The sequence below is a fragment of the Phenylobacterium sp. genome (genome assembly GCF_036501465.1).
Taxonomy (GTDB): domain Bacteria; phylum Pseudomonadota; class Alphaproteobacteria; order Caulobacterales; family Caulobacteraceae; genus Phenylobacterium.
The window spans coordinates 1-40,851 of the sequence record NZ_DASYAF010000005.1 but is presented as its reverse complement, the minus strand read 5'-3'; the positions used below and the strand labels follow the sequence as shown (position 1 = coordinate 40,851).

The 40,851-nt window shown below is 69.1% G+C and carries 40 protein-coding genes; 32 read left to right on the top strand and 8 right to left on the bottom strand.

Going from position 1 to position 40,851, the window contains the following annotated elements:
* The first annotated feature begins 271 nt into the window (after nucleotides 1–271).
* A complete protein-coding gene (locus VGL85_RS00325) occupies nucleotides 272–2,560 on the top strand; it encodes a TonB-dependent receptor domain-containing protein (RefSeq protein ID WP_331584803.1) in 2,289 nt (762 codons plus the stop codon).
* A 21-nt stretch (nucleotides 2,561–2,581) separates the two neighbouring features.
* Here VGL85_RS00325 and VGL85_RS00320 read toward each other — a convergent pair whose 3' ends face one another.
* The gene (locus VGL85_RS00320) at nucleotides 2,582–3,814 is read right to left on the bottom strand and encodes an MFS transporter (protein ID WP_331584801.1); all 1,233 of its coding nucleotides are present in this window, start codon (nucleotides 3,812–3,814) and stop codon (nucleotides 2,582–2,584) included.
* Nucleotides 3,815–4,024: 210 nt separating this feature from the next.
* Here VGL85_RS00320 and VGL85_RS00315 point away from each other — a divergent pair, with 210 nt between their 5' ends.
* The 19 genes from VGL85_RS00315 (at nucleotide 4,025) to trmB (ending at nucleotide 22,357) form a co-directional block, all read left to right on the top strand.
* Nucleotides 4,025–5,257 carry a Gfo/Idh/MocA family oxidoreductase gene (locus VGL85_RS00315; protein ID WP_331584799.1) on the top strand — a complete coding sequence of 411 codons (1,233 nt, stop codon included), beginning with the start codon at nucleotides 4,025–4,027 and terminating at the stop codon, nucleotides 5,255–5,257.
* A gap of 3 nt (nucleotides 5,258–5,260) precedes the next feature.
* On the top strand, nucleotides 5,261–6,961 hold the full coding sequence (locus tag VGL85_RS00310; RefSeq protein ID WP_331584797.1) for a GMC family oxidoreductase: 1,701 nt from the start codon (nucleotides 5,261–5,263) through the stop codon (nucleotides 6,959–6,961).
* Entirely contained in the window at nucleotides 6,961–7,608 is a 648-nt protein-coding gene (locus VGL85_RS00305) for a gluconate 2-dehydrogenase subunit 3 family protein (RefSeq protein ID WP_331584795.1), read from the top strand. The genes VGL85_RS00310 and VGL85_RS00305 overlap by 1 nt, the downstream gene beginning before the upstream one ends.
* 9 nt (nucleotides 7,609–7,617) lie before the next feature.
* The gene (locus tag VGL85_RS00300) at nucleotides 7,618–8,301 is read left to right on the top strand and encodes a DUF1080 domain-containing protein (RefSeq protein WP_331584793.1); all 684 of its coding nucleotides are present in this window, start codon (nucleotides 7,618–7,620) and stop codon (nucleotides 8,299–8,301) included.
* Between the two features lie 136 nt (nucleotides 8,302–8,437).
* A complete protein-coding gene (gene murJ / locus VGL85_RS00295) occupies nucleotides 8,438–10,084 on the top strand; it encodes a murein biosynthesis integral membrane protein MurJ (protein WP_331584791.1) in 1,647 nt (548 codons plus the stop codon).
* A 140-nt stretch (nucleotides 10,085–10,224) separates the two neighbouring features.
* Nucleotides 10,225–11,259: a tryptophan--tRNA ligase gene (gene trpS / locus VGL85_RS00290; protein WP_331584789.1), complete on the top strand. Its 1,035-nt coding sequence runs from the start codon at nucleotides 10,225–10,227 to the stop codon at nucleotides 11,257–11,259.
* A 158-nt stretch (nucleotides 11,260–11,417) separates the two neighbouring features.
* Nucleotides 11,418–11,900 (top strand): universal stress protein, encoded by a 483-nt coding sequence (locus VGL85_RS00285; protein WP_331584787.1) that lies wholly within the window; start codon nucleotides 11,418–11,420, stop codon nucleotides 11,898–11,900.
* Nucleotides 11,901–12,058: 158 nt separating this feature from the next.
* Nucleotides 12,059–12,631 carry a NifU family protein gene (locus tag VGL85_RS00280; RefSeq protein WP_331584785.1) on the top strand — a complete coding sequence of 191 codons (573 nt, stop codon included), beginning with the start codon at nucleotides 12,059–12,061 and terminating at the stop codon, nucleotides 12,629–12,631.
* A 73-nt stretch (nucleotides 12,632–12,704) separates the two neighbouring features.
* Nucleotides 12,705–13,349, top strand: coding sequence for a tRNA (adenosine(37)-N6)-threonylcarbamoyltransferase complex dimerization subunit type 1 TsaB (gene tsaB / locus VGL85_RS00275; RefSeq protein ID WP_331584783.1), 645 nt, complete (start codon nucleotides 12,705–12,707; stop codon nucleotides 13,347–13,349).
* 10 nt (nucleotides 13,350–13,359) lie between these two features.
* Nucleotides 13,360–13,821 carry a GNAT family N-acetyltransferase gene (locus VGL85_RS00270; protein ID WP_331584781.1) on the top strand — a complete coding sequence of 154 codons (462 nt, stop codon included), beginning with the start codon at nucleotides 13,360–13,362 and terminating at the stop codon, nucleotides 13,819–13,821.
* Between the two features lie 73 nt (nucleotides 13,822–13,894).
* Nucleotides 13,895–14,266 (top strand): Fur family transcriptional regulator, encoded by a 372-nt coding sequence (locus tag VGL85_RS00265; RefSeq protein ID WP_331584805.1) that lies wholly within the window; start codon nucleotides 13,895–13,897, stop codon nucleotides 14,264–14,266.
* A gap of 160 nt (nucleotides 14,267–14,426) precedes the next feature.
* Nucleotides 14,427–15,785 carry a tRNA (N6-isopentenyl adenosine(37)-C2)-methylthiotransferase MiaB gene (miaB, locus tag VGL85_RS00260; protein WP_331584779.1) on the top strand — a complete coding sequence of 453 codons (1,359 nt, stop codon included), beginning with the start codon at nucleotides 14,427–14,429 and terminating at the stop codon, nucleotides 15,783–15,785.
* Entirely contained in the window at nucleotides 15,782–16,735 is a 954-nt protein-coding gene (locus VGL85_RS00255) for a PhoH family protein (RefSeq protein ID WP_331584777.1), read from the top strand. Before miaB ends, VGL85_RS00255 begins: the two co-directional genes overlap by 4 nt.
* A gap of 10 nt (nucleotides 16,736–16,745) precedes the next feature.
* Nucleotides 16,746–17,201 (top strand): rRNA maturation RNase YbeY, encoded by a 456-nt coding sequence (gene ybeY, locus VGL85_RS00250; protein WP_331584775.1) that lies wholly within the window; start codon nucleotides 16,746–16,748, stop codon nucleotides 17,199–17,201.
* A gap of 20 nt (nucleotides 17,202–17,221) precedes the next feature.
* Complete coding sequence (locus VGL85_RS00245; protein WP_331584773.1) at nucleotides 17,222–18,121, top strand: hemolysin family protein; 900 nt, start codon at nucleotides 17,222–17,224, stop codon at nucleotides 18,119–18,121.
* Nucleotides 18,122–18,129: 8 nt separating this feature from the next.
* Nucleotides 18,130–19,686 carry an apolipoprotein N-acyltransferase gene (gene lnt, locus VGL85_RS00240; RefSeq protein ID WP_331584771.1) on the top strand — a complete coding sequence of 519 codons (1,557 nt, stop codon included), beginning with the start codon at nucleotides 18,130–18,132 and terminating at the stop codon, nucleotides 19,684–19,686.
* Nucleotides 19,687–19,765: 79 nt separating this feature from the next.
* Nucleotides 19,766–20,188 (top strand): helix-turn-helix transcriptional regulator, encoded by a 423-nt coding sequence (locus tag VGL85_RS00235; RefSeq protein WP_331584769.1) that lies wholly within the window; start codon nucleotides 19,766–19,768, stop codon nucleotides 20,186–20,188.
* A 126-nt stretch (nucleotides 20,189–20,314) separates the two neighbouring features.
* Complete coding sequence (metK, locus tag VGL85_RS00230; protein ID WP_331584767.1) at nucleotides 20,315–21,535, top strand: methionine adenosyltransferase; 1,221 nt, start codon at nucleotides 20,315–20,317, stop codon at nucleotides 21,533–21,535.
* A 135-nt stretch (nucleotides 21,536–21,670) separates the two neighbouring features.
* A complete protein-coding gene (gene trmB, locus VGL85_RS00225) occupies nucleotides 21,671–22,357 on the top strand; it encodes a tRNA (guanosine(46)-N7)-methyltransferase TrmB (protein ID WP_331584765.1) in 687 nt (228 codons plus the stop codon).
* On the opposite strand, the gene ppa is transcribed toward trmB, so the two are convergent.
* Entirely contained in the window at nucleotides 22,354–22,881 is a 528-nt protein-coding gene (ppa, locus tag VGL85_RS00220; protein ID WP_331584763.1) for an inorganic diphosphatase, read from the bottom strand. The two genes, trmB and ppa, sit on opposite strands and share 4 nt — an antisense overlap.
* Nucleotides 22,882–23,747: 866 nt before the next feature.
* Here ppa and rimP point away from each other — a divergent pair.
* The 8 genes from rimP to VGL85_RS00180 all read left to right on the top strand — a co-directional run bounded on the left by rimP (nucleotide 23,748) and on the right by VGL85_RS00180 (nucleotide 32,422).
* A complete protein-coding gene (gene rimP / locus VGL85_RS00215; RefSeq protein ID WP_331584760.1) occupies nucleotides 23,748–24,296 on the top strand; it encodes a ribosome maturation factor RimP in 549 nt (182 codons plus the stop codon).
* Between the two features lie 27 nt (nucleotides 24,297–24,323).
* Nucleotides 24,324–26,048, top strand: a complete 1,725-nt coding sequence (nusA, locus tag VGL85_RS00210) for a transcription termination factor NusA (RefSeq protein ID WP_331584758.1) — start codon at nucleotides 24,324–24,326, stop codon at nucleotides 26,046–26,048.
* Between the two features lie 30 nt (nucleotides 26,049–26,078).
* Nucleotides 26,079–26,726 (top strand): RNA-binding protein, encoded by a 648-nt coding sequence (locus tag VGL85_RS00205; RefSeq protein ID WP_331584756.1) that lies wholly within the window; start codon nucleotides 26,079–26,081, stop codon nucleotides 26,724–26,726.
* A gap of 120 nt (nucleotides 26,727–26,846) precedes the next feature.
* Nucleotides 26,847–29,792: a translation initiation factor IF-2 gene (infB, locus tag VGL85_RS00200; protein WP_331584754.1), complete on the top strand. Its 2,946-nt coding sequence runs from the start codon at nucleotides 26,847–26,849 to the stop codon at nucleotides 29,790–29,792.
* 186 nt (nucleotides 29,793–29,978) lie between these two features.
* Nucleotides 29,979–30,452, top strand: coding sequence for a hypothetical protein (locus tag VGL85_RS00195; RefSeq protein WP_331584752.1), 474 nt, complete (start codon nucleotides 29,979–29,981; stop codon nucleotides 30,450–30,452).
* A gap of 73 nt (nucleotides 30,453–30,525) precedes the next feature.
* Nucleotides 30,526–31,026, top strand: coding sequence for a hypothetical protein (locus tag VGL85_RS00190; RefSeq protein WP_331584750.1), 501 nt, complete (start codon nucleotides 30,526–30,528; stop codon nucleotides 31,024–31,026).
* 35 nt (nucleotides 31,027–31,061) lie between these two features.
* Nucleotides 31,062–31,634: a YcxB family protein gene (locus tag VGL85_RS00185; protein WP_331584748.1), complete on the top strand. Its 573-nt coding sequence runs from the start codon at nucleotides 31,062–31,064 to the stop codon at nucleotides 31,632–31,634.
* Entirely contained in the window at nucleotides 31,631–32,422 is a 792-nt protein-coding gene (locus tag VGL85_RS00180) for a dienelactone hydrolase family protein (protein ID WP_331584746.1), read from the top strand. The genes VGL85_RS00185 and VGL85_RS00180 overlap by 4 nt, the downstream gene beginning before the upstream one ends.
* On the opposite strand, the gene VGL85_RS00175 is transcribed toward VGL85_RS00180, so the two are convergent.
* The 6 genes from VGL85_RS00175 to VGL85_RS00150 all read right to left on the bottom strand — a co-directional run bounded on the left by VGL85_RS00175 (nucleotide 32,419) and on the right by VGL85_RS00150 (nucleotide 36,517).
* Nucleotides 32,419–32,898: a hypothetical protein gene (locus tag VGL85_RS00175; RefSeq protein ID WP_331584744.1), complete on the bottom strand. Its 480-nt coding sequence runs from the start codon at nucleotides 32,896–32,898 to the stop codon at nucleotides 32,419–32,421. The genes VGL85_RS00180 and VGL85_RS00175 overlap by 4 nt on opposite strands.
* 87 nt (nucleotides 32,899–32,985) lie before the next feature.
* A complete protein-coding gene (locus tag VGL85_RS00170) occupies nucleotides 32,986–33,756 on the bottom strand; it encodes an anti-sigma factor (RefSeq protein WP_331584742.1) in 771 nt (256 codons plus the stop codon).
* On the bottom strand, nucleotides 33,753–34,415 hold the full coding sequence (locus VGL85_RS00165; RefSeq protein WP_331584739.1) for a sigma-70 family RNA polymerase sigma factor: 663 nt from the start codon (nucleotides 34,413–34,415) through the stop codon (nucleotides 33,753–33,755). Before VGL85_RS00165 ends, VGL85_RS00170 begins: the two co-directional genes overlap by 4 nt.
* Before the next feature lie 9 nt (nucleotides 34,416–34,424).
* The gene (locus VGL85_RS00160; RefSeq protein WP_331584737.1) at nucleotides 34,425–34,793 is read right to left on the bottom strand and encodes a cupredoxin family copper-binding protein; all 369 of its coding nucleotides are present in this window, start codon (nucleotides 34,791–34,793) and stop codon (nucleotides 34,425–34,427) included.
* 26 nt (nucleotides 34,794–34,819) lie between these two features.
* Nucleotides 34,820–35,707 (bottom strand): metallophosphoesterase family protein, encoded by an 888-nt coding sequence (locus VGL85_RS00155; RefSeq protein ID WP_331584735.1) that lies wholly within the window; start codon nucleotides 35,705–35,707, stop codon nucleotides 34,820–34,822.
* 219 nt (nucleotides 35,708–35,926) lie between these two features.
* Nucleotides 35,927–36,517: a cytochrome b gene (locus tag VGL85_RS00150; protein WP_331584733.1), complete on the bottom strand. Its 591-nt coding sequence runs from the start codon at nucleotides 36,515–36,517 to the stop codon at nucleotides 35,927–35,929.
* 168 nt (nucleotides 36,518–36,685) lie between these two features.
* Here VGL85_RS00150 and rbfA point away from each other — a divergent pair, with 168 nt between their 5' ends.
* From rbfA to pnp, 4 genes are all read left to right on the top strand, one after another.
* A complete protein-coding gene (rbfA, locus tag VGL85_RS00145; RefSeq protein ID WP_331584731.1) occupies nucleotides 36,686–37,114 on the top strand; it encodes a 30S ribosome-binding factor RbfA in 429 nt (142 codons plus the stop codon).
* Nucleotides 37,114–38,058 (top strand): tRNA pseudouridine(55) synthase TruB, encoded by a 945-nt coding sequence (gene truB / locus VGL85_RS00140; protein ID WP_331584729.1) that lies wholly within the window; start codon nucleotides 37,114–37,116, stop codon nucleotides 38,056–38,058. Before rbfA ends, truB begins: the two co-directional genes overlap by 1 nt.
* A gap of 3 nt (nucleotides 38,059–38,061) precedes the next feature.
* A complete protein-coding gene (gene rpsO / locus VGL85_RS00135; RefSeq protein WP_331584727.1) occupies nucleotides 38,062–38,331 on the top strand; it encodes a 30S ribosomal protein S15 in 270 nt (89 codons plus the stop codon).
* Nucleotides 38,332–38,536: 205 nt separating this feature from the next.
* Nucleotides 38,537–40,675, top strand: a complete 2,139-nt coding sequence (gene pnp / locus VGL85_RS00130) for a polyribonucleotide nucleotidyltransferase (RefSeq protein ID WP_331584725.1) — start codon at nucleotides 38,537–38,539, stop codon at nucleotides 40,673–40,675.
* Nucleotides 40,676–40,851 lie beyond the last annotated feature (176 nt).

The following is a 40,851-nucleotide window of genomic DNA, read 5'->3' as shown; positions in this document are numbered from 1 at the left end:
GGAGCTTTCGATCGCTGTATCGCCGCTCGGATGGCGTGCGTGGTCGTGGCGCTGCCGTGGAGTATCTGGCCCATAGAGCCTCCCGATGTGAGCACTCAGCTAAGCTGAGTCCCCCACACAGCGGGACCAGACACCTAGAGCCCGGCCGGGGCCAAACCGGATGCGCTCTTTCGCCCAACCTGCGCCACGAAGTCGGGTTCGATTAGACTTTGGTGACCGGGTTCCCTTAGACAGCCCGGCGCGGTCGGGGGAGCGAGGCTTGCGATATCGAGTGCGTGCATGGCTCGCGGCGACGGCCGCCGCGGTGGCGACCGGGGCCTATGCCCAGACTCAGGCTACGCCCCAGGGCGCCGGTCCGGGCCAGGCCTCGCCACCTGCGCTGGGCGCGGCGGGCCAGAAATCCGCGGCGCCGAAAGCCGGCAAAGCGTCCAAGGCCGCGACGCCAAAGGCCGCGCCCTCCAAGACCGTCGACGAGGTGGTGGTCACCGGCGCCTCCCAGAACGGCTTCCGCAGCTCCATCGACCGCAGGAGCTACGGCGTGGCCAACGACCTGGCCGCCACCACCGGCACGATCAGCGACGCGCTGAAGAACATCCCCTCGGTCGAGGTGGACGTGCAGGGCAACGTCTCCCTGCGCGGCGACACCAACGTCACGATCCTGGTGGACGGCAAGCCCTCGGCCCTGTTCCGCGGCCAGAGCGCGGCCCAGGCGCTGCAGTCGCTGCCCGCCGATTCCGTGGAGCGGGTGGAGGTTATCACCAATCCGTCGGCCGAGTTCTCGCCGGACGGCTCGGCCGGGATCATCAACCTGGTGATGAAGAAGACCCACCGGATCGGGACCTCGGGCAGCATGCGCTACAACGTGGGCACGGCGGGGCGGCGCAACGGCGGGGTCTCCGGCGCCTACAGCTCCGACGCCCTGACGCTGTCCGGGGACGCGGGCTTCCGCCACGACCCGCAGCACTCGGTGAGCGAGGACACCTACACCCTGATCGACCCTACCGGCGCGCCGACGCAGACGGTTCACGAGGTCAATGACAACCGCGGCCCCTACGACCAGTGGAATGCGCGCGTAGGCCTCGACTACGATTTGAACAAGACCGACCGGGTTTCCGGTGAAGTCCACGCCAACCAGACGGATCTCGATTTCCACAACCTGATCCACCTGCGCGGCTTTGACCCGACGGGGGCGCTCGACCAGGCCTTCGACCAGAGCGGCCTCCTCAAGCAGGTGCGCGACAACAGGGGAACCCAGGCGAGCTGGCGGCGCATCAAAGGCGTCGACGACGATGTCTCGCTGAGCGCCAGCCACGAGACGACCTACGAGCGCAACGAGACTGCGTTCGACGGGATCACCAGCCTGCCCGCAGCCCCAGACAACTTCCAGGACATCCGCGGCCATAACATCCTGGCGCTCAGCGACCTGCGCGCCGACCTGCGCCGTCCGATGCCGAACGACGGGAGGCTGAAGGTCGGCTACGACCTGCGGATCGACGACAACAGCTATGACAACGTGGCCGCACGCGGCGTGAGCCAAGCCGTCGCCGGGCCGGACCCGACGCTCTCGAACCTCTTCCTCTACAAGCAGACGATCAATGCGGCCTATGTGACTTACGAGCAGCCGTTCGGCGCCTTCACCGTGCTGGGCGGTCTGCGGCTGGAAGACGTGGAGCTGGACCTCAATCAGGTCACCAGCGCCCTCGTCCACGACTCCAACGCCTTCAACGCCTATCCGACCCTGCACCTGAACTACAGGTTCAGCAACAACCAGAGCCTGACGCTCAGCTACAGCCGGCGGATTTCGCGGCCCGCACCCAGCGACCTCAATCCCTTCCGCATCGAGTCGGACCCGTTCAACTTCCGGCAGGGAAATCCGAACCTGAAACCGGACCAGACCGACAGCTTCGAGGCCGGCTACCAGTACCGGGCCGGCGGGACCTTCTACCTGGCGACGGCCTACTATCGCTCTTCAACCCACGACGTGACCGACGTGGTGACGGAGTCCGGCAACATCTTCCTGGACACCAAGGAGAACCTGAATTCCGCCAAGCACGCGGGTTTGGAGCTGGTGGCCAACGGCCATTTGACCAAGGACCTGAGCTACAACGCCTCGACCAATGTCTACTATGCGGAGATCGAGGCCGGGACGATCAACCTGCCTGGCGTCATCGGCGCGACCGGAAGTCGGTCGGCCATCGAGGGTGGCGGCCGCTTCAGCCTGAACTGGCAGATCACGCCCAACGATTCGGCCCAGGCCAGCGGGACCCTGAACGCCCGGCGGTTGACCCCACAGGGCTACGTCGAGCCCAGCTTCATCTCGTTCCTCGGCTATCGGCACAAGTTCAACGACAAGTTCGCGGCGGTGGTGACCGTCCAGGACGTGTTCAACAGCTTCGATTCGGTGAACATCATCAACACGCCGCAGCTGCGTGACCGTGTGCAGAGCACCGGCCGCATCCGCGCGGCCTATGTCGGATTCGCGTGGAACTTCGGAACCCCGCCCAAACGGCCGCCGTCGCCCCCGCCGCCGGAGCAGGATCCGGAGACGATCCACGGCTGACGCCCGCCGATAAGGGCGGCCTCAGGCGGCCGCGCCCTCGGCGACCGCGCCATCCTCCACCGGCCCGCGCTGCGGCGGGCGGAAGAAGGCGGCGAGCAGCAGGACGGCGACCAGCGCCATGCCGGTCGGGACCATGAACAGGGTGCGGTAGTCGACCTTGCCGGCGGCGTCGGTCCAACGGGCGACCAGCGCCGGAAAGAGGAAGCTCGCGCCCACATTGCCGATGCCCAGGATCAGCAGGTTGAACAAGCCCTGGGCGCTGGAGCGGACATCCTTGGGGAAGGCCGCGTCCACAAAGATGTACACGGTGGCGAAGAAGAAGGCGTAGCAGATGCCGTGCAGCAGCTGGACCGTCACGATCACCGGCACGCTGTCGGCGAAGAAGGCGAAGATCGAGAAGCGCGCGGCGTGGCCCAGGATGCCCACGATCATGGTTGTCTTCCAACCCAGCCGGGCGAGCACGGTCCCCAGGACGAGCATGGCCACCACCTCGGCCATCTGGCCCAGGCTGAGCACGATCATCGACAGGTTGCCGGCGATGCCCACCCGGTTGGTCAGGAAGGCGTCGGCCATCACGAAATAGCCCTGCTGGATCACGCTATCGATGAAGGTGACGGCGAACAGCACGCCCACGAACGGCACCGCCAGGAGCTTGATCGCCTCGCGCCAGGCCAGCGGGTCGGCGGCCTGAGCGTCGCGCTTGGGCGGGGTGTGCGGCAGGCTCAGGCTGTAGGCGGCGAGCGCGAAGGAGACGATCGCGGACACCAGGAAGATCCAGCGCACCTGCGAGGCGTCGGCCTTGGCGCCCAAGAGGAAGACGAACGGCCAGCTCACCAGCACCCAGCCGATCGTGCCGCCCATGCGCACTAGCCCGAAGTCCTTGGCCGGGTCCTTCAGGTTGGCGAAGGCGATGGAGTTGGAGACCGACAGGGTCGGCACATAGAGCAGGCTGAAGACCAGATAGGCGCCGAAGAACGGCCAGAAGCTGGTCAGGAAGGCGCAGGCGGCGAGCGACAGGCCGCTCAAGAGATGGCTGACGGCCATGAACCGTTCGGCGGCGAAGTTGCGGTCGGCGAACTGGTTGGAAAAGAAGATCCCGGCCACCGCGGCGATGCCCCAGCAGCTGCCGACCAGCGACTGCTGCCAGGGCGCGAAACCCAGCATGCCCATGTAGGGGAACAGCTTCGGCGCCCAGGCGCCCCAGACCGCCAGCTGCAGCACCATCATCAGAAAAAGCCGCATCCGGACGGTCATCTTCGCCTCCCCCTCGCGCGGGTCTCAGCGCCCCGCTTGGCCTATCGATTACATAGTTGGCGCTGAAGCGCACCTGTCACGATCCGCTCGGCGAACGTCGGGTCGCCGACGCGGTTTGACCTCTCCCGCCGCCGGCGCCAAGTTCGCCGCAAGTCAGTGGTTCGCGGGGGATTGAAGAGCATGGCGCGGGCAGGTGAGGCGCCGCCTCCTTTGCGCATCGGTTTCGTGGGCTCCGGCTTCATCGCCAAGTTCCACGTCAAGAGCTTCCAATCGGTGCGCCACGCCCAGATCACCGGGGTCTTCAGCCCGACGGCCGAGCACCGCGACGCCCTGGCCGCCGAGGTCAACGGCCTGGAGCTCGGCCCCTGCCGGGCGCACGCCACCCTGGAGGCCCTTCTGGGCGCCGACGACGTGGACGCCATCTGGCTCCTGATCCCCAACGACCGGCGGCTGGAGGCCATGCAGGCGATCCACGACGCGGTGAAATCGGGCCGGTCGAAGGTTCGCGCCATCGCCTGCGAAAAGCCGCTGGGCCGCACGCTGGCCGAGGCGCGCGAGATGCTGCGGCTGGCCGAGGATGCGGGCCTCGCCCACGGCTACCTCGAGAACCAGGTGTTCGCCTCGGCGGTGGAGCGCGGCAAGGAGATCGTCTGGCGCCGCGCCGTGCCCGCCTCGGGCCGCCCCTATCTCGCCCGCGCGGCGGAGGAGCACTCCGGCCCGCACGAGCCGTGGTTCTGGCAGGGCCAGAAGCAAGGCGGCGGCGTGATGAGCGACATGATGTGCCACTCCGTCGAGGTGGGCCGCTTTCTGCTGACGGCCCCTGGCGCGGCGCGCGACACCCTGAAGCTGAAGGCCGCCCAGGGCTCGGTCGGCTATCTGAAATGGACCCAGGACCGCTACGCCAAGGCCCTGGCCCACGACTTCAAGGGCGTGGAGATGAAGGCCCATCCGGTGGAGGATTTCGCCCGCGCCACCATCGTCTTCGAGGCCGAGGACGGCCGCGAGGTGATCGTCGAGGCGTCCACCTCCTGGTCCTACGTCGGCGCGGGCCTGCGCATCGACCTGGCGTTGCTGGGGCCTGAGTACGCCATGGAGTTCTCGTCGCTGAATCCGTCCTTGAAGGTCTTCCTGTCGCGGGCGATCCACGGCTCGTCCGGCGAGGACCTGGTGGAGAAGCAGAACGCCGAACAGGGCCAGATGCCGATCGTCGAGGACGAGGCCGGCACCTATGGCTACATCGGCGAGAACCGGCACATGACAGACTGCTTCCGCCATGGGACGACGCCGATCGAGACCTTCGTCGACGGGGTCGAGGTCACGAAGATGGTGATGGCGCTCTACAAGTCGGCCGAGACCGGCCAGGTGGTGAACCTGCCCGACAACAGCCTTGAAACCTACGTCCCGGTTCCCGCCAGGGTAGGTTCGGCGCGGGGAGGCGCCTGAGTCATGGCCGCAGAACCCTATGACGTGATCATCGTCGGCTCCGGCGCGGGCGGAGGCATGAGCGCCTACCACCTGACCAGGTCCGGCCTGAAGGTGCTGATGCTGGAGGCCGGGCGCGACTACGACCCGCGCGTCGAGACCCCGATGTTCAACACCAACGCCGAGGCGCCTTTGCGTGGAGTGAGCACCCCGGACAAGCCCTTCGGCTTCTACGACGCCACCGTCGACGGCGGCTGGGAGGTGCCGAACGAGCCCTATACCGTGGCCCCGGGCTCGGAGCCCTTCATCTGGTGGCGGCCGCGAATGCTGGGCGGGCGCACCAACCACTGGGGCCGCATCGCGCTGCGGTTCGGGCCGCTCGACTTCAAGCCGAAGAGCCGCGACGGCCTGGGCTACGACTGGCCGATCGCCTACGAGGACCTGGCGCCCTGGTACGACAAGACCGAGAAGCTGATCGGGGTCTCCGGCGCCTATCCGCCGCAGAACCTCCTGAACACCCCCGACTCGCCGGCCGGCTGCCTGATGCCCTCGGCGCCGCCCCGGGCCTTCGAGATCTTCTACGGCCGGGCCTTCAAGGCCATGGGCATCCCGGTCATCCCGATGCACGGCGCGGTGGTCACCGGCCAGATGGAGGGGCGCAACACCTGCCTGTTCGCCACGCCCTGCGGTCGCGGGTGCGCCATCGGGGCGAACTTCCAGTCGACCACGGTGCTGCTGCCGCCGGCCATGGCGACCAACAACCTGACCATCACCACCAACGCCCTGGTCTACCAGGTGGACCTCGACAAGGACGGCAAGGCCAAGGGCGTGACCTATGTCGACCGCAAGACCGGCGCGCACCATTCGGCGACGGCGCGCGCGGTGGTGCTGGCGGCGGGCTCGGGCGAGACCGCGCGGATCCTGCTCAACTCCAAGTCCGCGAAGTTCCCCGACGGCCTGTGCAACACCCACGGCATGGTCGGCCGCTACCTTATGGACAGCGTCGGCACCGGGGTCACCGGCCAGTTCCCGGCGCTGGAGGGCATGCCGCCCACCAACGACGACGGCCAGGGCACCCAGCACACCTACATCCCCTGGTGGGGCTACGAGAAGCAGAAGGAACTGGGCTTCGCCCGCGGCTACCACATCGAGATCGGCGGCGGACGGCACATGCCGTCCATGGGCATGGGAAGCCTGCTGCGCGGCGATGACGCCAGCATCGGCGACGACCTGCGCGCCAAGCTGCGCACCAAGTTCGGCTCGACCATCGGCTTCGACGGCCGCGGCGAGATGATCCCCAACGACGACTGCTATTGCGAGATCGATCCGGTCGCCAGGGACAAGTGGGGCATCCCGGTCCTGCGCTTCCACTGGAAGTGGGGCGAGCACGAGACCAACCAGGCGGCGCACGCGGTGAAGACCTTCCTGGAGGTGATCGACCGGCTGGGCGGCAAGCCCGAGGGCCACGTCGAGACCGACGGCACGAAGGCCATTTCCAAGGGCGGCGAGATGATCCACGAGATCGGCACCGCGCGCATGGGCCACAACGACACCGACTCGGTGGTCAACCAGTACGGCCAGAGCTGGGCGGTCTCGAACCTCTTCGTCATGGACGGGGCGGTGATGGTCTCCAGCCCGGACAAGAACCCGACCCTTTCGATCATCGCGCTGGCCTGGCGTTCGGCCGACAACCTGGTGACGCTGGCCAAGCAGGGGGCGATCTGATGAGCACCGAAACTCCCCAACCTCCTGTTGAACACTATGAGCCCAAGATCGACCGGCGCACGGCGCTGGCCTGGGTGGGCGTCGTCGGCGCCGCGACAGCGGTGGGCGCCGGCGTGGTGGTCTATGGGCCGAGGATGGGCGGCGACGTCGTCACCCGCGGCTATGGCACCGACCCTAAGCTCACCAAGCCGGAGAAGGCGCCCTGGACGCGGATCATGACCCGCGACCAGCTCACCACCGCCGCGATCCTGGCCGACTATATCCTGCCGGCCAACGCGACGGCGCCCTCGGCCAGTTCGCTGGGCGTGCCGGACTTCATCGACGAGTGGGTGAGCGCGCCCTATCCGGACCAGCTGAAGGACCGGCCGCTGATCATGAACGGCCTCAACCAGCTCAGCGTGCGGGTCCTGAAGGTGACGCCGGAGGCCCGGGCCGCGGCGCTGGCCGCCCTGCCCGTGGCGACCGACAAGACCACTCACGCCTTCTGGCGCAAGTTCCGCCGGCTGACCATCGGCGCCTACTACACGACCGACGCCGGGATGAAGGACGTGGGCTACATCGGCAACGTGTCGCGCACGTCGGACCCCGGCCCCTCGGACGAGGTGAAGGCGCATCTCGAAGAGCAACTCAAGAAGCTCAACCTCTAAGGAACGATCATGAAGCCTGTCGTCTTGGGCCTTGGCCTCGCGCTCCTGGCGTCCGCTGCGTTCGCGCAGGCGCCCAATACCCTCACCGCCGCCGAGAAGGCCGGCGGCTGGAAGCTGTTGTTCGACGGCAAGGACCTCGCCGGCTGGAAGGGCTTCAAGACCGACAAGCCCGACGCCGGCTGGACGGTGAAGGATGGGGTGCTCGGCCCGACGAAGGGCGTCTCGAAGGACATCGTCACCAAGCAGAACTACGAGAATTTCGACCTGACCTTCGACTGGAAGATCAGCCCGCTCGGCAATTCCGGCGTGATGTACCACGTGATCCCGGTCGGCGATGAGACCTATGAGAGCGGGCCGGAATACCAGTTGCTCGACAACGCCCACGGCGAGCAGCCGCTCGAGCAGGCCGCGGCCGCCTACTATCTCTTCGCGCCCTCGAAGGACATGACCAAGCCGGTGGGCGAGTGGAACCACGGGCGCATCGTCGTCGACCACGGCAAGGTGCAGCACTGGCTGAACGGGGTGAAGGTCGTCGAGTACGACCTGAATTCCCAGGCGTTCAAGGATCGCGTGGCGGCCACCAAGTTCAAGCGCTGGCCGCAGTTCGGAACCGGCAAGAGCGGCGCCATCGCCCTCCAGATGCATGGCAATCCGGTCTGGTTCGAGAACATCAAGATCAAGGTGCTGAAGTGACCGCGTAGCGAATCATCCCGGAAGCCGCGTGAGCGGGGATCCGGGATCCACCGGCGGCAGCGCCAATTTGCGTCGCGCCACGGACGGCGCCCCGCGCTAGGTTGCCGGCCTTGAGTCGTCAGCCGAGCCGCCGTCCGTGACCGCCACCACCGCCCCGAAGCCGGTCGCCGCCAAGTCCAGCGGGCTCATCCGGTCCTCGGCGATCTATTCGTTCTTCACCCTGATCAGCCGGGTGCTCGGCTTCGCCCGTGACGTGGTGCTGGCCTATTACCTTGGCGCCAGCGCGACCTTCGCGGCCGACGCCTACAACATGGGCTTCTCGTTCCCCAACCTGTTCCGGCGGATCTTCGCCGAGGGCGCCTTCGCCTCGGCCTTCGTCCCGGCCTATTCCAAGGCGCTCGCCACCGAGGGCGAGGAGGTCGCCGACGTCCTGGCCGCCGACGCCATGGCGGTGCTGGCGGCCGGGGCGATCGCCGTGACGGTGGCCGCCGAGCTGGCCATGCCGTGGCTGATGTATGTGATCGCGCCCGGTTTCCACGGCCCCAAGCACGACCTGGCCGTCCACCTGACCCAGATCATGATGCCCTACCTGCCGTTCATGGCGATCTACGCGCACCTGTCGGGGGTGCTGAACGGCCGCAACCGCTTCATCTTCTCGGCCGCCGCGCCGATCCTGCTGAACCTCTGGACCCTGGTGGCCGTCTGGCCCGCGCACAACACCCTGCAGGCGGCCTACTACGCCTCCTGGGGCGTGATCGTCGCGGGGATCTCCCAAGCGGCGCTGCTGTGGTGGGGCGTGCGCCGCTCGGGCGCCAATGTGGACATCCGCCGGCCGCGCCTGACGCCGGCGATCAAGGCGCTGATCGGCCTGGCGGTGCCCGGCGCCATCGCCGCCAGCGGCTCGCAGGTGAACATTTTCATCTCCAGCATGCTGGTCAGCCAAGTGAACGGCGCGCGGACCTGGCTGACGGTCTGCGACCGGCTCTACATGCTGCCGCAGAGCCTGGTGGGCGTGGCCATCGGCGTGGCCCTGTTGCCCAGCCTGTCGCGCCACGTCCACGCCGGCGACAAGGTCGGCAGCCACAGGGCCATCGACGAGGCCGTGGTCTTCTCCCTGGCGCTCAGCCTGCCGGCGGCGGCGGCCCTGTTCTCCATGCCCTTCTTCCTGATCGACGGGCTCTATACGCGCGGCGCCTTCACCCATTTCGACGCGCTCGCCACCGCCAAGGCGCTGCAGCAATACGCCTGGGGCGTGCCGGCTTTCGTGCTGTCGCAGCTCTTCAACCGGGTGTTCTTCGCCAGCCAGGACACGCGCACGCCGATGCGGTTCACCCTGATCGCGGCCGGCGTGAACATCGCCGCAGGCGTGACGCTGTTCCACTTTGTCGGTGTCGCCGGGATCGCCGCGGCGACCAGCCTGGCGGCCTGGGTCAACGTGGTGATGATGGTGTCGACCCTGCACAAGCGGGGGCTCTACGAGCCCAGCGCCAAGACCATCTCGCGCCTGATCCGCGTGCTGGTGGCCAGCGCGGCGATGGGCGGCCTGCTGGCGCTCGCCTCGCACGACCGCGGTCTTCTGGAGGCGCCGCTGCATCACCTGCGGCTGGGGCCGCTCGGGCCGAAGGAGCTGGTGATCGTCGGCCTCTCGGCCCTGGCCGCGGTGAGCTTCCCGTTCCTGCTGTTCGCCTCCGGCGGCCTGACGCTGAGCGAGATCAAGGGCGCGCTGCGGCGCAAGCCCGGCGAGAGCGACAAGACCGTCCCGGGCGCCCAGGATCTCGGCTGAGGCTTGCCGAACCGCGCGCCGGGCCGTATCTCGCGGCCATGACTTTTCGGGCCCACCTGACCTGGCGATGGCGTTGATCGGCTGACCCGCTGAACCCGGGCCTTGCGCCCACGCCTCCATTCCCTGAGAAGCCTCATCCCATGACCGACCAAGCTCCGGCCCCCTACACGGGCCCGCAACGCGTGCTTTCCGGCGTCCAGCCGACCGGCGACCTGCACCTGGGCAACTACCTGGGCGCCCTGGTGAAGTTCGCCCGCATGCAGCACGAGATCGAGACCTTCATCTTCGTGGCCGACCTGCACGCGCTCACCGAATGGGTCGATCCGAAGAAGCTGAAGTCCAATGTCCGCGAGATCACTGCGGCCTATCTGGCGACCGGGCTCGACCCCAAGGTCGCCAGCATCTTCGCCCAGTCGGCGGTGCCCGAGCACGCCGAGCTCGCCTGGGTCTTCAACTGCGTCGCGCGCCTGGGCTGGCTCGACCGGATGACCCAGTTCAAGGACAAGGCCGGCAAGCACAAGGAGCGCTCCAGCGTGGGCCTCTACACCTATCCGGTGCTGCAGGCCGCCGACATCCTGATCTACAAGGCCACCCACGTGCCGGTGGGCGAGGACCAGCGCCAGCACCTGGAGCTGACTCGCGACATCGCGGCCAAGTTCAACCACGACTTCGAGGCGCCGGGCTTCTTCCCGCTGCCCGAGACGATGACCCAGGGGCCGGGCGCGCGGATCATGTCCCTGCGCGACGGCAAGGTGAAGATGAGCAAGTCCGACCCCTCGGACTATTCGCGCATCAACCTGACCGACGACGCCGACACTATTTCCCAGAAGGTGAGGAAGGCCCGAACCGACCCCGAGCCGCTGCCGGCCACGCTGGACGAGCTGAAGGCTCGGCCCGAGGCGGAGAACCTAGTGGGGGTCTATGCGGCCCTATCGGGCCAGACCGCGCAAGCGGTGCTGGACGAGTACGCCGGCCAGGGCTTCGGGGTCTTCAAGCCGAAGCTCGCCGACCTGGCGGTCTCGGTGATGGGCCCGATCGGCGGCGAGATGCGCCGGCTGCTGGGCGACCCGGCGGAGATCGACCGCATCCTGGGCGCCGGGGCCGAACATGCGCGCAGCGTCGCCGGCCCGATCCTGGCCGAGGTCAAGCGCATCGTGGGCTACTGGGCGGGGTAGGGTTTTACCTTCGTCATGGCCGGGCTTGTCCCGGCCACCCATGAACACCGATCCCACAGAACAACCTGCGACGCCCGCGTGCATGGGTCCCCGGGACAAGCCCGGGGATGACGGTGGGTTGTTGCTTTGAAACCGAGGAAGCCGCACCGTCGCGGCCGATGAGCACGGCCAGCAAGCGCAAGTTCCTCGTGGTCGCCGACGACACGCCGGAATTCCAGGCGGCGCTGCGCTTCGCGTGCCGCCGCGCCCGGTCCACCGGCGGCCACGTGGCCCTGCTGCGAGTGATCGAGCCGGAATACTTCGAGCACTGGTCCGGCGTGCGCGAGGAACTGGAGCGCCAAGCGCGCGAGGAGGCCGAGGCGTCCTTACGCAAGTCCGCCGAATTGGTGCTGGCCGAGACCGGCCTGCCGCCGGAGTTCATCATCAAGAACGCCGACAACGTCCGCATGGGCCTGCGCGAGGCGATCGCCGGCGACCCGGACATCAAGATCCTGGTGCTGGCCGCCGCCGTCGGCGGTCGCGGGCCGGGGCCGCTAGTGGCCTCGCTGGCCAAAGAGGGCGTGAGCTGGGGCGGACGCAAGGTGCCGGTGACCCTGGTGCCCGGCGACCTGACCGACGCGGAGATCGCGGACCTGGCGTGACAACATAGGTCGTCATCACCCAGCTTGTCCGGGTGACCCATGCTGAGCCTGGCTTTGGATGAGCCGCTTGGGTCCTCCGGATCGGCTACGCCGACCGGAGGATGACGAGCTTTTGGAGGTGGCTTGCGCTCTGCCGCTCGTCACGCCACATCTGGCCCATGTTCATCCAGACCGAACCCACGCCGAACCCTGAGGTGCTGAAGTTCCTGCCTGGCCGCGAGGTGATGGGCGAGGGCACGCGGGACTTCCGCGACGCCGTCGCGGGCGCCGCCTCGCCGCTGGCGGCGGAGCTGTTCTCCATCGAGGGCGTCGAGCGGGTGTTCTTCGGCCCGGACTTCCTGACCGTCGGCAAGGGCGCCGACCACGACTGGAGCCACCTGAAGGCGCCGATCCTGGCGGCGATCATGGACCACTTCACCTCCGGCCAGCCGCTGTTCGCCGGCGAGGGCGAGGCGGCAGGCGGCCATGATGAGGGCGTCTACGAGGGCGAGACCGCCCAGATCGTTGCCGAGATCAAGGACCTGCTCGACACCCGCATCCGCCCGGCGGTGGCGCAGGACGGCGGCGACATCCTGTTCAACCGCTTCGACGTGGCGACCGGCGTCGTCTACCTGAACATGCGCGGCGCCTGCTCCGGCTGCCCGTCGTCTTCGGCGACCCTGAAGGCGGGCGTCGAGAACATGCTCAAGCACTACGTCCCGGAAGTGACGGCGGTCGAACAGACGCTTTAGAGCCCGTCATCCCGGCCAACGGAGGGCGAAGCCCGTAGGCCGAGCCGGGACCCATGCGCTATCACCGGCTCCCATGCTAACCCTCGGCCTCGACACCTGCCTTTCCGCCTGTTCGGTCGCCGTGCTCGATGGCGCGCGCGTGCTGGCGTCGGCGCGCGAGGTCATGGCCCGCGGCCACCAGGAACGGCTCGCCCCCATGGCCCGCGAGGTGATGGCGCAGGCCGGGATCGGCTTTCCGGCGCTGGATCGCATCGCAACCACGGTGGGCCCGGGCTCCTTCACCGGCCTGCGTGTCGGCGTGGCCTTCGCCAAGGGCCTGTCGCTGGCGCTGGACAGGCCGGCGGTGGGGATCGGGACCCTGGAAGCCCTGGCGCAGCAGGCGGGCGGCCTGGTCTTCCCGGCCATCGATGCGCGTCGTGGCCAGCTCTACTTGCAAGCCTTCGAGGACGGCTACGCCCTGATGGCGCCGGACGCGGTGACCGCCGAGGTCGCCGCCGCGCGGATCGCCGAGCTGTCGCAGGGTCGGCCCTTCACCCTGGTCGGCTCCGGCGCGGTGCTGCTCGCCGGCTTCGCCCCAGCCGCGACGGTGGTGGAGACGGACGGCGCCAATGCGCGCGACGTGGCCCGCTTGGCCCAGGGCCGCGCGCCCGGCCCCCTGAAGCCGCTCTACCTGCGCGCGCCCGACGCCAAGCTGCCGGCGTCCGCCTTGCCCGCATGATCTGGCCCGCATGAACCTGATCCGCTGCACCGCCGCCGAGTGCGAGGCCATGGCGGCCGTCCACGCCGAGGCCTTCCCGGCCTCCTGGCGCTGGGACGAGTTCGAGGACCTGCTGGACGGCGAGGGCATCTACGGCTTCCTGGCGCGCGACGACGCGCAGACGCCGCTGGGCGTCATCCTCTGCCGGGTCGCGGCCGGCGAGATGGAGGTGCTGACGCTCGGCGTGGCGACGGCCGCGCGCCGGCGCGGCGTGGCGCGGGCGCTGATCGCCGCGGCGCTGCCGGCCGCCCGCGACCTGGGCGCCGGGGAGGTCTTCCTGGAAGTGGCCGTCGACAACGATCCGGCCATCGCGCTCTACGAAGCCCTGGGCTTCCGCCGCGCCGGCCTGCGCAAGGCCTACTACGACCGCCGCCCGCAAGGCTACGTGGACGCCCTGGTGATGCGGCTCGACCTTAACGCCCAGTCCCTCTAAGCCTATCTTGGCTGCGGAACAGGAGAGGCCCGCCGTGTCGGACCGCATCGAGAAGCTCTGCGTGGAGAAGGGCATGCGCATGACCGAGCAGCGCCGGGTGATCGCCCGGGTGCTGTCGGAGGCCCACGACCACCCCGACGTGGAAGAGCTGCACCGCCGCGCCCATGCCGTCGACCCGCACATCTCCATCGCCACCGTCTACCGGACCGTGCGCCTGTTCGACGAGGCCGGGATCATCACCCGCCACGACTTCCGCGACGGCCGCTCCCGCTATGAGGAGCATCCCGACCAGCACCACGACCACCTGATCGACATGAAGACCGGCAAGGTGGTGGAGTTCGTCGACGCCGAGATCGAGGCCCTGCAGGAGGCCATCGCCAGGAAGCTCGGCTACAGGCTCGTGGACCACCGCCTGGAGCTCTATGGCGTTCCGGTCGAGGAGTGACGCCCCGAACTCCCTCCCCTAGTGGGTAGGGACAGGCCGTGAAACGACCAGGGTGGGGAAGCCGGGATCATTCTCCGCCTCAGCGCTCCGGGCCACACTTCCCCACCCTGGCCGCTCGCGCGGCCTTTCCCTCCCCACTGGGGGAGGGCATAACCCGGCCATGCCCGGCCCCAAGCGCCTCTTCATCAAGACCTACGGCTGTCAGATGAACGTCTACGATAGCGAGCGGATGGCCGATGTGCTGTCGCCGCTGGGCTATGTGGCGACCGATAGGCCGGAGGGCGCGGACCTGGTGGTGCTGAACACCTGCCACATCCGCGAGAAGGCCACCGAGAAGGTCTATTCCGAACTCGGCAAGCTGAAGGAGATGCGCGACGAGGCCCTGGCGCAGGGCGGGTCGCGGATGACCATCGCGGTGGCCGGCTGCGTCGCCCAGGCCGAAGGTGAGGAGATCATGCGCCGCCAGCCGGCAGTGGACCTAGTGGTCGGCCCGCAGGCCTATCACCAGCTGCCGGAGCTGATCGCGCGATCCCACCGCGCCCGCGGCGAGCGCCTCTCCGCGGACTTCGCGCCCGAGGACAAGTTCGATGCGCTGGCGCCGGCCGGCCGCAAGGCCGATGGGGTCACGGCGTTCCTGACGGTGCAGGAGGGCTGCGACAAGTTCTGCACCTTCTGCGTGGTGCCCTATACCCGTGGGCCGGAGTGGTCGCGCGATCCCGCCGCCATCGAGGCCGAGGCCCGTGACCTGGCCGCCCAGGGCGTGCGCGAGGTCACCCTGCTGGGCCAGAACGTCAACGCCTACGCCGCCCCAAATGACAGGAATTCGGGCGGGCTGGCGGCCCTGGTGCGCCGGCTGGCGAAAATCGAGGGCCTGGACCGCATCCGCTACACCACCAGCCATCCGCGCGACATGGACGCGGCGCTGATCTGCGCCCACGCCGAGGTCCCGGAGCTGATGCCCTACCTGCACCTGCCGGTGCAATCCGGCTCCGACCGCATCCTGAAAGCCATGAACCGGGCGCATACGGCCGACAGCTATCTGAAGCTGATCGAGACGGTCCGCGCCGCGCGGCCGGATATCGCCATCAGCGGCGACTTCATCGTGGGGTTCCCGGGCGAGCGCGAGAGCGACTTCGAGGCGACGATGGACCTGGTGCGCGCGGTGAACCACGCCGCGGCCTTCAGCTTCAAATATTCCCGCCGCCCCGGGACGCCAGCCTCGGCCATGCCGGGTCAGGTGGCCGAGGCGGTGAAGGACGAGAGGCTGGCGCGCCTCAACGCCCTGCTGGACGAGCAGGCCCGCGCCTTCAACGCCGCCCAGGTGGGCCAGACGCTGCCCGTGCTGTTCGAGCGGCCCGGCCGCCATGCTGGCCAACTGATCGGGCGCAGTCCCTATCTGCAGGCGGTGCACGCCACCGCGCCGGATCGCCTGATCGGCCAGGTCGTTCCGGTGAAGATCGAGAGCGCCGCGCGCATGTCGCTTGGCGGCGCGCTGGCCAAGGAGATGCAACCGGCGTGAGCCGAGCCCCCGAATTCATCACCCTCAGCGACGCGGCGTCCCGCGCGGTGGCCGGCGCCAACTCGCGTCATGCGGCGCTGATCGAGGACGCCTTCGACGTGCTGGTCGAAACCCCCGGCGGCGGGGTCTCGCTGACCGGCGACTCCAAGGGCCGCGCGGCGGCCAAGAAGGCGGTCCAGGCGATCGCCGAGCGCGCCGACCAGGGCCTGGAGATTTCCGAAGCCGATGTGCGCGTGGCCATCGGCCAGGCGCGGTCGGGCGGCGCCGGCCCCGGCGCCCTGCCGGTCGGCCGCCGCGGCCAGGTGGCCCCCAAGACCGCGACCCAGGCCAAGTACCTGGACGCGCTGGGAAGCTGCGAGCTGACGTTCGGCCTCGGCCCCGCCGGCACCGGCAAGACCTTCCTAGCCGTGGCTCACGGCGCGGGCCTGTTGCTGCGCGGCGAGGTGGACCGGCTGATCGTCAGCCGCCCGGCGGTGGAGGCCGGCGAGCGGCTGGGGTTCCTGCCCGGCGACCTGACCGAAAAGGTCGATCCCTATATGGCGCCGGTCTGGGAGGCGCTGACCGACATCCTGGGCGCCGAGCAGTTCCGCAGGCGGCGCGAGAAGGGCGAGATCGAGGTCGCGCCCATCGCCTTCCTGCGCGGCCGCACCCTGGCGCATGCCTTCGTCATCGTCGACGAGGCGCAGAACGCCACACGCCTGCAGATGAAGATGGTGCTGACCCGCCTGGGCGAGGGCGCGCGCATGGTGGTGACCGGCGACCCGACCCAGATCGACCTGGTCAACGCCCGCGACTCCGGCCTGGCGCACGCGGTGGGCATCCTCGAGGGGCTGAAGGGCATCGGGGTGGTGCGCTTCACCGCCGAGGACGTGGTCCGCCACCCGCTGGTGGAGCGGATCGTACGGGCCTACGACGCCGACGCGGCCAAATCCGCCGGGCGGGTTCCGTGATCGACGTCCCATGATCGATATCGAGGTCGAGGCCGCCGCCTGGACGAAGGCCCTGCCGGACGCCGGCCCCCTGGTGCTGGCCGCCGCCCAGGCGACGCTGGATTCCGAGGGCGCGACCGGCGAGGGCGTGGCCCTGCTGCTCACCGACGACGAGAGCGTGCGCGAGCTGAACGCCCGCTTCCGGCGGCAGGACAAGCCCACCAATGTGCTGAGCTTCCCCGCCCCGCAGAACCCGGAACGGTTCCTGGGCGACGTGGCCCTGGCCTTCGGCGTGTGCGCCCGGGAAGCCGCCCAGCAGGGCAAGCCGCTCGCCCACCATCTGCAGCATCTGGTGGCGCATGGCGTCTTCCACCTTCTGGGGTACGATCACGAGACGGACGCCCAGGCCGAGGCGATGGAGAGCCTGGAGCGCGCCGTCCTGGCCGGGCTGGGGATTCCCGATCCCTATGCGGCCCGACCCGGCTAGGATCGCCAACCAGGAACCCCATGGCCGACCCCGACCGATCGAGCGACTTGTCTCCCCACCACCGCCGTGGGGTGCTGTCGCTGTTCGACCGCTTCCGCAGTCGGCCCGGCCCCGAACCGGAGCCGCCACCGCCTGCAGTGATCGCCGCCACCGGCGAGCTGGTCAGCCAGGCGCGGGCCTTCCAGGACCTGGGGGTCGGCGACGTGATGCAGCCGCGCGCCGACATCGTGGCCGTGGACAAGAGCAGCACCTTCGCCGAGGTGGTGGAGCGCTTCGTCGAGGCCGAGCACAGCCGCATGCCGGTCTACAAGGAGACGCTCGACGAGCCGGTGGGCGTGGTCCACGTGAAGGACGTCTTCAAGCTGCTGGCCCGCAAGGTGCGCCGGCCCAAGCACACCGACCAGGTGCTCTCCGGCCGCCACAACCTGGTGCGCGAGATCCTCTATGTGCCGGCCTCCATGCGCGCCTCGGAGCTGCTGGGCCAGATGCGCGCGCGGCAGATCCACATGGCCCTGGTGATCGACGAGTTCGGCGGCACCGACGGCCTGGTGACCCTGGAGGACCTGCTGGAAACTCTGGTGGGCGAGATCGCCGACGAGCACGACGACGCGGCCGAGGACGGCCCCGCGCCGATCCTGCGCGACGGCGAGACCTGGGTCGCCGACGGCCGCACGCCGTTGGAGGACCTGGAGGAGGCGATCGGCGGCGGCGTCGATCTGGCTCCGCCGGACCTCGACGAGGAGATCGACACCCTGGCCGGACTGGTCAACGCGCTGGCCGGGCGCGTGCCGCAGCGGCGCGAGGTGGTCGACCACCCCGGCGGCTTCGCCCTGGAGGTGATCTCCGCTGACCCCCGGCGGGTGAAGCGGGTTCGGGTGCGCCGCCTGGGATCGCGGCCCGCGGCCGACCAGGAAGGCTGACGGCTCCGGTGGCCTGGACGCGCGGATGGCTGGGACGGGCGCTGGCGCTGATCGCCGGGGTCGCCGCGGGTCTGGCGCATCCGCCGTTCGGGTTCCTGCCGGGCCTGCTGGGTTACGCCCTGCTGCTGGCGACGATCGACGGCGGGGAGCCGCGGCCGCTGCGCTCGGCCCTGTTCCGCGGCTGGCTGGGCGGGGTGGGCTATTTCGCGGTCGGGGTCTGGTGGATCACCGAGCCGTTCCAGGTGGACGCGCGCGAGCAGGGCTGGATGGCGCCCTTCGCCCTGGTGCTGATGGCCGGCGGCCTGGCGCTGTTCTGGGCGCTCGCGGCCTGGCTCTACCGGCTGGCGCGGACGCGCGGGCCTGCGCGGGTGCTGGTGTTCGCCGGCGCGCTCACCGTCCTGGAATGGCTGCGCGGCCATGTGGCCACGGGCTTCCCGTGGGACCTGCCGGGCGAGACCTGGCAGGCGGGCTCGGCGCCGTCGCAGTTCGCCTCGGTGGTCGGCGCCTATGGGCTGACGTGGGGCACCGTGGCCATCGCCGCCGCTCCGGCCGTGTTGGCGCTGGACGCGAAGCCGCGAGGCAAGGCCACGACCCTGGCGGCGGCGGCCGTGGCGCTGGCGGGCCTCTGGGGGTTCGGGACGTGGCGGCTCGACCACGCCGTGAAGCCCGCGCCCGGCGCGCCCATGATCCGCATCGTCCAGGCCGACATCGACCAGAAGGACAAGTGGAAGCCGGAGAACCTGGGCCTGGTGTTCGACACCTATGCGCGGCTCACCATCCGCCCGGCCAAGACGCCGCCGGCCATCGTCATCTGGCCCGAGGGCGCCCTGCCGGTGGTGATCGACGACTTCCTCGCGCCGGGCAGCGCCTATGCGCCGGCCCTGCGCGACCTGCTGGTCCCGGGCCAGACGCTGCTGATGGGCGTCAACCGGATGCAGGACGGCCCCGGCGGCAAGACGCTCTATTTCAACAGCCTGATGGCCTTCCGCCGCGAGCAGGACGCGCTGCGGGTGACCGGAATCTACGACAAGCACCACCTGGTGCCGTTCGGCGAATACATGCCGGCCGCCGACCTGGCCGCGAAGGTGGGCTTCCGCAGCCTGGTGCACATGGAGGACGATTTCACCGCCGGGCCGCGCTCCGCGCCGATCGCGCCCTACGGCCTGCCGCCGGTGCAGGTGCTGATCTGCTACGAGGCCCTGTTCCCGGGGGTGACCCGCGACGGCGCCCGGCGGGCGGGCCGCAAGCCGGCCTGGATTCTCAACCCGTCCAACGACGCCTGGTTCGGGCAAGGCTCCGGGCCGCTGCAGCACCTGAACCTCGCCAGCTACCGCGCCATCGAGGCCGGTCTGCCGATCATCCGCGCCACGCCGACGGGTGTCTCGGCGGTGATCGACGCCTATGGCCGGCCGCTCGCGACGCTGGGCCTCGGAGCCCTGGGAGTTATTGACGCACCCCTTCCGCCAGCGGTTGAAAACACAGGCTTTTCCCGCTTCGGGAACCTTGGGTGCGGCGTTCTGATCCTATTGTCTGGCTTGTTGGCAGTGGCCTATCGTGTTCGCTGATCGCAAGCTGTTGGCAATATTGGATTTCTGACGACGTCTGGCCACTGGACCTGTCCGACGGTGTCATGATGGGAGTTCCATGGACAAATCGGACGAGGGCGAAGTGGGCCCGAACCCTGTGGACCGTCATGTCGGCCTCCGGATCCGGATGCGTCGCAAGGAATTGGGCATAAGCCAGGAACGGCTGGCTGAATCCATCGGGCTCACCTTCCAGCAGGTTCAGAAATATGAGCGCGCCGCCAACCGGGTGAGCGCGTCCAAGCTGTGGGAGATGTCCCGGGCGCTGTCCACCAACGTCAGCTATTTCTACGAGGGGCTCGCCGGGGAGGCCGAAGGCCGCGGCGCCAACCTGCCGCGCGAGGCGATGCAGGACTTCCTGATGACGCCGGAGGGCATCGAGTTGGCGGCGATCTTCCCGCGGATCACGCGCAGCCGCGTCCGCCGCAAGATCCTCGACCTGGTCCGCGCCATGGCCGGCGAGCCCGATCCCGGCGAAGTCTAGGGCGCTCCCGGTCTTAACCACGTCGCGCAAAAGCGCGCTTGGAAACATATAAAGATATCTTTATAGGCTTGCCTCCAATTCGGACGCTCCGGTCGGCTGGAGCGTCGCTATCCGGAGCACGAGCCCTTGAGCCGTTCCAGCTACATCTTCACGTCCGAAAGCGTGTCCGAAGGCCATCCGGACAAGGTCGCCGACCGCATCTCCGACACCGTTGTCGACGCCTTCCTGAGCGCCGAGCCTGAGGCGCGGGTCGCCTGCGAGACCCTGGTCACCACCAACCGCATCGTGTTGGCGGGCGAGGTGCGCGCCGGCCGCCCGGGCGGCTCCAAGGCCGAGAACAAGGCGCTGACCAAGGAGATCCTGAAGGGCCTGGAGCCCAAGGTCCGCCAGGCGATCAAGGACATCGGCTACGAGCAGAAGGGCTTCCACTGGGCCAAGGCCAAGTACGCCTGCCACCTGCACCCGCAATCGGCCCACATCGCCCAGGGCGTCGACGCCTCGGAGAAGAAGGACGAGGGCGCGGGCGACCAGGGCATCATGTTCGGCTACGCCTGCGACGAGACCCCGGCGCTGATGCCGGCCACCCTGCAATACAGCCACGACATCCTGAAGAAGCTGGCCGAGGTGCGTCACTCCGGCGAGTGCGCGGTGCTGGAGCCGGACGCCAAGAGCCAGGTCACCCTGCGCTATGAGGACGGCCGCCCGGTCGAGGTGCTGCAGATCGTCGTCTCCACCCAGCACAAGAAGCGCATCGGTCTGCATTCGGCGACGCCCAAGCGCATTGAGCAGGCGATCCGCCCCTATGTGGAAAGCATCTTCCCGGCGGGCTTGATCACCAAGAAGACCAAGTGGCACGTCAACCCCACCGGCCGCTTCGAGATCGGCGGCCCGGACGGCGACGCGGGCCTGACCGGGCGCAAGATCATCGTCGACACCTATGGCGGCGCGGCCCCGCACGGCGGCGGCGCCTTCTCCGGCAAGGACCCGACCAAGGTGGACCGTTCCGCCGCCTACGCCTGCCGCTACCTGGCCAAGAACGTGGTCGCCTCGGGCCTGGCGCGGAAGTGCACCATCCAGATCAGCTATGCGATCGGCGTGGCCCAGCCGCTCAGCTTCTACGTCGACCTGCACAACACCGGCGAGATCGACCCGGCGAAGCTGGAGCTGGCCCTGCCGCAGATGATCGGCGGCGCGACGCCGCGCGCGATCCGCGAGCACCTGCAGCTGAACCGGCCGATCTACGCCCGCACCGCCGCCTACGGCCACTTCGGCCGCCAGCCGGACAACGAGGGCGGCTTCTCCTGGGAGCGGACCGACCTGGCCGACGCGCTGAAGTCCCTGGCCTAGGACGCCTTCGCCCTTCGCCCGTCATCTCCGGGCTTGTCCCGGAGATCCATAGACCCCGAATTTTCAGGCCATCCTTCGGCGCCGGTGCGTATGGATGGCCGGGACGAGCCCGGCCATGACGACGAAAGGATGTCGATGACCGATCCACATCCGCCGCTGCGCTCCTACGGGCGGCTGAAGACGCGGGCGATCAAGCCGCGTCAGGCGGCGCTGATGGAAAGCCTGCTGCCGGCGCTGCGACCGCCGGCCGATGCGTTCGACCCGCGCGCGCTGAAGCCGGATGCGGCCCCGGGTTGGGCCGAGGTCTGGCTGGAGATCGGCTTCGGCGGCGGCGAGCACATGGCGCGTCAGGCTGGGCGGCGGCCGGACGTGCTGATCCTGGGCGCCGAGCCCTTCCAGAACGGCGTCGCCAGTGCGCTGCGCCACGTCGACGAAGCGGCGCTGGCCAATGTGCGCATCCACGACGGCGACGCGCGCGAGCTGATGGTCCGTCTGCCGGACGCCAGCCTGGACCGCGTGTTCATCCTGTTCCCCGACCCCTGGCCCAAGGCGCGGCACAACAAGCGCCGCATCGTGCAGCCCGAGACGGTGGCGGAGCTCGCCCGCCTGCTGAAGCCGGGCGGACAACTGCGCTTCGCCAGCGACTGGGCCGACTATGTGGACTGGACCCTGGAGCGGCTCGGCGCCAGCCGGGCGTTCCGCTGGACCGCCGAGCGCGCGGACGACTGGCGCACGCCGCCCGCCGACCACCTCACCACCCGCTACGAGGAAAAGCGCCTGGGCGATTGCGCCCCGGTGTTCCTGGATTTCGTGCGGGCCTAGCCCTTCGCCCGCTCGATGGAGGCCCTGATCAACTCGCCGGCCTCCTCCGGGTCGGCCCAGCGGATGATGTCGACGCTCTTGCCCTTCTCCAGGTCCTTGTAGTGCTTGAAGAAGTGGGCGATCTGCTCGGTCAGGATGGCAGGCAGGGCGCGCCAGCTGTCCACGCCGGTGTAGAACGGGTGCAGGGCGTCGGCGGGCACCGCCAGGATCTTCTCGTCGCCGCCGGCCTCGTCGCGCATGATCAGCGCGCCCACCGGCCGCGCGCGGATGACCGCGCCCGGCACCACCGGCGTCGGGCCCACCACGATGATGTCCATGGGGTCGCCATCGTCGGCCAGGGTGTGCGGGATGAAGCCGTAGTTGCCGGGATAGAACATCGCGGTGTGCAGGAAGCGGTCGACGAACAGGGCGCCGGACTCCTTGTCCAGCTCATACTTCACCGGCTCGCCGCCCTGCGGGATCTCGATGATTGCGTTGACGTCGTAGGGCGGGTTCACGCCGACGGGGATCTTGGAAACGTCCATGGGCTCGCACACACAAAGGGAGTTGGGCGCGGTGTGTGGACCATCTCGGGTCAACGGGAAAGGCGTCGCGCGGATTTCCTTCTCCCCTTGCGGGAGAAGGTGTCGGCCGAAGGCCGACGGATGAGGGGCCGCGCTGGTCGGCGACGTCAGGGCCGGATAGGGCTTTCACCCCCTCATCCGACCTGCTCCGCAGGCCACCTTCTCCCGCGAGGGGAGAAGGGACGCGGTTCGCGGCTTAAATCTCATGGCGGCCAGTTTGCCTTGGAACCTCGGCGTCTCAAGGACTGGCGAAGCCAGCCGCTCCGCGGCGCGGCCAAGGGCCGCGTTCTTGACACGCCGAGGCCCCAAGGCTCGTTTCAACCATGAGGTCTAAGGCGGGGAGGGCACCCTATTGGACGCGCTCTCGATCGCGATCTGGATGAAACATCCAAAGCCGGGGTTGACCCCATCCCAGGCCATCGACGCCAACGATGTGATCAACGGACCCTCCCTGATGCTCCGTCAGTGCGGCGTACTTCGCGAATGGGCCATGACGACTGAACTCCGTTCCAATCAGACGGAGCCTGACGAGCGTCTGTCCTCTTGTGGCAAAATACTCGCGAACCAGCTTCTCGTCCGTGGGATAGGCAGAGAAAATTCGCAGGACCCGTGCGCTGATGACGAGCGCGACGAGAACCACCAAGCCGATAGCGAGGGTCACATTCAAAGGGTTTCTCCCGACGCCCCGTGACAGAACCTAATCAGCGTACTATATTCCCCTCGTTACATCGCTGATCGCGCTGGATGGCGCCTTCAAGCGGCGGGCTACGGCCCCGCCGCTTTTTTGTTGGCCATCCGGGGCGGTCCTTGAAGGACAGCCTAAGTTGATGCGCGGGAAGACCGCTGAAGACCAAAGACTGCTGGAGCTGCTCGACCCGGTGGCCGAGGCGGCGGGCTATGCCGTGGTGCGCCTGCGCCTGATGGGCGGCGAGCTTCAGCGCCGGCTGCAGGTGATGGCCGAGCGGCCTTCAGACGGCGACATGAACGTCGAGGACTGCGCGCGGCTCAGCCGGGCGCTGTCCGAGGTGCTGGACGCCGCCGATCCGATCGCCGGGGAATATACCCTCGAGGTCTCTTCGCCTGGCGTCGACCGGCCGCTCACCCGGCTGACAGACTTCTCCGCTTACGAGGGCTATGAGGCCCGCCTGGAGCTCGACCGGCTGGCTGAGGGCCGCAAGCGCTTCAAGGGCCTGCTGGCCGGGGTGGAGGGCGACAGCGTCGCCATCGACCTGGAGGGTGAGGACGAGACCGCGCTGGTCCCCTTCGCCTGGATCGCCGAGGCCAAGCTGGTGCTCAGCGACAAGCTGATGAAACGCGGCGCCGAAGCGCGCGCCGCGCGCCTGAATTCCGAGACACCGAACCCATCAACCGACTGAACGACATCCGAGTAAGAGGAACACCCCATGAGCCTGACCGGCATTTCCGCCAACCGGCTTGAACTGCTGCAGATCGCCGAGGCGGTCGCCCGCGAGAAGTCGATCGACAAGGAGATCGTCATCGAGGCGATCGAGGAAGCCATTCAGAAGGGCGCCCGCGCCCGCTATGGCGCCGAGCACGACATCCGCGTGAACATCGACCAGAAGACCGGCGAGGTCACCGTCAAGCGGGTCCAGACCGTGGTCGCCGACGACGCCACCTTCGGTGTGGTCACCGACGAAGAGGGCAATGAGGTCCCGGCGGACGAGCCGGTGGGCATCATCCGCCTTTCCGACGCCAAGCGGACCGACAAGGACGCCGCCATCGGCAAGACCTACGAAGAGGTCCTGCCGCCCTTCGAGTTCGGCCGGGTGCAGACCCAGATGGCCCGTCAGGTGGTGACCGGCAAAGTCCGCGAGGCCGAGCGCGAGCGCCAGTACGAGGAGTACAAGGACCGGGTCGGCGAGGTGGTGAACGGCGCGGTCAAGCGGGTCGAATACGGCAACATCGTCGTCGACCTGGGCCGCGGCGAAGGCATCGTGCGGCGCGACCAGTCGATCCCACGCGAGAACTTCAACATCGGCGACCGGATCCGCTGCTACATCTACGACGTTCGCCGCGAGACCAAGGGCCCGCAGATCCTGCTGTCCCGCGCGCACGGCGGCTTCATGGCCAAGCTGTTCGCCCAGGAAGTGCCGGAGGTCTACGACGGGGTCATCGAGATCCGCGCCGTGGCCCGCGACCCGGGCAGCCGCGCCAAGATGGCGGTGATCTCCAACGACAGCTCCATCGACCCGGTCGGCGCCTGCGTCGGCATGCGCGGTTCGCGCGTCCAGGCCGTCGTCGCCGAGTTGCAGGGCGAGAAGATCGACATCATCCAGTGGAGCCCGGACGAGGCGACCTTCATCGTCAACGCCCTGGCCCCGGCCGAGGTGTCCAAGGTGGTGATGGACGAGGAGGACGAGCGCGTCGAGGTGGTGGTGCCGGACGAGCAGCTGTCGCTCGCCATCGGCCGCCGCGGTCAGAACGTCCGTCTTGCGAGCCAGCTGACGGGTTGGCAGATCGACATCATGACCGAGAGCCAGGAGAGCGAGCGCCGCCAGCGCGAGTTCGCCGAGCGCACCCAGCTGTTCCAGGAAGCCCTGGACGTGGACGAGGTCATCGCCCAGCTGCTGGTCACCGAAGGCTTCGCCACTGTCGAGGACGTGGCCTATGTGGACGTCTCGGAGATCGCCTCCATCGAGGGCTTCGACGAGGACACCGGCTCCGAGATCCAGGCCCGGGCCACCGACTACCTCGACAAGATCGCCGCCGAATATGACGCCAAGCGCACCGAACTCGGCGTCGAGGACGGCCTCCTGGAGATCGAGGGCGTGACTCTGCCGATCGCCGTGGCGCTGGGCGAGGGCGGCGTGAAGACCGTCGAGGACCTGGCCGACCTGGTGCCGGACGACCTGCGCGGCTGGTTCGAGACCAAGAACGGCGAGCGCGTGCGCGAGACCGGCATCCTCGAGGCCTTCGGCCTGGAGCCGGCCGACGCCGAGGCGTTGATCATGCGCGCCCGGGTCGCGATGGGCTGGATCGAGGCGCCGCCTGAGGAGGAGTTGGCTGAGGAGGAGTTGGCCGAGGAAGAGTTTGTGGAGGAGGAGCCGGTCGAGGGGACCGAGGCCTTCGCCGAAGCCGAACTCGAAGGGGAAGCGCGCGACGCCTGAGGGCCGAGCGCGCACGGCTAACGGACCCTGATGGCCCGTTCCGAACCCAAGGCAGGCCCAGCCACCCTCGCGGAAGCCAACCGCGAGCGGCGGGATATCGTGTCCGGCCAGGTGATGGACGAGGCGGGCCTGATCCGTTTCGTCGCCGGGCCGGATGGCGCGGTCACGCCGGACCTGGCGCGCAAGCTGCCAGGCCGCGGCCTGTGGGTCGCCGCCGATCGCGCCTCGGTGGCGGCGGCCGCGGGCAAGGGCCTGTTCGCGCGCGCCGCCAAGGCCAAGGTCTCGGCCGCCGCCGACCTTGCCGACCAGGTGCAATCCCTGCTGCAACGCCGGCTTTTGTCGGGCCTGGGGCTTGCGCGCAAGGCGGGCGATCTTACCTCGGGGTTCGAGAAGGTCGCCGCGGCGTTGGACGCCGGCAAGGCGGCCTGGCTGATCGAGGCGTCCGACGGCGCCCCGGACGGCCGCCGCAAGCTGTTGGGCAAAACCCGCAAGCGCTCCCCGCCGACGCCGGTTTTCGGCGTCTTCAGCGCCGAGGAATTGGGTTTGGCCTTGGGCGCGGAGAATGTGATACACACCGCCTTCCTTGCGGGGCGAGCCGCCGATCGTTGGGCGCAAGACGCCTATCGGTTGTCGGGCTTCCGCCCGCTCCTTCCAGAGAGTTGGCGCGAGGAGCCTTAAGGCGAGCGGGGCTTCGGGCCCGCGCGCCCATTTCTGTTTGATCCCCAGGGTCTTTCGATCCTTTGGGTCTGTTTCGATCCTTGGGGCCGGATCCGCCGGTCCGTCGAGTAAAGCGAGCGCATGAGCGACGACAACAACAGCGGCCGTAATCCCCCGTCTTCCGGCGGGCGCCCGCCCCTGACCCTCAAGCCCCGCGGGGCGGGATCGGTCAGCGCCGGCACGGTGAAGCAGAGCTTCAGCCACGGCCGTTCGAAGACGGTGGTCGTCGAGACCAAGCGCGTGCGCCCGCACGCCACGGTCTCGGGCAACCTCGCCGGCCCGTCCGCCGCCGAGCGCCGGCAGTTCGAGCCGCGCCCCGCCGCGCCGTCCACGCCCCGCCCCGCCGCCGGCGCGTCCGCCGACGGCCTGTCGGCCGAGGAGCGCGCCGCGCGCCAGCGCGCTATCGAGATCGCCCAGGAACGCCAGGCCGCCGACCGCCGCGCCGGCGAGGAACGCGCCCGCGCCGAGGCCGCCGCCCGCACCGCCGCGGCCCCGCCGCCGGTCCAGGCCGAGGCTCCGGCCGCGCCCGCGCCCGCGCCGCCCGCCGCCGAGGCGCCTGAGCCACCGCCGGCGGCCTCGGCGCCCCCGCCGCCTACCGCCTCCGCCCCGCCTCCGGCTCCGGCCGCAGCCCCGCCGCGCGCGGCCGCGCCGCCGGCAATGGGCGGCGGCCAGACCCGGACCTACCAGCCCTCGGCCGACCGTCGCGACGACCGGCCGTCCACCACCACCTATCGCCCGGACCGTCCCGCGGGCCGGTTCGAGAACGCCAACTTCGGCCAGCGCGCGCCGCGCCCCGACGACGATCGCCGTCCCTCGCGCGACGACCGCGGCCCGCCGCGCGGCGACGACCGGGGTGCGCGTCCCGGCGGCGACACCGTGCGCTATTCGGCGATCGCGCCGCGTCCGGCAGGCCCGCGGCCTGGCCCCGGCGCGCCGCGTGGACCGGGCGGCCCGCGCCTGGGGCCCGCCGCCCCGCCGGCGACGCCGGAAATCCAGCGCGCCGCGCGCCAGGCGCCGCGCCCCGGCTCGGCCAATCTCGACCGCCGTCCCGACGACGACGATCGCCGCCGCAGCGCTAACGACCCTTCCAAGGCGATCAGCCGCGCCAAGGGTGCGCCGACCCGCCGCGAGGGCCGGCTCACCATCCAGGCCGTAGCCGGGGATGACGAGGGCGCGGTCGATCGGATGCGCAGCCTGGCCTCGGTGCGCCGGGCCCGGGAGCGCGAGCGTGAGAAGCGCAAGGGCGGCGGGGTCGAACAGGCCCGCATCGCCCGCGAGGTCGTGATCCCCGACGTGATCACGGTGAGCGAGCTCGCCAACCGCATGGCGATCCGCGGCGCGGAGATCATCAAGTTCCTGATGCGTCAGGGCGTGATGCTGAAGATCAACGACGTCATCGACAACGACACCGCCGAGCTGGTGGCCACCGAGTTCGGCCATACCGTGAGGCGCGTCTCCGAAAGCGACGTCGAAGAAGGCTTCATCGGCGCCGAGGACGTGGACGATCACCTGGAGCCGCGGCCGCCGGTGGTCACTGTCATGGGCCACGTCGACCACGGCAAGACCAGCCTGCTCGATGCGCTGCGCTCCACCGACGTGGTGGCCGGCGAGCACGGCGGCATCACCCAGCACATCGGCGCCTATCAGGTGCGCCTGGCCAACGGCCAGCGGGTCACCTTCCTCGACACCCCCGGCCACGCGGCCTTCTCGGCCATGCGGATGCGCGGCGCGACCGTCACCGACATCGTGGTGCTGGTGGTGGCCGCCGACGACGGGGTGATGCCCCAGACCATCGAGGCCATCAATCACGCCAAGGCCGCCGGCGCGCCGATCATCGTGGCGATCAACAAGATCGACAAACCCGACGCCGACCCGACCCGGGTGATCAACGAGCTGTTGCAGCACGAGATCGTGGTCGAGAGCCTGGGCGGCGACACCCAGGCCGTGGAGGTCTCGGCGACCCAGAAGCTGGGCCTCGACGACCTGATCGAGAACATCCTGCTGCAGTCCGAGGTGCTCGACCTGAAGGCCAATCCAGACCGCACCGCCGACGGCGTGGTGATCGAGGCCAAGCTGGATCGCGGCCGCGGCGCCGTGGCCACCGTGCTGGTCAAGCGCGGCACCCTGAAGCGCGGCGACATCGTGGTGGCCGGCGCGAGCTGGGGCCGGGTGCGCGCCCTGTTGAACGAGCGCGAGGAGCAGGTGAAGGAGGCGACGCCTTCGACGCCGGTGGAGATCCTCGGCCTCGACGGCACGCCCGATCCGGGCGAGCCCTTCGCCGTGGTGGAGAGCGAGGCCCGCGCCCGCGAACTGACCGAATACCGCGTGCGCCTGAAGCGCGAGAAGGCCGGCGCGCCGGTCCAGGGCGCCTCGCTGGCCGACATGATGGCCAAGATCACCGACAAGAAGGTCAGTGAGCTGCCGGTGATCATCAAGGCCGACGTGCAGGGCTCGGCGGAAGCCATCGTGGGCAGCCTGGAAAAGATCTCCACCGACGAGGTGCGCGCGCGGATCATTCTTTCCGGCGCCGGCGCGATCAGCGAGAGCGATGTCATGCTGGCCAAGGGCGCCGGCTCGCCGATCCTCGGCTTCAACGTCCGCGCCTCGAAGCAGGCCCGCGACCTGGCCGAGCGCGAGGGTGTGGAGATCCGCTATTACGCGATCATCTACGATCTGATCGACGACATCAAAGGCGTGCTCTCCGGCATGCTGGCGCCGATCCAGCGCGAAACCTTCCTCGGCAACGCCGAGGTGCTGCAGGCCTTCGACATCTCCAAGGTCGGCCGCGTCGCCGGCTGCAAGGTCACCGAGGGCGTGGTGCGCAAGGGCGCGCGCGTTCGGATCGTGCGCGAGAACGTGGTCATCCTGGAACTCGGCGTCCTGCAGACGCTCAAGCGCTTCAAGGACGAGGTCAACGAGGTGCAGTCCGGCCAGGAATGCGGCATGGCTTTCCAGGGCTTCCAGGACATCAAGCCCGGCGACACCATCGAGTGCTTCAACCTCGAGGAGGTGAAGCGCAGCCTCTAGGCCCGCGCCTCATCCCAGAGACGACCTCGGCGGAAACGATCAAGCCCCGGAGCGATCCTCCGGGGCTTTTTCGTGCGCGGATTTTCGGCGCGCTCGCCGCCGGTGGCGCGAAACCGCCTGTTGGTCGCTTTTGCTGGCCAAGCTCCGCCGCCGCGTGGAAGCGTCCCGGAAAACGGGGGACGCCTCATGGCTTCAGCTTCCAATTCCACGCCCGGCAAGGTCGCCGCGGCCATCCTCGGCGGCGGCTTCATGGCCGCCGCCTTCGACTTCTTCGCCGCCATGCTGATCTACCACGGCACGGCCAGCGGCGTGGCCAAGGCCATCGCCAAGGGCTGGTACGGGGCGGCGGTGAAGACCATGCCGCCGATGGTCGAGGTGATCGGCATCGCCTCGCACTACTTCATCCTGATCACCGCCGCGGCGATCTTCACCCTGGCCTCGCTCAGGCTTTCGATCCTGCGCCGCTACGCCTGGATTTCGGGTCCGCTGTTCGGCGTGGGCATCTACATCGTCATGCACTTCGTCATCGTGCCGCTTTCCCAGGCCGCCGGCGGGTCCAGTCCCAAGGGCCTGGCCTTCGTCGAGGAGTTCGGCGGCCATATGTTCGTCATCGGCCTGCCGATCGCGCTTTGGGCGCGGGCGATGCTGGGCCGCGACTAGCAAGCAGCGGGGCCGTGATATGGCCCCGTTCGAGCGTTATAGGGGTCGGCCGGACATATTTCGGAGATCCCGGATGCGGACCTTCATCGCCCTGATCGCCGCCGCCCTGGCGCTCGGCGCCTGCGCCACGACCCACAAGCTGGGCGCGGCGAGCGACGTCCACGCCCTGCTGGTCGCGATCCGCGACGACGACACGGTGGGGTTCAACGCCCACGTCGACCACGACGCGCTCAAGGCCCAGATGCAGACGGTGATCGACGCCCAGATCGCCAAGAACAAGAATCTGAAGGGCCTGGCTTCCCTGCTCGGCCCCTCGACCCTGGACCTTGCCGACGAGCTGCTGGTCCAGCCGCGCACCTTCCGCCTGGTGGCCGAGCACTACGGCTATCGTCGCGACACCCAGATCCCCGGCGCCATCGTCATCTCCCAGGCGCTGAAGGCTCTCCCCGACGGCCGCGTCTGCGCGGTGCGCAAGAAGGACGGTCCCTGTCTGCTGGTCTTCACCCGCGAGCAGGGCGTCTGGAAGCTGACCGGCTTCGAGGGCGACAGTTCGATGCTGCGCCTCAAGCTCTGATCGGCTTAACTGCCGCTCTCGGGCGAGGGGGTGTGATGTTGGAAGCCAGTGGAGAGTGCGCGATCGGAGAGTCGCGCGGCGCAAGCTGGCTGCTTTCGAAACGCGTCTCCGGCATGGGCCTAGCCGGTTACCTGATCTCGCTCTGCGCGATCTTCGCTGTCGAACTCCTTACCAGCTTCGTCCTCTTCGCGGTGGCGCCGGCCGCGGTCGCCGATGTGCTCAGCCTGCCACTGATCGTCGGCGCCGGCCTGGGGTCCCTTTGGCTGTGGCTGCGGTGGCGGCGAGCGCGGTTGCGCAAGGGCTGGGAGGCCCGTGGCGTCACAAACCCGCATCCGGTCACCTTTCGCATCGAGGACGCCGTGTTCGTCGTGGTCTCCGGTCACTCGGAGATTCGCTGCCGATGGGGGGCGATCAGCGAAATCGCCAGGAGCCGACATCACTGGATCTACATCGGCTACGGCCTCGGCTATTGCCTGCCGCGACGTTTCTTCGGTGACGTTGTGACCGAGCGCGAATTCTTGAACGAGTCGCTGCAGCGGATGGATGATGCCGCGCGCCGGCGGAGCCGCCAGGCCAGCGCCTTCGTGGAAGCGGGTGAGGGCAAATGAGCTACGGAGACGTTCTTTCCAGCTACGAGAAGTTCGACTTCACCGACGGGCCCTGGACGCGGCCGGTCTATCGAAAGGGCTCCGGCCCCGCGGTCATCGTGATCCATGAAATGCCGGGCCTGCACCCGCTGGTGGTGCGCTTCGCCGATCGGGTGGCCGAGGCCGGGATGACCGTCTTTTGCCCCAGCCTGTTCGGCACGCCGGGGCGGCCGATCAGCCGCGGCTATGCGCTGACCACCATGCTGGGGGCGATCTGCATCCGCCGCGAGTTCAATGTCTGGGCCACCGACAAGTCGAGCCCGATCGTCGACTGGCTGCGCGCCCTGGCCCGCAAGGCGCATGCGGAATGCGGCGGCAAGGGCGTGGGCGCGGTCGGCATGTGCTTCACCGGCGGCTTCGCGCTGGCGATGATGACCGAGCCTTCGGTGGTGGCGCCGGTGCTCTCGCAGCCCTCCATGCCCGCCGCCCAGGGCTCGCGGAAGCGCGCGGCGGGCTTCGACGCCTCGCCGGCCGAGGTGGCCTGCGCCAAGGCCCGGTTCGAGGACGAGGACCTGAGCCTGCTGGGCCTGCGCTACAAGAGCGACGTCCTGGTGCCCGATGCGCGCTGGGAGAGCTACAAGAAGACCTTCGGCGACCGCTTTGAGAGCATCGAACTCAGCGACGAGGACGCCGCGCCGGCGATGATCCCGCCGCACTCGGTGCTGACCCTGCACCTGAAGAACGACGGCCCGTCCAAGGCGGCCGAGCAGCGGACCATCGCGTTCTTCAAGCAGCGGACCGGCGCCTAGGCGGCGGCGAACAGAGCCACGGGGATCGCGATCCCGGCGATCAGCAGGGCCCACATCAGCCCACGGCGCTTGTGGTAGACGAGCGCCATCCAGACGCCCAGCAGGGTGCTGAGCGTCATACCGGTCGCGGCCACGACGAAGAACCACTTCACCGCCTGGGTGGCGGGCTTGGGCTCCGGCTTGGCCTTGGGCGCATCGCCGTCGTGGCGATGGCGCTCGCCGTCGGTCGTCTGCGGCTTTGGGGGTTTGACGGCGAAGACGTCGTCCTTGTGGGCGCGGGCCAGCTTCTGCAGCACCACCGGCGCGTCGGCGCGGTCGGGAACGCGGAAGGTCTGGAAGGCGCCGGTGACCGCGAAGAAGATCAGGGTCGGGGCCACGAAGACGCTCAGATAGACGTGGACCTGGCGGATCGCGTTCCAGGTGAGCGCCGGATTGCCCCGCCCGGTTCCGGGCTGGGCGGTCTTGGACTTGGCCACTGGCTGTTCCTGACTTTCAATTGCAATTAAGTCGCAACAGCGATTAGCGGCGCAGGAGCTGGGGCGCAAGCCTTTCGGGATGGGACTTCAGCTGGCCGGCGCGGCGGCCTCGAAGGCCTCGCGGAACGACTTCAGCTCATCGACGCCGATGTCCGAGACGGCGGCGAACCGCAGCCCGCCGGCCGTCCATTCCACCACGCTGTAGCCATCGCGCCGGGCGGTGTGGTCGCCGCCGTCGCCCCGCGTCTCGGCCGGCCAGACGAACAGGTTCACGGTGTGCAGCCGGCGCCTGTAGACGATGGCCGGAGTCACCCGCCCGTCGAGGTAGTCGAGCCGGCCGCCCACCAGCGGGAAGCCCTTGTCGGCGAGCTCGGGCGCGGGCGGGGCCACGTCGACCTTGCCGTTGAACCAGGGCCGGACCACGTGCTGGCTGGAGGTGGCGACGTCCACCAGGTGGTTGGCGAGCAGGGAGCGGACGTGGCCGGCCACCAGCTGGCGGTCCAGGCTGGCGGTCTCGACCTGCGGGATGGCGACTATCACCGCCAGGCCGGCGGCGACCAGGCCGCCCAGCGCCCCGCCGGCCGCCCAGCCCGCGCGGCGCAGGGGCCGGCCCGTCGAAGCCGCGGGCGTCGCTTCCTCGGCGACCATCGCCTCGATCTTGGCGCGCAGCCGCTCGGGCGCGCGGTGCGCCACGCCGGGGCTCGCCACCTGGTCGCGGAGGGCGAGCTGGCGCAGGTATTCGCCGTTGCAGGCCTCGCAGGTCTTCAGGTGCGCCTCGAAGGCCGCGGCGTTCACCGCGTCGAGCTCGCCGTCCAGCAGGCCGTGCAGCAACTGGGTCTTGTCGGGGCAGGCGCTCATCGGCGCACCTCCTGCGCCGTCCGGGCGCCATCGGGCAACAGCATGTCGGCCAGCATCTGCCGCGCCCGGGCCAGGCGCGACATGACGGTGCCGATCGGCGTGGCGGTGAGCGCGGCGATCTCCTTGTAGGAAAGCTCCTCCAGCTCGCGCAGCACCAGGGTCTCGCGGAACGGCTCTGGCAGCGCCTCGATCACCGCGCGGATCGCCTCGGCGTCCTTGCGGCGGATCAGGGCTTCCTCCGGTGTCTCCTGGCCCGGGTCGACGACGTTGGCCAGCGCCTGGGCCTGGGCTTCGCTGAGCGCGCTTTCGCCGATGACCCGCGCCGATCCGCCCTGGCCGGCCGCCCAGTTCAGGAAGCAGTTGCGCACGATGGCGAACAGCCAGGCCTTGGCCGAGCCGCCCCGCCAGCCGTCCCCTCGCCAATTTGGGAAGGCGCGGAAGGCGCGCAGGAACGCCTCCTGCACGATGTCCTCGGCGGCGGTGGCGTCGCGGCTCAGGTAGCGGGCGAAATTGTAGGCGGCGTCCAGGTGCGGCAGCACCGTCTCGCGGAACTGGCGCGCCGGGTCGGCGCCCGCCGCCAACGCATTTGCATGCATGGGCGGCGGGGTTGGGCGGCTGGCCACCAGCCGCGGTCGGAAGAACGGCCGCCGCTCGCTCAAGGGCCCCTCCTAGCCCGCCTTCACGATGACCTTGCCGGTCATGTGCGGGTGCAGGCCACAGAAGTAGCCGTACTCGCCGGGCTTGGTGAAGGTGAATGAGTAGCTTTCGTCGGTGTCGAGCACCTTGGAGCGGAAGGTCTGCTTGTCGTCGGCCACGATGTTGTGGGGGATGTCGTCCTGGTTCACCCAGGTGACCGTGGTCCCGGGCGCGACGGTGATCGCCGCCGGGCCGAAGACGAAGTTGTCGATCCTGACGGTGACGGTGGCGGCCGCTTGGGCTGGGGCGGCGCGGGCCGCCAGGGCGACGAACGGGACGGGCGCGGCCAAGCCGCCGGCCAGGGCGAGCGCCAGCACGCGCGCCTTGAAGGAGTGGGACATGGGAGTCCTCCGGTTGAAGAGCTGGGTCAGGCCAGGGTGTCGTCCACCAGGGCGATGTCGTGCTGGCCGCGCACGACACTGGCGGTGGTGATCCCCAGCATGGAATGCAGCTGCTCGGTCGGCACCTTCATCGGCCCCGGCGATGGTCCCTGGCCGCCCACCGGCTGCGGGAAGGCGGTCGAGCGCGCCGTGTGGAAGGCGATATTGCCCTCCACCTTGCGGGTGATCTGGTGGATGTGGCCGTTCAGCACGGTGACCGACCCGAAGCGCTTCAGGTAGCCGAGCGCCTGGGCCGCGTCGTCCGTGCCCCAGCCCCAGTCGGCATAGACCGTCCAGAGCGGGATATGGGCGAAGACCACGATCGGCTGCGAGGCTGGCCGGTGCGCCAGGTCGCGCTCCAGCCATTCCAGCTGATCGCTGCCCAGGCTGCCCATACCGCCGGGCTTCAGGTTGGCGACGTTGATCAGGGCGACGAAATGCACGCCCTTGTGGTCGAAGCTGTACCAGCCGGCGCCCTTGGTCCCCTTGCCGAAGCGGTCGAGGTAGGCCTTGCCCTGGCCCTCATCCAGCATGTCGTGCTCGCCCGGCACGTGGAAGACGGCCACGCCCGCGGCCTTGATGATCTGCTCGGCGTCGTCGAACTCCTGGTCCTTGCTGAGCTGGGTGATGTCGCCGGTGTGGAGGATGAAGTCGGGCTTCTTCGGCAGCATCATGATCTTGGAGACGGCTTCCTTGTAGGTGGCGGCCGCGTCGGGGTTGGCCGGCTTGTTGAAGCCGACGTGGCTGTCGCTGACCTGCAGGAAGGTGAAGCTCGACGCCTTGGCAGGCGCGGCCGAGGCTGCATCCAGGGCGACCGAGCTCAGGACGCCGCCGCTGACGCTGTAGAGCGCGCCCGCGCCGGCCCAGCCGCCCATGCACTTCAAAAAGCCACGCCGGCCAGGATCGTTTTTCGAACCGGAATGATCGTGTTGGTCCATGTGAGACTCCGTGGGGTTTGGGGAGAAGACCGGCGGGCCGGGCGGTTTATTCCCGAGCCACCGTTCGAGGGGGCTTGAGGGGACGCCGAAGGGCTGGGCGTCCCCTCGCGCCCAGGCCCGCCGCGGACGAGGGAGCGCGCGGCGGGCGAAGACCGGTCAGCCGCGAGCGTTGGGGATCATCGAGGCCAGCACCCCGTCGCGGCGCACCAGGCCGTGGAACAGCGCTGCTCCGACATGCAGGACGATGAGCCCGATCAGCAGGTCAGCGGTGAGCGCGTGGATAGCGTGGAACAGGCCGGCGGCGGCCTTGTCGCGGACCATCAGCTTGGGGACCTCCAGGCCGAACAGCCCGAACGGCCTGCCGCGCGCCAGGCTCTGGGCGAGGCCGGTGAGCGGCTGGACCAGCAGGATGGCGTAGAGCGCGCCCTCGTTCAGCGCCGCCGCCAGCCGCTGCGCGCGCGGCAGGTCGGCGGGCAGGGGCGGGCGGGTCGCGAAGCGCAGCCGCCAGGCGAGCCGCGCCAGTGTCACGACCCACAGGGTCACGCCCAGCGAGCGGTGGACGCTCAGCATCCGCTGCGCGCCGGCGGCGTCGGCGGCGAGGCCGATCGCCCAGGCGCTGGCGAACATCGCGATCACCACCAGCGCCGTCGCCCAATGGAAGGCCATGCTGATCGGATCGAACCGGGCCCCGCTGCGGACCAGGGGTTCGGCGGGGCGGACGACGAGGGCGGTCGTTGGCGCGGTCATGGCAGATCCTTCCGGCAGGCTTTGCCGTCCAGATCGCCATCACCGCGGTTTTATTCCCGAACCTTCGGCGACCTCGGGACTCGACTTCCTCAAGTCAGCCGCTTAGAAGCCCGCCCTTCCCCTGCGTCGGTGCGTCCGATCCGCACTCCAGGCCGAGCGAGCCACGTGATGAAACGCCAATCCCCCCATGCGCCCTCCGGGCCGTCCCAGCGCCAGCTTCGGGCGGGCGAACTGACCCGCCACGCCCTGGTCGACATCCTGCGCGAAGAGGACATCGCAGACCCCGCGCTGGCCGGCGTCTCGGTGACCATCACCGAGGTTCGGATGAGCCCCGACCTGCGCCACGCCACCGTCTTCGTCGAGCCGCTGGGCGGCGAGCATGCTGGCGAGGTGGTCGCCGGCCTGAACCGCCATGCGAAGTTCCTGCGCGGCCGGCTGGGCCACGCCATCGCCATGAAGTTCACGCCCGACCTGAAGTTCCTGCACGACGAGAGCTTCGACGAGGCCTCGCGCATGAACCGCCTGTTCGAGGACCCGCGGGTGGCGCGGGACCTGCAGCCCCCGCCGCCCTCCGACGGCTGGAAAGAGGAAGATTGATGGCCCGCCGCCGCAAGGGCGACGCGGTCAGCGGCTGGATCTGCCTCGACAAGCCCTACGACCTGACATCGACCCATGCGGTGAGCCGCGTGCGCCGGGCCTTCAACGCCCAGAAGGCGGGCCACGCCGGCACGCTCGACCCGCTGGCCACCGGCATCCTGCCGATCGCGCTGGGCGAGGCGACCAAGACGGTCCCCTACCTGGTGGACGCCGACAAAGCCTATCGCTTCACCATCGCCTGGGGCCGTTCGACGGCGACCTGTGACCGCGAGGGCGCGACCGTCGCGGAGTCCGACGTGCGGCCGAGCGTGGCCGAGGTCGAGGCCGCCTTGCCGGCCTTCGTGGGCGAGATCAGCCAGGTGCCGCCGGCCTATTCGGCGATCAAGGTGGACGGCGAGCGGGCCTACGACCTGGCCCGCGCCGGCGAAACGGTGGAGCTGGCGGCCCGACCGGTGACCATCCATTCGGCCCAGCTCGCCGCCGTCCCGGACGCCGACCACGTCACCATCGAGATCGCCTGCGGCAAGGGGACCTATGTGCGCGCTCTGGCCCGCGACCTGGCCGAAACCCTGGGCGCCTGCGGCCACGTCGCCGCCCTTCGCCGCACCCGCGTGGGGCGCTTCGACGAGGCGTCCGCGGCGACGCTGGAATTCCTTGAGGATTTAGGGCATAAGGCCCGCCAGTCGGAGCTATTGCTTCCGGTCGAGACCGCCCTGGACGACATCCCGGAGCTGGCCGTGACCGCCGAAGACGCTTTCCGGCTGAAGCAGGGACGGCCGATCGTTCTCGTTCCCCGACAGGTAGAAGCCGTGAAAGCCAGGCTCAAGCCCGGCTCTCGCACCGTTTCAGCCATGGCGGGCGGGGTGATCGTCGCGCTCTGCGAGATGCGCGCCGGCCGGCTCGAACCGGCGCGGGTCTTTCACTTGGACCAGAGCGGAGATTGACCGATGTCGATTACCACCGAACGCAAGGCTGAGGTGATCAAGCAACACGCCCGCGGCGAAGCCGATACCGGCAGCGCCGAGGTGCAGGTGGCCATCATGTCCGAACGGATCGCCAACCTCACCGAGCACTTCAAGACCCACAAGAAGGACAACCACTCGCGCCGCGGCCTGCTGAAGCTGGTCTCCGCGCGCCGTAGCCTTCTGGACCACCTGAAGAAGTCCGACGTGGCGCGCTACCAGAAGCTCATCGAAACCCTGGGCCTGCGCCGCTAGGATAGGAATTCGTTCCGCCGCTCCTCCGCGACAGGCCGGGGGATCGATGCGGCATTGGAGGCTCCGGATCAAGTCCGGGGTCGCCGCACACGCCGAGGGCTTACACGAAGTCCTCTTCGCCTGTTCAGCTAGGAGAGGCCTTCGGAATCCCGATCCCTGTCCGCCCCCGCCGGGAATGCGCCCGCGGGACGAGAAAGAACCCAAAATGTTCGATATCAAACGCAAGACGATCGAGTGGGGCGGCAAGACGCTCACGCTCGAAACCGGCCGCATGGCCCGACAGGCCGACGGCGCCGTGCTCGCCACCTATGGCGAGACCATGGTGCTGGCCACCGCCGTCTTCGCCAAGAGCGCGAAGCCCGGCCAGGACTTCTTCCCGCTCACCGTGAACTACCAGGAGAAGTACTACGCCGCGGGCAAGATCCCCGGCAGCTTCCCGCGCCGTGAAGGGGCCCCGACCCAGAAGGAAACCCTCACCAGCCGCCTGATCGACCGTCCGATCCGCCCGCTGTTCGTGAAGGGCTTCAAGAACGAGGTGCAGGTGGTCTGCACCGTGCTGGCCCACGATCTGGAGAACGATCCCGACATCGTGGCCCTGGTCGCCGCCTCGGCGGCGCTCACGCTGTCCGGCGCGCCCTTCATGGGCCCGATCGGCGGCGCCCGCGTTGGCTTCATCGACGGCGAGTACGTGCTCAACCCGACGCTGGACCAGATGAAGGACAGCCGGATGGACCTGGTTGTCGCCGGCACCGACGACGCCGTCATGATGGTGGAATCCGAGATCCAGGAGATGTCGGAGGATGAGGTCCTGAAGGCGGTGATGTTCGCCCACGCCGGCATGCAGCCGGTGATCAAGGCGATCATCGAATTGGCCGAGCATGCGGCCAAGGAGCCGTTCAACTTCGAGGCGGAAGACACCGACGCCATCCAGGCGGCGATGAAGAAGGTGGTTGGCAAGGACCTCGCTGCGGCCTTCAAGATCCCCGCCAAGCTGGAGCGCCAGGACGCGGTCGCCGCGGCCAAGGCCAAGGCGGTCGACGCCTTCGGCAAGACCGAGGAACGTCCCGACGGCCTGTCGCCCGACAAGCTGGGTTCGATCTTCAAGGATCTGGAAGCCGACGTCGTCCGCCGCAACATCCTGGACACCGGCGTGCGCATCGACGGCCGCAAGGTCGACCAGGTCCGCCAGATCGTCTCGGAAGTGGGCGTGCTCAGCCGGGCCCACGGCTCGGCGCTGTTCACCCGCGGCGAGACCCAGGCCCTGGTGGTCGCCACCCTGGGGACCGGCGACGACGAGCAGCTGATCGACGCGCTCGAGGGCAAGTACTACGAGAAGTTCATGCTGCACTATAACTTCCCGCCGTTCTCGGTCGGGGAGACGGGGCGCATGGGCGCGCCGGGCCGCCGCGAAGTCGGCCACGGCAAGCTGGCCTGGCGGGCGATCCGCCCGATGCTGCCGGCCTATGACGAGTTCCCCTACACGATCCGCCTGGTCTCGGAGATCTTCGAGTCCAATGGCAGCTCGTCGATGGCCTCGGTCTGCGGCTCGTCGCTGGCCCTCATGGACGCGGGCGTGCCGCTGAGGAAGCCGGTTTCCGGCATCGCCATGGGCCTGATCCTGGAGAAGGACGGCTTCGCCGTGCTCTCCGACATCCTGGGCGACGAGGACCACCTCGGCGACATGGACTTCAAGGTCGCCGGCACCCACGACGGCATCACCTCGCTGCAGATGGACATCAAGATCCCCGGCATCACCGAGGCGATCATGAAGCAGGCGCTGGCCCAGGCTAAGGGCGGCCGCGAGCACATCCTTGGCGAGATGAACAAGGCCATGGAGGCGCCCCGCGCCGAACTGGGCGAGTTCGCGCCGAAGATCGAGACCATCAAGATCCCGGTGGACAAGATCCGCGAAGTGATCGGCTCGGGCGGCAAGGTGATCCGCGAGATCACCGCCGAAACCGGCGCCAAGGTCGACATCGGCGAGGACGGCACGATCAAGATCGCGGCCGCCGAGCAGTCGAAGATCGACGCGGCCAAGGACTGGATCAAGTCGATCGCCTCCGAGCCGGAGGTCGGCCAGATCTATAACGGCAAGGTCGTGAAGATCGTCGACTTCGGCGCCTTCGTGAACTTCTTCGGCGCCAAGGACGGCCTGGTCCACGTGAGCCAGATCGCCAACGAGCGCGTGAACAAGGTCTCCGACGTGCTGAGCGAGGGCCAGGCCGTGAAGGTCAAGCTCCTGGGCTTCGACGACCGTGGCAAGACCCGCCTGTCGATGAAGATCGTCGACCAGGAAACCGGCGAGGACCTGTCGGCCAAGCAGCCGGCCGACGCCGAGGCCTAGGCGCCTCGCGGGTCTGCGCTGACATGATTGGGGCCGTCGCAGCGATGCGGCGGCCCTGTTCGTTGGGCCGGCTGGCAGCGGTGGCTAGCTAACATCGTTGGGCCGATTGGAAATGCTCAGGATTGTCACTCGGTTGGGGCCAAACCGGAGTGCGGCTCGATGACAGGAAGTGGTAA

Bases quoted from the DNA above. Each gene is read 5' to 3' on its own strand.
- VGL85_RS00180 (WP_331584746.1), top strand. From the start codon at position 31,631: ATGAGCTACGGAGACGTTCTTTCCAGCTACGAGAAGTTCGACTTCACC.
- trmB (WP_331584765.1), top strand. From the start codon at position 21,671: ATGACCGATCCACATCCGCCGCTGCGCTCCTACGGGCGGCTGAAGACG.
- VGL85_RS00205 (WP_331584756.1), top strand. From the start codon at position 26,079: ATGGCCCGTTCCGAACCCAAGGCAGGCCCAGCCACCCTCGCGGAAGCC.
- truB (WP_331584729.1), top strand. From the start codon at position 37,114: ATGGCCCGCCGCCGCAAGGGCGACGCGGTCAGCGGCTGGATCTGCCTC.
- VGL85_RS00170 (WP_331584742.1), bottom strand. From the start codon at position 33,756: ATGAGCGCCTGCCCCGACAAGACCCAGTTGCTGCACGGCCTGCTGGAC.
- nusA (WP_331584758.1), top strand. From the start codon at position 24,324: ATGAGCCTGACCGGCATTTCCGCCAACCGGCTTGAACTGCTGCAGATC.
- VGL85_RS00285 (WP_331584787.1), top strand. From the start codon at position 11,418: ATGAGCACGGCCAGCAAGCGCAAGTTCCTCGTGGTCGCCGACGACACG.
- ppa (WP_331584763.1), bottom strand. From the start codon at position 22,881: ATGGACGTTTCCAAGATCCCCGTCGGCGTGAACCCGCCCTACGACGTC.
- ybeY (WP_331584775.1), top strand. From the start codon at position 16,746: ATGATCGATATCGAGGTCGAGGCCGCCGCCTGGACGAAGGCCCTGCCG.
- miaB (WP_331584779.1), top strand. From the start codon at position 14,427: ATGCCCGGCCCCAAGCGCCTCTTCATCAAGACCTACGGCTGTCAGATG.
- pnp (WP_331584725.1), top strand. From the start codon at position 38,537: ATGTTCGATATCAAACGCAAGACGATCGAGTGGGGCGGCAAGACGCTC.
- VGL85_RS00265 (WP_331584805.1), top strand. From the start codon at position 13,895: ATGCGCATGACCGAGCAGCGCCGGGTGATCGCCCGGGTGCTGTCGGAG.
- VGL85_RS00310 (WP_331584797.1), top strand. From the start codon at position 5,261: ATGGCCGCAGAACCCTATGACGTGATCATCGTCGGCTCCGGCGCGGGC.
- VGL85_RS00190 (WP_331584750.1), top strand. From the start codon at position 30,526: ATGCGGACCTTCATCGCCCTGATCGCCGCCGCCCTGGCGCTCGGCGCC.
- VGL85_RS00150 (WP_331584733.1), bottom strand. From the start codon at position 36,517: ATGACCGCGCCAACGACCGCCCTCGTCGTCCGCCCCGCCGAACCCCTG.
- rimP (WP_331584760.1), top strand. From the start codon at position 23,748: ATGCGCGGGAAGACCGCTGAAGACCAAAGACTGCTGGAGCTGCTCGAC.
- VGL85_RS00320 (WP_331584801.1), bottom strand. From the start codon at position 3,814: ATGACCGTCCGGATGCGGCTTTTTCTGATGATGGTGCTGCAGCTGGCG.
- VGL85_RS00160 (WP_331584737.1), bottom strand. From the start codon at position 34,793: ATGTCCCACTCCTTCAAGGCGCGCGTGCTGGCGCTCGCCCTGGCCGGC.
- VGL85_RS00305 (WP_331584795.1), top strand. From the start codon at position 6,961: ATGAGCACCGAAACTCCCCAACCTCCTGTTGAACACTATGAGCCCAAG.
- VGL85_RS00270 (WP_331584781.1), top strand. From the start codon at position 13,360: ATGAACCTGATCCGCTGCACCGCCGCCGAGTGCGAGGCCATGGCGGCC.
- trpS (WP_331584789.1), top strand. From the start codon at position 10,225: ATGACCGACCAAGCTCCGGCCCCCTACACGGGCCCGCAACGCGTGCTT.
- VGL85_RS00155 (WP_331584735.1), bottom strand. From the start codon at position 35,707: ATGGGCGGCTGGGCCGGCGCGGGCGCGCTCTACAGCGTCAGCGGCGGC.
- VGL85_RS00280 (WP_331584785.1), top strand. From the start codon at position 12,059: ATGTTCATCCAGACCGAACCCACGCCGAACCCTGAGGTGCTGAAGTTC.
- rbfA (WP_331584731.1), top strand. From the start codon at position 36,686: ATGAAACGCCAATCCCCCCATGCGCCCTCCGGGCCGTCCCAGCGCCAG.
- tsaB (WP_331584783.1), top strand. From the start codon at position 12,705: ATGCTAACCCTCGGCCTCGACACCTGCCTTTCCGCCTGTTCGGTCGCC.
- VGL85_RS00235 (WP_331584769.1), top strand. From the start codon at position 19,766: ATGGACAAATCGGACGAGGGCGAAGTGGGCCCGAACCCTGTGGACCGT.
- VGL85_RS00300 (WP_331584793.1), top strand. From the start codon at position 7,618: ATGAAGCCTGTCGTCTTGGGCCTTGGCCTCGCGCTCCTGGCGTCCGCT.
- VGL85_RS00185 (WP_331584748.1), top strand. From the start codon at position 31,062: ATGTTGGAAGCCAGTGGAGAGTGCGCGATCGGAGAGTCGCGCGGCGCA.
- VGL85_RS00195 (WP_331584752.1), top strand. From the start codon at position 29,979: ATGGCTTCAGCTTCCAATTCCACGCCCGGCAAGGTCGCCGCGGCCATC.
- infB (WP_331584754.1), top strand. From the start codon at position 26,847: ATGAGCGACGACAACAACAGCGGCCGTAATCCCCCGTCTTCCGGCGGG.
- VGL85_RS00245 (WP_331584773.1), top strand. From the start codon at position 17,222: ATGGCCGACCCCGACCGATCGAGCGACTTGTCTCCCCACCACCGCCGT.
- rpsO (WP_331584727.1), top strand. From the start codon at position 38,062: ATGTCGATTACCACCGAACGCAAGGCTGAGGTGATCAAGCAACACGCC.